We start from the raw sequence: 55661 nt of genomic DNA on the forward strand, positions 1-55661 counted from the left end.
TTACTGTTGTATCCGGTAATAGTGTCAATAGTCATATTAATTACCTGCTTTCAATATGGTTAGTGCCTAAATAATAGACATATAGCATGCCTAAAATCTTTAGAGCCTAGGCTCATCAATTGAGTGGTCGAAGAGGTAGAAAACGTTCCAGAATTATATTTCTAAAGTGTTTCTGAAGTGTTTCTAAAGATGTTGTCGTCGAGTTTAGGTGGATGCCTAGGTCAATATATTCAAATGCTTCAAACGGTAATACAGTGTTCGCTTGGCAACGCCCAGTTCTGCGGCGACACGCTCCACGCAGTCCGCATGACGTTTCAACGACTCCTCGATCAATGACTTTTCGATTTGCTGCAGGCGCTCTTTCAACGGCATGAACCGAGCATCTTTTACCGGCGAATCGAGGGGCCGCATGCCCAACACAAAGCGTTTGGCTGCCGAACGTAATTCGCGGACATTACCCAGCCAGCGGTGGCAGAGCAATTGTTGGAGTAACGTATCGGTTGGTGTAGGCGCGGGGCAGTCGAAGTATTGCGCTTCTTGTCGCACCATATCCATAAACAGCGGAATGATTTGCTCTTGCCGATTACGCAGTGGCACAAGGTTGATGCTCACGACATTCAGGCGAAAGTAAAGATCACGTCGAAAGGTGCCTTGTTCGACCATGTCATGCAGCGATTGCTGAGCGGACGCGATGACGCGCATGTCCACTGGGATGAACCGGGTCGACCCCAAGCGCTCGACACCGCGCGACTCCAAGACTCGAAGCAGTTTGGCCTGCAGGGGCAGCGGCATGCTGTCGATTTCATCCAGGTACAACGTACCCAGGTGTGCGGCTTCGATAAAGCCTGCCCTCGACTGCACTGCACCGGTATAGGCGCCACTATTGACCCCGAATAATTGGCCTTCGGCGAGAGTTTCCGGGATGGCTGCACAGTTAACGGCGACTAGGTTTCCACGGCGGCCAGACAAACGATGTACCCGCTGCGCCAAGGTATCTTTGCCGGTGCCGGTTTCTCCTAGTAATAGGATGTCTATATTAAGTGTTGCGGTCGTATTGAGGGTGCTTTCAATTTCCGAGCCTGCAATAAAGAGGGGATCTACTTCATTGTGCTTGTGAATAAAGACCGACATTGTAAAGAGGCTCCGCCAACGCTATTGCTTTATGGCTGGGCGAACGACCTGTTAGCCTCGCCAGCAGGTCGAAACTTATCAGGGTGGGAGGTAGGGTTGAAAGGGGTAAGCAGCTAAAGTGTTGTAGGATAAACGGAGGGCCTATGGTGGTTGAGTGGTTTTGATGCGCACTGTATATGTAAGATTAATCTTAAAGTTGTTTATCTATGACAATCAGGCAGGTACAAAAAAGCCGATGCATTGCATCGGCTTTTTATCTGCAGCGTGAAACTTAAACGTTGAAACGGAAGTGCATCACATCGCCATCTTTCACGATGTATTCCTTGCCTTCCAGGCGCCATTTACCCGCTTCCTTGGCACCGGCCTCACCCTTGAACTGGATAAAGTCGTTGTAGGCGATCACTTCGGCACGGATAAAGCCTTTCTCGAAGTCGGTGTGGATCACGCCGGCGGCCTGTGGCGCTGTGGCGCCGACCTTGACGGTCCATGCACGGACTTCTTCGACACCGGCGGTGAAGTAGGTCTGCAGGTTGAGCATTTCGTAACCGGCGCGGATCACGCGGTTCAGGCCAGGCTCTTCCAGGCCCAGGGCCTCAAGGAACATGTCCTTCTCTTCGCCGTCATCCAGTTCGGCGATTTCGGCTTCGATCTTGTTGCACACCGGCACCACGATCGCGCCTTCTTCGTCGGCGATGGCCTTGACCACGTCTAGCAGCGGGTTGTTTTCGAAACCGTCTTCGGCGACGTTGGCGATGTACATCACCGGCTTGGTGGTCAGCAGGTGGAAGCCTTTGATCACGGCTTTCTCGTCAGCGCCCATGTTCTTCATCAGGCTGCGTGCCGGCTTGCCTTCGGTGAAGTGCGCGATCAGCTGTTCCAGCAGCGCTTTTTGAACCACTGCGTCTTTGTCGCCGCCCTTGGCGTTACGCGCGACCTTCTGCAATTGCTTCTCGCAGCTGTCGAGGTCGGCGAAGATCAGTTCCAGGTCGATGATCTCGATGTCGCGTTTCGGGTCGACGCTGTTGGAGACGTGAATCACGTTCTCGTCTTCAAAGCAGCGGACCACGTGGGCGATGGCATCGGTTTCACGGATGTTGGCCAGGAACTTGTTACCCAGGCCTTCACCTTTCGACGCGCCAGCCACCAGGCCCGCGATGTCGACGAATTCCATGGTGGTCGGCAGGATGCGCTTTGGATTGACGATGGCCGCGAGGGCGTCCAGGCGTGGGTCCGGCATCGGCACGATACCGCTGTTGGGTTCGATGGTGCAGAAGGGGAAGTTCTCCGCCGCAATACCGGACTTGGTCAGGGCGTTGAACAGGGTGGATTTGCCGACGTTGGGCAGGCCGACGATGCCGCAATTGAATCCCATGGTGTTTCCCCTCGGATAAAGAGTCAGGCCTTCTGGCTGTGCAGGTTTTTCATCGCGCGGTTCCATTCACCGGCGAAGATATCCGGCAGCACGCCGAGGGCAAAGTCGATGCTGGCATCGAGTTTTTCCTGTTCGGCGCGTGGCGCACGACCCAGGACGAAATTTGAAACCATACTGGCAACGCCTGGGTGGCCAATGCCGAGCCGCAGACGGTAGAAATTATTCTGATTGCCCAACTGCGCGATGATGTCGCGCAGGCCATTGTGCCCGCCATGCCCACCGCCGAGCTTGAGCTTGGCAACACCGGGTGGCAGGTCCAGTTCGTCATGGGCCACCAGGATTTCTTCGGGTTTGATCCGGAAGAAGTTCGCAAGCGCCGCCACGGCTTGGCCGCTACGGTTCATGTAGGTGGTGGGAATCAGCAGACGAACATCCTGACCCTGGTGCGAGAAGCGCCCGGTCAGGCCAAAATACTTGCGATCGGCCACAAGGTTCACACCTTGCGCGTGGGCGATGCGCTCAACAAAAAGGGCCCCCGCGTTATGCCGGGTCTGTTCGTATTCGGCGCCTGGATTTCCCAGGCCAACGATCAGTTTAATGGCAGTCACGACAGGGGCCCTTCCTTTGGAGTTGTGGATAACATCGCCAAACCAAGGTGCGGCGAAAGTGGACAACAGTAGCTCATTTACTCAAGAGTAAACGTCGCGTTATCGCCCGCTTTCTCGCTACGTTTCGGTCCGCGATGTTTCCTCAAGCTCCGACGTTACAGAGTGATTTACTCTGCAGCGTCTGCTTCTGGAGCAACGCGTGGAGCGTGTACGTTTGCAACAGCTTTGTCATCACCGTGAGCCAGTGCAACAAACTCAACGCCTTTAGGGGCCTTGAGGTCGGACAGGTGGATGATGGCGCCAACTTCAGCGGTCGACAGGTCGACTTCGATGAACTCAGGCAGGTCTTTCGGCAGGCAGGTCACTTCGATTTCGTTCACAACGTGAGAAATCTCGCCGCCTTTCTTGACCGGAGCTTCTTCGCCGACGAAGTGCACAGGCACGACAGCGGTCAGTTTCTGGCCAGCTACAACGCGAACGAAGTCAGCGTGCATGATGAACTGCTTGGACGGGTGACGCTGCATCGCTTTAACGATGACGTTCTGCTTGGCGCCGTCGACGTTCAGCTCGATAACGTGGCTGTAGGCAGCTTCGTTTTCGAACAGCTTGGCGATTTCCTTGGCCAGGATGGTCACGGATTCAGCAGGCTTGTTACCACCGTATACAACGGCTGGGATGTTGGCGGCGTGACGCAGGCGGCGGCTCGCACCTTTCCCCAGGTCAGTACGCGCTTGAGCGTTCAGAGTAAAGTCAGTCATTTTGTATCTCCAAAATAGCCATCATCGAGTGGCGTTTGCGACCAGCGCCGTTCTCGATATGGGCAAAAAAGCCCCGCCCCGACAGAATGCCGGGGCGGGGCGCTTTTCGTCAGTGAAATGATCCGAAGGTTTGACCCTTAACGGAACATCGCGCTGATCGATTCTTCATTGCTGATGCGGCGAACCGCTTCGGCAACTACCGGTGCAATATCCAGTTGGCGGATACGCGAACAGGCTTGAGCTGCAGCGGACAACGGGATGGTGTTGGTCACCACCAGTTCGTCCAGCATGGAGTTCTCGATGTTCTCGATCGCTCGACCCGACAGCACAGGGTGTGTGCAGTAGGCGAAGACTTTTGCGGCACCGTGCTCTTTCAAGGCTTTCGCCGCGTGGCACAGGGTGCCGGCGGTGTCGACCATGTCATCAACCAGAATACAGGTACGCCCTTCGACATCACCGATGATATGCATCACTTCAGAGTGATTGGCTTTTTCACGGCGTTTGTCGATGATCCCGAGGTCCACGCCCAAGGATTTGGCAACAGCCCGTGCACGCACGACGCCACCAATGTCCGGGGACACGATCATCAGGTTTTCAAAGCGCTGGTCTTCGATGTCATCCACCAGGACTGGGGAGCCGTAGATGTTATCTACCGGAATATCGAAGAACCCCTGGATTTGGTCAGCGTGCAGGTCAACCGTGAGAACACGGTCGATACCTACCACGGTCAGCATGTCAGCGACGACTTTCGCGCTGATGGCCACACGTGCGGAGCGCGGACGGCGATCCTGACGGGCATAACCAAAGTAAGGGATTACAGCTGTGATTCGAGTCGCTGAGGAGCGGCGGAAGGCATCAGCCATCACGACGAGTTCCATCAGGTTATCGTTGGTCGGAGCGCAAGTCGGCTGAATAATGAAGACGTCTTTACCGCGGACGTTTTCATTGATCTCGGCTGTAATTTCACCGTCGGAGAATTTACCGACAGAGATGTCACCGAGAGGGATATGCAGCTGACGTACGACACGTCGAGCCAGATCGGGGTTGGCGTTCCCCGTAAAGACCATCATCTTGGACACGCGCAGTACCTAGAGGCTGAGGGTAACCTGGATGAGTATTAGAAAATGGCAGGGGCGGCTGGATTCGAACCAACGCATGGCAGGATCAAAACCTGCTGCCTTACCGCTTGGCGACGCCCCTGTATCTGTTGCAACGAGTGCCTAACACTCGGTTCCTTTTAGAGCAGACTATGCAGCTTGCGATGCAACATCGAAACGTTGCTTCCCTTTGCTACAAACCCTGTAAGGGTCTCTGTAAGAAGGGCCGAGACTTTATCAGCTTCAGCTTTGTTTGGGAAGCCCCCAAACACACAACTTCCAGTTCCGGTTAATTTTGCTTCGGTAAATTTACCTAACAAATTCAAAGCGTTACGTACCTCTGGATAACGCCTTGCTACAACCGGTAAGCATTCATTTCGACTGTTTCCCTTGGGAACGGGGCGCACTTTAATGGGAGAAGAGTTACGTGTCAACAACGGATCTGAAAAAATTTCTGCTGTACTTACAGATACTTGCGGCACAAGTACGACATACCACGGTTCTTCGGGCTCTACAGGGGTGAGTTTTTCCCCGACACCCTCAGCAAATGCGGCGTGTCCACGCACGAAAACCGGGACGTCCGCGCCCAGCGTAAGGCCCAGCGCCGCCAGGCGATCGTGGTCCCAGCCGAGTTGCCACAAGTGATTCAGACCCAGCAGTGTGGTGGCCGCATTCGAACTGCCGCCGCCGATACCACCGCCCATGGGCAAGATTTTATCGATCCAGATGTCGATGCCGAGCGAGCAGCCAGATTGTTCCTGAAGTTTTTTTGCGGCCTTCACGATCAGGTTGCTGTCGTGGGGCACGCCTTCGAATTCGGTATGCAACTGGATCACGCCATCGTCGCGTACGGCGAACGTCATCTCATCGCCGTAGTCGAGAAATTGAAACAGCGTCTGCAACTCGTGGTAGCCGTCTTCACGACGACCCAGGATGTGCAGCATCAAATTGAGTTTTGCAGGGGAGGGCAGGGTCAAGCGTTCTACGGTCACGTTATTGCCCCAGTTTGCGTGGTTGCCAGTCCTTGATCACCAGCGTGACGTCAAGGTCGGTGCCATGCAGCTTGATTCGTTCAGGCAGCCAGTAACCGCTTTGCTGCACGTAGCTCAAATATTCGACTTGCCAGCCATCCTGCTCCAGGGTGGCCAGGCGGCTGTCACTGTTAAGGCGCAAGCGGCTTTTGCTCTCAGGCGCGGGCAAGCCGCGTACCCACCACACCAGATGCGACACTGGCAGCTTCCAGCCGATCTGTTCTTCCAGCAATGTTTCCGGCGATGTCGCTTCATAGCGGCCCTGATTGGCCACTTCCAGGCTTACTTGCCCCGGTCGGCCGGTCAGGCGTGCCGCGCCACGGCCCAATGGGCCGGACAGGCGGATGTCGTAGTAATCCTGGCGTTGCAGCCAGAACAACGTACCGCTCCCGGAATCTTTCGGCGCACGAACACCGACTTTCCCTTCGATCTGCCAGCCATCGATGCTGGCGAGCTGATCCTTGTGCTGTTGCCATTGCGCCGGGTTGCCCTGGCCCTCAACGGATTCGCGGGTGCCGACGCCCGCGCAACCGGCGAGCAGGGCGATGAGACTGAAGACTGCAACGTGGCGCAAGAACATAAGCTTAAAGGGTCTCGGATCCGGTCAGGCGTTTGATGGTGCCGCGCAGGATGGGGCTTTCGGGTTGTTCCTTGAGGAATTTTTCCCAGATCTGGCGCGCTTCGCGTTGTTTGCCATTGGCCCACAGGACTTCACCCAGGTGGGCGGCAACTTCCTGGTCGGGGAAACGCTCCAGTGCCTGGCGCAGCAAGCGTTCGGCTTCATCCAGGTTGCCCAGGCGGTAATTCACCCAGCCCAGGCTGTCGAGCACGGCCGGGTCTTCCGGGTTGAGCTTGTGCGCTTGTTCGATCAGCGCCTTGGCTTCGTCGTAGCGCGTGGTCCGGTCGGACAAGGTGTAGCCCAGGGCGTTGAGGGCCATGGCGTTGTCCGGATCACGCTTGATGATCAGGCGCAGGTCTTTTTCCATCTGCGCCAGGTCGTTGCGCTTTTCCGCCTGCATGGCGCGGGTGTACAGCAGGTTCAAGTCGTCGGGGTATTGCAGCAACGCTTGTTGCAGCAGTTTCCAGGCGCGCTCGCCCTGGTTATTGGCCGACAGGGTTTCGGCCTGGATCAGGTACAGCTGGATCGCGTAGTCAGGCTCGGCATCACGCGCAGCCGCCAGGCGTTTTTCCGCCTCGTCGGTGCGACCGTTGCTCATCAATATGTCGGCCTGGCGCAGTTGCGCCGGCAGGTAATCGTTGCCAGGGCCGACCTGGGCATACTCAAGCAGGGCGGCCTGTGGGTCATTGTGTTCCTCGGCGATGCGGCCCAGGTTCAGGTGCGCCGAATCCACGTGGCTTTCGCGTTCGATCAGCTCTTGCAGGTAACCCTTGGCCTCATCCCAGGCCTTGGCTTCCAGGCACACCAGTGCGAGGGAGTAGCGCAGTTCGTCGTCGTCCGGGTATTGCTGGACCAAGTTGGCGAACTGCACTTTGGCGTCTTCCATGCGGTCCTGCTCCACCAGCATGCGCGCGTAGGTCAGGCGCAGGCGCTTGTCGTCCGGGTACTTCTTGATGCTTTTTTCCAGCAGCGGAATCGCTTCCTTGCCGCGATTGAGGTTTTGCAGCAGGCGCGCACGCAGCAGGATCGGCGCGATCTCACCCTCTTCCGGTGGGTTCTGCTCCAGCAGCTTCAGCGCCGCATCGGCCTCGTCGTCTTGCTGCAACAGCAAGGCCTTGCCGAAAATCAGCTGACTGTTCTTGGGATGTTTTTGCAGCAGGCGGTCGAAGCTCTTCATCAGACCATTGCGCGTGTCCTGGTCGGTGTCGGCAGCCGACAGCGCAAGAAAGTCGAAATGGGTGTCGCCCTTGCCCTGCAAGACCTTCTCCATATAGACCATGGAGTCGTCGTAGCGCCCCGCACGCGCCAGTTGCACCGCCGCGGCGCGCTGCGCCTCGAGGTCGTCCGGCGCGTTTTTCGCCCAGATCAGCGAGGTATCCAGCGCAGCCTGATCGGCGCCCAGGTACTCGGCGATACGAAACGCCCGCTCGGAAATCCCCGGATCCTGCGTATTGATGGCCTGCGTCACGTAGTTATCCAACGCAATGTCGAAACGATTGCGCTGGCCAGCCAGCTCCGCGCTCAGCAGGCTGAACACCGTTTCTTCACTGAATGAAGAATAAACCTTGGGCTTTTCAGGGGCGGGGGTGCTGTCTTCCACCGGCGGCGTACCGTCCGGCGACACGGGGGCCAAGGCCTGGCAGCCGCTGAGGAAGACAAAAGCAAGGAGCAACGCGGAGGATCTATTCATATAGGAAGAGGACGACTAACCTGCGGTCGGATCATCATGACACAAGCCTTCGGCCAAACATAACCGAGACTCAGTTGGCGTATTTATAGGTACAAGGTATAGGGACAATAGACGACGGTGGTTGTTCTGAATCTTTCGAAGTAGGACAATTGTCGGCTTCCCGACATCATCAGCGATATTGAATGGCCTTCCTCGCACTCGGTATTAACCACAAGACTGCCTCCGTAGACGTGCGCGAGCGCGTGGCGTTTACGCCAGAGCAGTTGGTTGAGGCCTTGCAACAGCTCTGCCGGCTCACCGACAGCCGCGAAGCTGCAATCCTTTCAACCTGCAATCGCAGCGAGCTTTATATAGAGCAGGAACATCTTTCCGCGGATGTGGTACTGCGCTGGCTGGCCGATTACCACCATTTAAGCCTCGATGAGCTGCGCGCGTGTGCTTATGTGCACGAAGAGGATGCGGCAGTTCGTCACATGATGCGTGTGGCGGCCGGTCTCGATTCGCTGGTGTTGGGCGAGCCGCAGATCCTTGGCCAGATGAAATCCGCCTACGCCGTGGCGCGTGAGGCTGGCACGGTGGGGCCGCTGTTGGGCCGCCTGTTCCAGGCCACGTTCAACTCGGCCAAGCAGGTGCGGACCGACACCGCCATCGGCGAAAACCCGGTGTCCGTGGCGTTTGCTGCCGTCAGCCTGGCCAAACAGATTTTCAGCGACTTGCAGCGCAGCCAGGCCCTGCTGATCGGCGCTGGCGAGACCATCACCCTGGTCGCCCGCCACCTGCACGACCTGGGCGTGAAACGCATTGTCGTCGCCAACCGCACCCTTGAGCGTGCGAGCATCCTCGCCGAGCAGTTCGGCGCCCATGCGGTGCTGCTGTCGGACATCCCGGCCGAGTTGGTGCGCAGCGATATTGTCATCAGCTCCACCGCCAGCCAGTTGCCGATCCTCGGCAAAGGCGCGGTCGAGAGCGCGCTGAAGCTGCGCAAGCACAAGCCGATCTTTATGGTGGACATCGCCGTTCCCCGGGACATCGAACCCGAAGTCGGCGAGTTGGACGACGTTTACCTCTATAGCGTCGACGATCTGCACGAAGTGGTCGCCGAGAACCTCAAGAGCCGCCAGGGTGCAGCCCAGGCGGCCGAAGAGATGGTCAGCGACGGCGCCGAAGATTTCATGGTGCGCTTGCGTGAACTGGCGGCAGTGGACGTGCTCAAGGCGTATCGTCAGCAGGGCGAACGCCTGCGCGACGAGGAACTGAGCAAGGCCCAGCGTTTGCTGGCCAACGGCAGCAACGCCGAAGAGGTGCTGATGCAACTGGCCCGTGGCCTGACCAACAAGCTGCTCCACGCCCCCAGCGTACAGCTTAAAAAGTTGACTGCCGAAGGCCGCCTCGATGCGCTGGCCATGGCCCAAGAACTCTTTGCCCTCGGTGAGGGCGCGTCAGATAGCTCTTCGGATAAAAAACCGCAATGAAAGCGTCACTGCTCAATAAACTGGACGTGCTCCAGGACCGTTTCGAAGAACTGACCGCCTTGCTCGGCGATGGCGAAGTCATCTCCGATCAGACCAAGTTCCGTACCTATTCCAAGGAATACGCGGAAGTTGAGCCGATTGTGACCACCTATGGCCAGTGGCTGAAAACCCAGGCCGACCTCGAAGGCGCCCAGGCGCTGCTCAAGGACAGCGACCCGGACATGCGCGAAATGGCCGTGGAAGAAGTCCGCGAAGCCAAGGAAAAACTGATCGCGCTGGAAGGCGATCTGCAACGCATGCTGCTGCCCAAAGACCCCAACGACGGGCGCAACGTGTTCCTCGAAATCCGTGCCGGCACCGGCGGCGACGAGGCGGCGATCTTCTCCGGCGACCTGTTCCGCATGTATTCGCGGTATGCCGAGCGACGCGGCTGGCGAGTCGAGATCCTCTCGGAGAATGAGGGGGAGCACGGCGGCTATAAAGAAGTCATCGCACGGGTTGAAGGCGATAACGTCTACGGCAAGCTCAAGTTCGAGTCTGGCGCACACCGCGTACAACGCGTGCCGGCCACCGAGTCCCAGGGCCGCATCCACACCTCGGCCTGCACCGTGGCTGTATTGCCCGAGCCGGACGAGCAGGAAGCCATCGAGATCAACCCGGCCGACCTGCGCGTCGACACCTACCGCTCGTCGGGCGCCGGCGGCCAGCACGTCAACAAGACCGACTCGGCGATCCGCATTACCCACTTGCCGTCTGGCATTGTGGTGGAGTGTCAGGAAGAACGTTCCCAGCACAAGAACCGGGCGCGGGCCATGTCCTGGCTGTCGGCCAAGCTCAACGACCAGCAGACCAGCGCCGCTGCCAATGCGATTGCCAGCGAGCGCAAGTTGCTGGTGGGCTCGGGCGATCGTTCCGAACGCATCCGCACCTACAACTTTGCCCAGGGCCGGGTCACCGACCACCGGGTCAACCTCACGCTCTACTCCCTCGACGAGATCCTCGCCGGTGGCGTCGATGCAGTGATCGAGCCGTTGCTCGCCGAATACCAGGCCGACCAACTTGCAGCGATAGGTGACTAAATGACCATTATCGCCAGCCTGCTGCGCGCTGCCGACCTGCCCGACTCGCCCACCGCGCGCCTGGACGCCGAGTTATTGCTCGCCGCGGCCCTGGGCAAGTCGCGCAGCTACCTGCACACCTGGCCGGAGAAAATCGTCAGCAGCGAAGATGCGCTGACCTTTGCCGGCTACCTGCAACGCCGCCGCGGCGGTGAGCCGGTGGCCTACATCCTCGGCCAGCAAGGCTTCTGGAAGTTGGACCTGGAGGTCGCGCCCCACACGCTGATCCCGCGTCCGGACACCGAGTTACTGGTGGAAACTGCCCTGCAATTGTTGCCGGCCACGCCGACCCAGGTTCTCGACCTCGGCACCGGCAGCGGCGCGATTGCCCTGGCCCTGGCCAGCGAGCGCCCGGCCTGGACCGTCACCGCCGTCGATCGCGTGCTCGAAGCGGTGGCCTTGGCCGAGCGCAATCGCCAGCGCCTGCACCTGAATAACGTCACCGTGCTGAACAGCCACTGGTTCAGCGCCCTGCAAGGCCACACCTACGATCTGATCATCAGCAATCCGCCGTACATTGCCGACAACGACCCGCACCTGGTCGCCGGTGACGTGCGCTTCGAACCGGCCAGTGCGCTGGTGGCGGGCCGCGATGGCCTGGACGACTTGCGCCACATCATCAAGCAGGCACCCCAGCACCTGAATGCCGCTGGCTGGCTGTTGCTCGAACACGGTTACGACCAGGCTGGCGCCGTGCGTGACCTATTGCTGGGCGAAGGTTTTGACAACGTGCACAGCCGCATCGACCTTGGCGGCCACGAGCGCATTACCCTGGGACGCCGGCCGTGCTGACCGACCAGGAACTGCTGCGCTACAGCCGACAGATTCTGTTGCAGCATGTCGACATCGACGGCCAGTTGCGCCTGAAACACAGCCGCGCCCTGATCATCGGCCTGGGCGGGCTGGGCGCGCCGGTTGCGTTGTACCTGGCTGCTGCGGGGGTCGGTGAATTGCACGTGGCGGACTTCGACAGCGTCGACCTGACCAACCTGCAACGCCAGATCATCCACGACACCGCCAGCGTCGGGCAGACCAAGGTCGATTCGGCCCTGCGGCGCCTGGGCGCGATCAATCCTGAAATCACGCTGGTCGCCCATCGCAGCGCGCTGGACGCCGACTCACTCGCCGCGGCGGTCGCGGCGGTGGATGTGGTCCTCGATTGCAGCGACAACTTCTCCACCCGCGAAGCGGTCAACGCCGCCTGCGTCGCCGCGACCAAGCCGTTGATCAGCGGCGCGGCGATTCGCCTGGAAGGGCAACTGTCGGTGTTCGACCCGCGTCGCGCCGACAGCCCGTGCTACCACTGTTTATACGGGCACGGCAGCGACACCGAACTGACCTGCAGCGAAGCCGGCGTGGTCGGGCCGCTGGTGGGCCTGGTCGGCAGCCTGCAAGCGCTGGAAGCCTTGAAGCTGCTGGCCGGTTTCGGCGAGCCGCTGGTGGGCCGCTTGTTGCTGATCGATGCATTGAGCAGCCGTTTCCGCGAGTTGCGCGTCAAGCGCGACCCCGGTTGCAGCGTGTGCGGGACTCACCATGGTTAAGGACGCGCCGATCGGTGTGTTCGATTCCGGCGTCGGCGGGCTGTCGGTGCTGGAGGAAATCCAGCAGCTGCTGCCCCACGAATCGCTGCTGTACGTGGCCGACTGCGGGCATATCCCTTACGGCGAGAAAAGCCCGGCCTTTATTCTTGAGCGCTCGCGGCAGGTTGCCGGGTTTCTGCGGGAGAAGGGGGCCAAGGCGTTTGTGATTGCCTGCAACACCGCGACCGTTGCGGCCGTTGCCGATTTACGCAAGGACTTCCCGGATTGGCCGTTGGTGGGCATGGAGCCTGCCGTCAAACCTGCGGCCGCCGCGACCCGCAGCGGTGTGGTCGGCGTGCTCGCCACCACGGGCACCCTGCAAAGCGCCAAGTTCGCGGCACTGCTCGATCGCTTCGCCACCGATGTCCGCGTGATTACTCAGCCGTGCCCGGGCCTGGTGGAACTGATCGAAACCGGCGACCTGAGCAGCCCGGCACTGCGCCAGTTGTTGCAGGGGTATATCGACCCGCTGCTCGGCGCCGGCTGCGACACCATCATCCTCGGCTGCACCCACTATCCCTTCCTCAAGCCGCTGCTGGCGCAGATGCTGCCCCCCAGCATCATCCTCATCGACACCGGCGCCGCCGTGGCCCGCCAGCTCAAGCGCTTGCTCGGCGAGCGCAACCTGCTGGCCGACGGCAAGCCCGAGCCAGCGCAGTTCTGGACCAGCGGCGATGTGTCTCACCTAAGAAATATCCTACCAACACTATGGAAATATCCGGGCGTTGTGCGAAGCTTCGGTGCGTGAAAAATTCGTGAAATTCCCGCGTTAAAAGCTGGAACTTCCGTCTATTTGCCAGCTTCTATAGCGAGATAGCTTGTACAAAACCAAATAACTTCGTCGGGAAAGGATGTTTCTTATGAAGCGCTTGTTCTGTTTGGCTGCGATTGCGGCCGTCGTTGTAGGGCACACCGTTTCAGCCCAGGCCGCTGGCCTGGAATTAGGGGTGGGGAGCACCAGTGATTCGACACTGACCTATCGGCTGGGGCTGACGTCGCAGTGGGACAAAAGCTGGTGGCAGACCGATACTGGGCGCTTGACCGGCTACTGGAGCGGTGCCTACACCTACTGGGATGGTGACAAGCACGCCAGCGTCAGCAGCCTGTCGTTCTCGCCAGTGTTTGTGTATGAGTTTGCCGGTGAGAAGGTCAAGCCGTACATCGAGGCGGGGGTGGGCGTGGCGCTGTTCTCGCGCACACGGGTCGAGGACAACAATATTGGCCAGGCTTTTCAGTTCGAAGATCGGCTGGGATTCGGCCTGCGCTTTGCCGGTGGGCATGAGGTGGGGATTCGCGCCACGCACTATTCCAATGCCGGGCTGAGCAGCAACAACGATGGGGTCGAGAGCTACTCGTTGCACTACACCCTGCCGTTGTAAGTCTTAAGAACACTGCAAACCAAATGTGGGAGCTGATCCAAAGTGGCAACCCAATCCCCTGTGGGAGCGGGCTTGCCCGCGATGGCGGCCTGTCAGTCAACATAGATTCGGCTGACCCACCGCTATCGCAGGCATGCCAGCTCTCACATTTTGATCGGCGTTGATCAAAGGTTCAGCGATAGGCCGTCGCGATCCCCTGCCGCTCTTCCAGGCACTCCGGCGCGCCCATCTCGAACTCCCGGCAGATCAAGGGCCGGCGCTCGTAGATCGTGCACATCATCGTGTCCCGGTCCAGCGCTGCGCACCAGCCGTCGTCGAGGCGCAGCATCACTTCGCCGCCCCAATCGTCCGTATCGATGTAGCGCTCCGGCACGCCGGTATCGGTGATCAGCATCACTTCCAACTGGCAGCAGCAGGCCGCGCACGTCGAGCAGGTGACGGCGGGTTCGGTGATTTGGGTGTGGGGGATGTTGGTCATAGGCGCGCAGTGTAAGGCAAGCCGATCAAGAACGTGTGAATGCTCTGACAGACGTCAGTGTCCCAGCTGTCGGGCGACCCAATGCAAGACGGGGAACAATAGTCCCCACAGCAGCGCCAGGCCAATCACGGTCGGTGCCGTGCCGTAGCCGAAACTCACCCCGGCCAATTGGCTACCTGCGTAATAGGACAGCGGCCCACCCACGGCTCCCAGCAGGCTGGCCCGCCACCAAGGGCGTGCGCTCCAGGCCAGGCAATGGCGCAAGGTCGTCGCCAGCAGCGCCCACAACACCATCAGCCACAGCGGAATCAGCGGCCCCGGCAGGCTGAAATGAAACACGCCAAAGGAGCGCAACGAGGTGTCGATCAGCGTGCCGAGCAAGGTCACGGCGAGAATCACCTGGCCCTCGCGCGACCACGAACTTATCCACAGCAGGTGCACGGCCAGCGCCGCCACCGCCACCAGTAGCCACCGACTGTCGCCGCCCAGCACGCAGGCAAACCAGCCGCACTGGAACAGCACGGCATTCACCAGCGGTTTAAGCATCGAAGCGCCCGAGCAACGGCGGGTTGATCGCAGCGGGCTTGGCCAGCAGCAATTGTGCGGTGCCGATCGTGCGCTCCATGAAGCCCCCTTCGCAGTAGCACAAGTAAAATTCCCACAGCCGCAGGAAGTACTCATCGTAGCCCAGCTCCGCGAGGCGGCCATGGGCGCGGCGAAAGTTCTCATGCCACAGGCGCAGGGTTCGCGCGTAGTGCAGGCCGAAATCCTCCATGTGCATCAGGTTCAAGTCGGTATCGCGGCTGACGATCTCCAGCATCTTCTGCACACAGGGCAGGGCGCCGCCGGGGAAGATGTAGCGCTGGATAAAGTCGACGCTGCGCTTGGCCTGTTCGTAGCGTTGGTCGCGGATGGTGATGGCTTGCAGCAACATCAGGCCGTCGCTCTTGAGCAGTTGCGCGCACTGTTTGAAGTAGATCGGCAGGAAGCGATGGCCCACCGCTTCGATCATTTCAATGGAGACCAGCTTGTCGTACGCGCCGGTCAGGTCGCGGTAGTCCTGCAGCAGCAGTGTCACCCGATCACCCAGGCCCAGTGCGGCGATGCGTTTTTCGGTGTAGGCAAACTGCTCTTTGGACAAGGTGGTGGTGGTGACCTTGCAGCCATAATGCTGCGCGGCATACAGCGCCATGCTGCCCCAGCCGGTGCCGATTTCCAGCAGGTGGTCGGTGGCCTTGAGCGCGAGTTTCTGGCAGATGCGCTCCAGCTTGTTCAATTGCGCCTGTTCCAGGCTGTCGTCGGGGCTCAGGAATTGCGCCGCCGAGTACATCATGGTCGGGTCGAGGAATTCTTCGAACAGGTCATTGCCCAGGTCGTAGTGGGCGGCAATGTTTTTCTGCGAGCCCTTGCGTGTGTTGCGGTTGAGCCAGTGCAAGCCCTGGGTCAGTGGGCGCGCCAGGCGCGCGAGGCCGCCTTCCATCGCGTCGAGCACATCGAGGTTGCTGACCATCACGCGCACCACGGCAGTCAGGTCCGGGCTGCTCCAGTAACCATGGATAAATGCCTCACCCGCGCCGATGGAACCACTGGCCGCCACCAGGCCCCACACCGCCGGATCGAGGATATGGATCTCCCCCAGCAGGTGCGCTTCCCGTGCGCCGAACACCTGGCGTTCGCCGTCCTCGATCACCACCAACTGGCCGTGGCGCAGTTGGCTCAATTGACGCAGCACGGCCTTGCGCAGCAGTGCGCTGGTCATGCCGTTGACGTTCAGACGGTGGGACTTGACCGATAAACTAGGGGTTTTCATGGCGGCGATCCTTGGTATACCCGACTGCAGTGCGAGAGGTGCCTTCGGCAGCCCTGTGGGAAAAAATCGGTGTGCGTTTGAGTAACAAGCGCAGGGCCTGCCAGTAAATTGCGAGGCAGGTCTTGGCGGTCATCCAGGGGAAGCGCCATAGGTAGCGATGCAGGCTGGCGCGGTTGAGTGCATGTTTTTCCAGGCTCAAGGTGGCGTCGAAGACTTTTTGCGTGCCCTGCCAATCGGCCATGTGCACGCCAAGCCTGGCGGCGGGCGGGCTGAAGCTCATGCGGTATTCCAGGTCGCGGGGCAGGAACGGCGACACATGAAACGCCTTGGCCACGGCGAAATGCTGATGTTCATCCGCGTCCAGCGCCTGGGCCGGCAGCACGTAGTGATAGCGCTCGCGCCAGGGCGTGTTGGTCACTTCACACAGGATCGCGGCCAATTGTCCGTCAGCCTCGAAGCAGTAGAAGAAACTCACCGGGTTAAAAGCCAGGCCCCAACTGCGGACCTGGGTCAGTAGGCAGATAACGCCCTGGGGTGTACGCCCCAGAGCCTTGCCGACTTCATGGCGCACGGCATCGCTCAAGCTCATGCCGGTGCGCGTGAACTCACGCAGGTAGTCCTGCTGGCGAAAACCGAACGCGGCAAAACGGCTGCGCCCGGCCAAGGGCGAGAGCCCGAGCACCGTGTGTTCTTCGCTCAAATCCAGGTACAGCAAGCCGATGCGGTAGCGAAAGGCGTGGGCCTTGGGGGCAAACCGGCGATGGGCGATCCAGCCGCTGTACAGGGCGCTGTTCACAGGCTTTCCCCAAAGGCCTTGGCCACGCGCAGCGCGCTGACCACGCCGTCTTCGTGAAAGCCGTTGGCCCAGTAGGCGCCGCAATAATAGGTGTTGCGCATGCCGAACAACTCTTGCCAGCGCGCTTGGGCGGCCACCGCCGCGAGGCTGTATTGCGGGTGCGCGTAGGTGTAGCGGGCGAGGATCTTCAGCGGGTTGATCATGGCCGTCTGGTTCAGGCTGACGCAAAAGGTGGTGGCGCTGTCGATGCCTTGCAAGATGTTCATGTCATAGGTGACGGCGGCCTGGGTCTGCGCATCGCCGCTGAGCCGGTAGTTCCAGCTGGCCCAGGCGAGTTTGCGATCCGGCAGCAGGCGGGTGTCGGTGTGCAGCACCACGTCGTTGTCGGCGTAGGGCAGGGCGCCGAGGATGTCGTGTTCGGCCTGGCTTGGGTCGGCCAGCAGCGCCAAGGCCTGGTCGCTGTGGCAGGCGAATACCACGCGGTCGAACGTCTCGCGGCCGGCGGCGCTGTGGATAACCACGCCGTCGGCGGTGCGCTCAACGTTATGCACAGGGCAGTCGAGGCGGATCTGTTCGCGAAAGCTGCGGGTCAGCGGTTCGATATAGCTGCTCGAACCACCCTCGATCACGCACCACTGCGGGCGATTGCTCACCGACAGCAAGCCGTGGTTCTTGAAGAAGCGCACAAAGAACTGCAACGGAAACCCGAGCATGTCCGCCAGGGACATCGACCAGATCGCCGCGCCCATCGGCACGATGTAGTGTCGGATAAACCGCTCGCCATAACCGCCGGCCTTGAGGTACTCACCCAGGGTCATCTCGGCGTTGATGCGCTGTTCTTGCAGGTCCTGCGGGGCCTCGCGGTTGAAACGCAGGATGTCGCGCAACATGCCCCAGAACCCCGGCGACAAGATATTGCGACGCTGGGCAAACAGGCTGTTGAGGTTGTTGCCGTTGTACTCGAAGCGCTGGCTCTCGTCGTGTACCGAAAAGCTCATCTCGGTGGGTTTGAACGTGACGCCGATCTGCCCCAGCAGTTGGATGAAGTTGGGGTAGGTCCAGTCGTTGAACACGATGAAACCGGTGTCCACCGCATGGCTTTGACCGGCGACGCTGACGTTGACCGTATGGGTATGCCCGCCGATGCGGTCGCCCGCTTCGAACAGCGTGATGTCGTGGCGGCGGCTGAGCAGGTAGGCGCTGGTCAGCCCGGCGATGCCGCTGCCGATGATGGCGATTTTCACAGGCGATCCTTCTGCGGTAGCGGGCTGCGCAACATGCGCCTGCCGATGAACAACTGCACGCGGGCCGGCAGCTTCGACAGCGGCCAGAGGGTGGCGATAAACAGTGCCGGGAAGGCGATTTCCAGCGGACGTTTCGCAAGTTTTACGAAGATATGTCGCGCGGCCTTGCCGGCCGGCCAGCTCAGGGGCATGGGGAAATCGTTGCGTTCGGTCAGCGGCGTGTCGACGAAGCCCGGGCTGATCACCGTGACGTCGATGTGTTCCGGCGACAGGCCGATGCGCAAGGATTCCAACAGGTAGCGCAAGCCGGCCTTGGACGCGCCATAGGCTTCGGCGCGCGGCATCGGCAAGTACGTCACGGCGCTCGCGACGCCCACAAGGTGCGGGCGGATTCCGGCGCGCAACAGCGGCAACGCGGCCTCGATGCAATAACTGCTGGCCAGCAGGTTGGTGCGTACCACCTGTTCGACAACCGCGGCGTCAAAGTGCTGGGCATCGATATATTCACAGGTGCCGGCGTTGAGGATCGCCGTGTCCAGCGCGCCCCAGGCGGCGCTGATCTGTGCGCCGATCTCACGCACGGCCTGGCTGTCGGTCAAGTCGCCGGGCACCAGCAGCACTTGCCCCGGATAGCGTTCGGCCAGGGTTTGCAGCGGGGCTGTGGTGCGCGAACTGAGCGCGACTTGGGCGCCGCTTTCCAACAGCTCGATCGCCAGTGCTGCGCCGATGCCACTGCTGGCGCCGGTCAGCCAGTAACGGCGGGGGGGTGTCTGGCTCATGCGATTCTCCTTTTCAGCCAGCGGACCACGCGGCCCAGCACGGGCAGGTGCTCGTAAAGCAGGGCGCCGGCGTCGAAATAGTCGCGATGGCGATACACCTTGCCGTCGCGCCACTGCAGGTGCGAGCAGCCTTCCACGCGGATCACCTTGCCGTTGGCCAGGCGCGGGTGGCAGAAGCTCATTTTCCAGCGCAGGTAGCCTTCGCCTTCAGCCACCTCGTCGAAGCTGTGAAAGTCGAAGCGCAACTGGCGGACGTTGCCGTACAGCTCGGCGAAGTAACGGCGCAGCGCGGGCAGGCCGTGGACTTCATGCAGCGGGTCGGCAAAGGCGATGTCCTGGCTGTAGAGGCTGTCGAGCAGGTGCAGGTTGTGCTTGTCCAGCGTGGCAAAGGCCTGGGCGAACCGGCGCAGGAAGTCACTCATGCTCGCCCCCGATCGCCGCGCGTGACGGCAGGCTGCGGAAGGCCGCCAGGGCGCGTTCGCGGGATTTTTTCAGGTCGACGATGGCCCTTGGGTAATCCGCCACGCCGAATAGGCCGCCGACCGCCTCGGGGTTATGCACTTCCTTTTTATTCAGCGCGGCCAACTCGGGCAGCCAGCGCTTGATGAACACGCCGTCGCCGTCGAATTTTTCCGACTGGCTCAGCGGGCTGAAGATGCGGAAATACGGCGCCGAGTCGGTGCCGGTCGACGAACTCCACTGCCAGCCGCCGTTGTTGGCGGCGAGGTCGCCGTCGATCAGGTGGCGCATAAAGAAGCGCTCGCCTTCACGCCAGTCGATCAGCAGGTTCTTGGTCAGGAACATCGCCACCACCATGCGCAGGCGGTTGTGCATCCAGCCGGTTTCGAGCAGTTGGCGCATGGCCGCGTCGATGATCGGCAGGCCGGTGCGCGCTTCTTGCCACGCCGCCAGGTCCTTGGGCGCATCGCGCCAGGCCACGGCTTCGGTCTCGGGACGGAACGCACGGTGACGGGACACCCGTGGGTAGCCGACCAGGATGTGTTTGTAGAACTCGCGCCAGAGCAGTTCGTTGATCCAGGTGATGGCGCCGATGTCGCCACTTTCGAATTCGCCCCGGTTGGTTTGCAGCGCGGCGTGCAAGCATTGGCGCGGTGACACCACGCCCGCCGCGAGGTACGCCGAAAGCTGGCTGGTACCGGGCTTGGCGGGGAAGTCGCGCTCGTCCTTGTAGTAGCTGATCTGTTGCTCGGCGAAGGCGTCCAGGCGCCGACGGGCTTCGTCTTCACCGGCGGGCCAGAGCGCGCGCAGGCTGTCGCTGGGGGGCTCGAAGCCGTCGACGGCCTGGGGGATCGGATCGCGTTTGATGGCGAGTGGCGCCTGGGCTTTGGCTGTCGGCACCAGGCGCGGCAGGGCGCTGTGCAGGCGCGTGTAGCAGACCTTGCGGAACTGGCTGAACACCTGGAAATACGTGCCGGTCTTGGTCAGCACACTGCCGGGTTGGAAGAACAGTTGGTCGAGGTAGCTGTGGAACGTCACGCCGTCGGCGTCCAGCGCCGTGGCCACGGCAGCGTCGCGGCGGCTCTCGTGGATGCCGTATTCCTCGTTGACGTGCACAGACGTCACCGACAGTTCGCGGCACAGTTCACTCAAGACGCCTGGCGCCTGATCCCAGGTGGCGGCGTGGCGGATCAACAGGGGAATGTTCAGCTCCCCAAGGGCGTTGCTCAGTTCGCGCAGGTTGCGCAGCCAGAAATCCACCTTGCACGGCGCGTCATCGTGGGCCTGCCACTGCTCGGCGGTTATCAGGTACACGGCGGCGACCGGGCCACGCTGGCTCGCGGCGGCCAGGGCGGTGTTGTCGTGCAGGCGCAGGTCGGTGCGCAACCAGATCAAATGCATTTAAACGATTCCACGCTGGATCAGTAGCTGGTGGGCCGACAACGGGTCTTCGGCTACGCACAATTGGGGGATGTCAGTGCTTAATACGGCCAACTCGGCTTGGTGGATGCATACCGTTGGTCCGGCAATCAGCGTTGGGCAATCGACACCGCCCAGCAGTTTGCCGAGGGCCGGCACATGCAGGGCTTTACTCGAATACAGCAGCACTGCGCGCGGTTTCAGATGTTCCACCGCCAGCGCGAGTTCGCCGGCCGGCAGCGGCCAGTCGAAGACTTCCACCGGGCAGTCGGCGCTGCTGGCCAGCCAGGCGCTGAGCCATAAGTGCGGTTCCAGCGGCAGGTCCGAGTGGTTGACCAGCAGCAGCGGCGCGCCCTGGAGCTGACGGTTGTTGTGGTAGATGCGTGCGCCAAACTTGCTGCGCAGCCACGACAGGAAAAACACCCGCTCCATCTGCGCGCCAAACTGGCCTTGCCAGCGCAACTCCAGATCCTTGAGCAGTGGCAGCAAGAGTTGCTCGCACAGGGTACGCGGCGGGTACAGCGCCATGGCCTGGTTGAAGGCATCGTCGACCCGACGCTCGGCCAATTCGCTGATCGCTTGCACCAGCGTCTGGCGCAAGGTGTGCCATTCATTTTCAACGACGTCGGTGGCGGGTTGGGCGGAGTCGATCAAGGTTTTCACCTGGCCGACCGGCACGCCACGGTTGAGCCAGGTGAGGATGGTATGGATGCGTTGCACGTGTTCGGCGCTGAACAGTCGATGGCCCTTGGGTGTGCGCTGGGGCACGATCAGCCCGTAGCGGCGTTCCCAGGCGCGCAGGGTCACGGCGTTGACGCCGGTCTGGCGCGCCACTTCGCGGATCGGCAGCCAGCCGTCTTCGACGGCTTGGGCGAGGTCTTCGGGTGGGGCAGCTTTCATGGGTTAGATCGCATTACGCAGGCTGAGGTTTTCCGGGTGCGGCTGCAGGTAGGCCTGCTGCGCGATGTAGCGGTCCGGATGTTGGCGAAAGTGATGCTTGAGCAGGGTCAGCGGCACTACCAGCGGCACGATGCCGTGGCGGTATTGGCCGATGACGGTTTGCATTTCCTGTTTGTCGTCGGCGCTGATCGCCTGCTTCAGATGCCCGCTGATGTGTTGCAGCACGTTGCTGTGGGTGCCACGGGTGGCGCACTGGCTCAGGCCGGTCATCAGGTCGCTGAAATAGCAGGCGGACAATTCTTCCAGTTGCGTGCTTTTACCCATGCTGCCGAGCAAGTGGCCGAGGCGTTTGTAGTGCGCCGGGCTATGGGCCATCAGCAGGTATTTGTAGCGCGAGTGAAAGGCTAGCAGGCGGTGGCGGGTCAGGCCGTCGGCCAGCAGCTGTTGCCAGCTGGCGTAGACGAACACGCGGGTCAGGAAGTTTTCCCGCAGCACCGGGTCATTCAGCCGACCGTCTTCTTCCACTGGCAGGTTGGGATGGCGTGAGCAGAACGCCTGGGCGTAGATGCCGCGCCCACCGCCGTCCACCGGGGTGCCGTTGGCGCGGTAGACCTTGACCCGCTCCAGGCCGCACGACGGGGATTTCTGCATGAAGATGTAACCGCACAGGTCGGTGTGTTCCAGCGCCATCTGTTGGCCGTAGTCGTTCAGCGGCTGGGTGACGTTGAGTTCGCGGTGCACCGTGCCGACGGCTTGCGGATGGGCCGGGTCGCCCACCAGGCGGATCGGTTCACGGGGGATGCCCAGGCCGATGGCGACTTCGGGGCACAGTGGCACGAAGTCGAAGTAGTCGGCGAGGGTGTGGCTGCACAGCAGGGATTGTTTATGCCCGCCGTTGAAGCGCACGTTTTCGCCGAGCAGACAGGCGCTGATGGCGATCTTGGGTCTGGTGGTGCTGGACATACGCGAACCCCGGCAAGATTCCTGTACAAGATAATATTCTTGTACAACTAAATCTCATCATAGGTTCGAAGCTGTACAAGTCAAACTTTTTGTACAGGTTATTTCCAGCCGATCTTCCAGTCCTCGGCGTTTTGCAGGGTTTGCCACGCCAGGCGCTCGGCTCGGCGGGTCAGCACGGCTTGCAGTTCGATTTCCAGCACGGTGCCTTCCTCGTCGCGAAACAGCTCGGTGACGAGGAAGTGTTTTTCTTTGTGGCGAGGCTGGGCTGCTGTCCACTTCGACAGCAGCAACTTGGCGGGGTTGATGCGGTTCATTGCAGGTGCTCGATCAAGCGTCGCGCCGCTTCCTGGCCGCTGAGCCAGGCGCCTTCCACGCGGCCGGACAAGCACCAGTCACCGCACACATACAGGCCCAGGTCGGCGTCGGCCAGCACGCCGAACTCGTGGCTGCTCGACGGTCGTGCGTAGAGCCAGCGGTGCGCCAGGCTGAACGACGGCGCAGGCATGGCGCTGTGCAGCAGTTCGGCGAAGGCGCCGTGCAGGTGTTCGATCACCGCTTCCTTGGCCAGGTCCAGGTGCGCCCGGCTCCATGCGCTGGTGGCGTGCAGCACCCAGGTGTCCTGGCTGGCGTCACGCCCTGGTTTGCTGCGGTTGCGCGCCAGCCAGTCAAGGGGGCTGTCTTGGACGAAGCAGCCTTCCATCGGTGTATCCAGGGGTTTGTCGAAAGCCAGGGCGATGGCCCAGGTCGGGTCCATCTTCACCCCGGCGGCGGCGCTGGCCAGTTTCGGCGCGGCGGCGAGCAGGGCGGTGGCCTGGGGCGCGGGCGTGGCGATGACCACGTGGCTGAACGGGCCGTGGCTGCCGCCGTCGGCATCCAGCAGGTTCCAGTGCTGTGTGCCCTGGAACACTTCGGTGATGCGGCAACCGAATTGCACCGGCAAGTCATCGAGCAAGGCGCGGGTGATCGCGCTCATGCGCGGCGTGCCGACCCAGCGCACCTGTTCATCGGGGGAGGGTGTGAGTTGGCCGGACTTGAAGTTGTACAGCTGGGGTTTCCACTGCTCGGCCCAACCGTTGCTTTGCCAGCGTTGCACTTCGTTGACGAAGCGCCGATCGCGGGCGGTGAAGTATTGCGCGCCCATGTCCAGTGAGCCGGCATCGCTGCGCTTGCTGGACATGCGGCCACCGCTGCCGCGGCTTTTATCGAAGAGTTGTACAACGTGCCCCGCGTCTCGTAACGCTTGGGCGGCGGAGAGACCGGCAATGCCGGTGCCGATGATCGCGATGGGAACAGTCATGGGAGGCCTCGTTTTACCTTTGGGTACAGACTACGCCGACACCAATAGCTGTACAATATTGTTTTTTGGTATAAGTTTTGGCGTGCCTGTTCTTACGGCGTGGCCTATGGTTAACGTTGAGGCTACGCCCGATTGCAAATGATCCCTGCCTATAAAATAGACCAGTGATCGGCGGCGAACGTTACATGAGGAGTGTCCCATGCATATTTTGCTGACCGGCGGTACGGGTTTGATCGGCCGCCAACTCTGCCAACACTGGCTTGCCCAGGGCCATCGCCTGACCGTGTGGAGCCGTCACCCGGAACAGGTTGCCAAGGTCTGCGGCGCTCAGGTGTCGGGAGTCGGCCGCCTACAACAGGTTATCGGCCCGGTGGACGCGGTCATTAACCTCGCCGGTGCGCCCGTCGCGGATCGCCCTTGGACCCACAAGCGCAAGACGTTGTTGTGGAACAGCCGGGTCGGCCTGACCGAAACCCTGCTGGCGTGGCTCGATGAGCTGGCGCAAAAACCGGCGGTGCTGATCTCCGGTTCCGCCGTGGGCTGGTACGGCGACGGCGGCGAGCGTGAGTTGAGCGAAGCCAGCGGCCCGGTGCAGGACGATTTCCCCAGCCAACTGTGCATCGCCTGGGAAGAAACTGCGCAGCGCGCCGAAGCCCTGGGCATACGCGTGGTGCTGGTGCGCACGGGCCTGGTACTGGCGGCCGAGGGCGGCTTTTTGTCGCGCCTGTTGCTGCCGTTCAAGCTGGCGCTGGGCGGGCCGATCGGCAATGGTCGGCAGTGGATGCCGTGGGTGCATATCAAGGATCAAATCGGCCTGATTGATTTTCTTCTGCACAACGCCGACGCCAGCGGTCCTTATAATGCGTGCGCGCCACACCCGGTGCGTAACCGCGAGTTCGCCAAGACCCTGGGCCAGGTGCTGCATCGCCCGGCGTTCATGCCGATGCCGGCTTTTGCGTTGAAGGTCGGGTTGGGCGAGTTGTCCGGGTTGCTGTTGGGCGGGCAGAAGGCCGTTCCGGAGCGGTTGCTGGCGGCCGGTTTCACTTTTCAGTTCACTGAGTTGCGCGCGGCCCTGGATGACTTGTCCAGCCGCCTCTAAAGATAGGATGTTGCATGACGGATCACGCGTTGTTACTGGTCAACCTGGGCTCACCGGCGTCCACCTCGGTGGCCGATGTGCGCAGCTACCTCAATCAGTTTTTGATGGACCCCTACGTGATCGACCTGCCGTGGCCGGTGCGGCGCTTGTTGGTGTCGCTGATCCTGATCAAGCGCCCCGAGCAGTCGGCCCACGCCTACGCTTCGATCTGGTGGGGCGAAGGCTCGCCGCTGGTGGTGCTCAGCCGCCGCCTGCAACAACAAATGACTGCGCAATGGAGCCAAGGCCCGGTGGAATTGGCGATGCGCTACGGCGAGCCGTCGATTGAAAGCGTGCTGACCCGCCTCGCCGGCCAGGGCATCCGCAAGGTCACGCTGGCGCCGTTGTATCCGCAGTTTGCCGACAGCACCGTGACCACGGTGATCGAGGAAGCCAGGCGTGTGGTGCGCGACCACAAACTCGACGTGAAATTCTCGATTCTGCAACCGTTTTACGACCAGCCCGAATATCTCGACGCCCTGGTCGCCAGCGCGCGGCCGTACGTGGAGCAGGATTACGACCACCTGCTGCTGAGTTTCCATGGCTTGCCTGAGCGCCACCTGACCAAGCTCGACCCTACCGGCCAGCATTGCTTCAAGGATGCCGACTGTTGCAAGAACGCGTCTGCCGAGGTGCTCAAGACCTGCTATCGCGCGCAGTGCTTCAGCGTTGCCCGTGACTTTGCCGCACGCATGGGGTTGCCCGAAGGCAAGTGGTCGGTGGCGTTCCAATCGCGCCTGGGCCGCGCCAAGTGGATCGAACCCTATACCGAAGCCCGTCTGGAAAGCCTGGCCCGGCAAGGCGTGAAGAAGCTGCTGGTGATGTGCCCGGCGTTCGTGGCCGACTGCATTGAGACGCTGGAGGAGATTGGTGATCGCGGGCTGGAGCAGTTCCGCGAGGCGGGGGGCGAGGAGTTGGTGCTGGTGCCGTGCCTGAATGATGATCCGCAGTGGGCGAAGGCGTTGAATACCTTGTGTGAAAAAGCACCCGTTGAGCTGTAACTGAACCTGGCGCAGTCTAAATGTGGGAGCGGGCTTGCTCGCGAATGCGGTGGATCAGTCAAATAATAAGTGACTGACATACCGCATTCGCGAGCAAGCCCGCTCCCACAGTTTTTACCGCGTTACAGATTGAGGGTCAGGCTGACCGTGAGATTGCGCGGTTCACCCGGGTTGACCCAATAGTTGCTGTAAGACCGCTCGTAGTACTTCTCATCAAACAGGTTATTGAGGTTCAGTCCTACGGTGACATTCTCTGTGGCCTTGTAATGCGCCAACACATCCACCGTGTGATACGCCGGCAGCTCAAAGCCCGTGCCCGCCTCACCGGAACGATCCCCCACATAAGTAAACGCCGCCCCCAGGTCTGATCCACGCAAGGCGCCGTCCTGGAATTCATACACGCCCAACAGGCTGGCGCTGCGCTTGGCCACGCCAAGGATGCGGCTGCCGGCGGGAATGGCTGTGTCGCCTTTGGTGACTTGGGCATCGATGTAGGCAAAGGCCCCGATCACCCGTACGGCGTCCGTCACTTGCCCGGTCAGCTGCAGGTCAAAGCCCTGGCTGCGCGCCTTGCCCATGGCGCGGTTGAGGTTGGTGGCCGGGTCGAGGGTGAGCACGTTTTCCTTCTCGATATGGAAGGCGGCGAGGGTGGCGCTGAGGCGGTCGTCGAACAGCTCGCTCTTGATCCCCACTTCGTAGCCCACGCCTTCTTCCGGCTTGAAGCCTTTGCTGTTGGCGTCCAAGCCGCTGTTGGGTTTGAACGAGGTGGAGGCGTTGGCGAACACGCCGACTTCTGGCGTGAGCTGGTAGAGCAGGCCGGCGCGCTGGGTGAGGGCGTCGTGGGTCTGCTTGCCCGGCGGCGCGTTGCGGGTGAAATCGTCGATGCGTTGCTCGAAATGCTCGAAACGTGCGCCGACCATGCCGCGCAGGCGCTCGGTGAAGACGATCTGGTCTTGCAGGTTCAGCGCGTGGCTTTTGGTCTGTTCGAAGAAGTCGGTGCCGCTGCGTGTGCCGTTGGGTTTTGTCTGGCCGTAGACCGGGTTGTAGAGGTCGATGGCGTAGGGGCTGCCGGCGATGGCGGTGACCCGTTCGTTCTTGCGGTAGTCCTCGTATTCGGTGCCGACCAGCAGTTCGTGTTGCCAACTGCCGATGTCGAACAGGCCGCGCAGTTCCAGTTGGGTGATGCTGTCGTGCCAGCCCATGGAGCGTTCGCGGTAGCGGCGGTTGAGGGTGTGGCCATCGGCATTCAGTGCGCGGTTTTCCGAGGCGTCGCCCCACAGGCTGCCCTGTTTGTAATGGCTGGCCAGGCGCAGGCTCCAGGCGTCGTTGAGGTGATGTTCGAGGGCGGCCTGGATGCGATTGTTGTGGTTGTCGATGTCGCCGTCGTTGGGTTCGCCGAGGAAGGTTGAGCGAGATACGCCGGGGGCGGCGACGATGCCGCGGTCGAAGGTGGAGCTGTGGCGCACGAATTCGCTTTCGACGAGCAGCGTGGTATCCGGGTCCAACTGCCAACTGAACGAAGGGGCGACGAATACGCGCTTGCTCTGCACGTGATCGCGGAAGCTGTGGTTGTCCTCCACTGCCAGGTTGACCCGTGACAGCACGTGGCCTTCGCTGTCCAGCGGCGTGTTGATGTCCAGGGCGGTGCGGTAGCGGTCCCAGCTGCCGGCGCTGGTTTGCAGGGTGGTGAAGGCTTCAGGCTGGGGCTTTTTGGTGACGATATTCACGGTGCCGCCGGGATCGCCGCGCCCGTACAGGCTGGCGGCGGGGCCCTTGAGCACTTCGATGCGTTCGATATTGGCCGTGTCCGGGGTGCTCGGGTAGCCACGGTTGGCGCTGAAGCCGTCCTGGTAGAACTCGGACGTGGTGAAGCCGCGCACGCTGTATTCGTAGAGCGTCAGGCCGCCGAAGTTGTTCTGCTTGGACACGCCGCCGGCAAATTCCAGGGCGCGCTCGACGTTGGTGCTGCCCAGGTCTTTGAGCACCGTGGCCGGAATCACGCTGATGGATTGTGGGATGTCGCGAAGGGCGGTGTCGGTTTTGGTCGCGCTGGCCGAACGGGTAGCGCGGTAGCCGTTGACCGGGCCTGTGGCGGACTCGTAAGCGTCGGGGGTGACGCTGATGGCATCGAGTTCCAGGGTGTTGTCTTCGGCGAAGGCGGGATCAAGCAATAGACCCAAGGCCAGGCCAGCCAGGGGGGCAATTCTTCGAGACGGCATGATAGAGCGTTCCAATGTCGATATTGAAACAATATAACATGCCTAATGAGAATGAATCGCTATGAAATATGAGCTTTCAGGTGCCCGCGAACAGGCACCTCGCCGAGGGCGTTTATTCCTCTTCTTTCACCGGCGCCGGTGGTGGGCGCAGGCCGATTTCCGCTGAGAGCTTGATTTCCTTGCCGTTGCGCATCACCAGGATCGTCACCTTGTCGGTCGGTTTGATCCGCGCCACTTGGTTCATCGACTTGCGGCCATCGCCGGCCGGTTCGCCGTCGATGCTGAGGATCACGTCGCCCAGTTGCAGGCCGGCTTTCTGTGCCGGGCCGTCACGGAAGATCCCGGCGACCACGATGCCCGGCCGCCCGGTCAGGCCAAACGATTCGGCCAGGTCCTTGGTCAGCGGCTGTACTTCAATGCCCAGCCAGCCGCGGATCACCTGGCCGTGCTCGATGATCGACTTCATCACTTCTGTCGCCAGCTTCACCGGGATCGCAAAGCCGATGCCCTGGGAGCCGCCGGACTTGGAGAAAATCGCCGTGTTGATACCGGTCAGATTGCCATTGGCATCCACCAGCGCACCGCCGGAGTTGCCCGGGTTGATCGCCGCGTCGGTCTGGATGAAGTCCTCGTAGCTGTTCAGGCCCAACTGATTGCGCCCAGTGGCACTGATGATGCCCATGGTCACCGTTTGGCCCACGCCGAACGGGTTGCCGATGGCCAGCGCCACGTCACCTACACGCAGGCCGTCGGAGCGGCCGAGGGTGATGGAGGGCAGGTTCTTGAGGTCGATCTTCAACACGGCGAGGTCGGTTTCCGGGTCGCTGCCGACCACGCGGGCCAGGGTTTCGCGGCCGTCACGCAGGGCCACCACGATCTGGTCGGCGCCGGTGGTCACATGGTTGTTGGTGAGGATGTAGCCCTCCGGGCTCATGATCACGCCGGAACCCAGGCTGGATTCCATGCGGCGTTGCTTGGGCCCGTTGTCGCCGAAATAGCGGCGAAACTGCGGGTCTTCAAACAACGGGTGCGACGGTTTGTTGATGACCTTGGTGGTGTACAGGTTGACCACCGCCGGCGCGGCGATGACGACCGCGTCCGCATAGGTCACCGGGCCTTGCACCACCGCGCTGGTTTGCGGTGCCTGTTGCATGTTCACATCCAGGCTGGGCAGGCCCACCCATTGGGGATAACGCTGAATGATCAGCATCGCGATCAGCACGCCAGCCAACAATGGCCATCCAAAAAAACGCAGTGCCTTGAGCATCAAGTAAGTCCTGACAGGTTGCAGGGGGCGGGAGAGCGCCCATAATGGCGCGCATTATACGAGGCTGTGAGTGCCTTCGAACGGGATATTTAGGAGTCTTTTATGGCCGTTGCCCTGAGCACATTAGTCGACGAAGCTGACCGCTACCTGAACAGCTCCAAAATTGCCGATTATTGCCCCAATGGCCTGCAAGTCGAGGGGCGCCCGCAGGTGATGCGCATCGTCAGCGGTGTGACCGCCAGCCAGGCCCTGCTGGACGCGGCCGTCGAGGCCGGGGCCGACCTGGTGCTGGTGCACCACGGTTATTTCTGGAAAGGCGAGAACCCCTGTATTACCGGCATGAAGCAGCGGCGCCTGAAAACCCTGCTCAAGCACGATATCAGTCTGCTGGCCTATCACCTGCCGCTGGACCTGCATCCCGATGTCGGCAACAACGTGCAACTTGCCCGGCAATTGGACATCACCGTCGAAGGCCCGCTGGACCCAAGCGACGCCAAGGTCGTCGGCCTGGTCGGCTCCCTCGCCGAACCGCTGTCGCCCCGCGACTTTGCCCGCCGTGTGCAGGAAGTCATGGGCCGTGAGCCGCTGCTGATCGAAGGCAGCGAAATGATCCGTCGCGTCGGTTGGTGCACGGGGGGTGGCCAGGGTTACATCGACCATGGGATCGCGGCCGGCGTGGACCTGTTCCTCAGTGGCGAAGCCTCCGAGCAGACCTTCCACAGTGCGCGGGAAAACGACATCAGCTTCATCGCCGCCGGCCATCACGCCACCGAGCGTTACGGTGTGCAAGCGTTGGGGGATTACCTGGCGCGGCGGTTTGCGCTGGAGCACCTGTTTATCGATTGCCCGAACCCGATCTGACAAATACCGCCGAACAAATGTGAGAGCTGGCTTGCCTGCGATAGCATCATCGAGGTGCAACTGATACACCGAGGTGTCTGCATCGCAGGCAAGCCAGCTCCCACCTGTCCCGTGTTCGTAGTGGGTGATGAGCCAAACCTGGGGGCATATTCATATACCGTTTCGATCTAGTCCGCTCCCTGATTAGAAGAAGGTGCTGTGCTAGCATGCCCCGCTCGAACACGGCCCGCTGGCCGTCCACAAGATCGTTTTTCCGTGAGTAACCATGGTCGACAAACTGACGCATCTGAAACAGCTGGAGGCGGAAAGCATCCACATCATCCGCGAGGTCGCCGCCGAGTTCGATAACCCGGTGATGCTCTACTCGATCGGTAAAGACTCCGCCGTGATGCTGCATCTGGCACGCAAGGCATTCTTCCCGGGCAAGCTGCCGTTCCCGGTGATGCACGTCGACACCCAGTGGAAATTCCAGGAGATGTACAAGTTCCGCGACAAGATGGTCGAGGAGCTGGGCCTGGAGTTGATCACCCACGTCAACCCGGACGGCGTGGCGCAGGGCATCAACCCGTTCACCCACGGTAGCGCCAAGCACACCGACATCATGAAGACCGAGGGCCTCAAGCAAGCCCTGGACAAGCATGGTTTCGACGCCGCGTTCGGCGGTGCCCGTCGCGATGAAGAGAAATCCCGTGCCAAAGAGCGCGTGTACTCGTTCCGCGACAGCAAGCACCGCTGGGACCCGAAGAACCAGCGGCCCGAGCTGTGGAACGTCTACAACGGCAACGTCAACAAGGGTGAGTCGATCCGTGTGTTCCCGCTGTCCAACTGGACCGAGCTGGACATCTGGCAGTACATCTACCTGGAAGGCATCCCGATCGTGCCGCTGTACTTCGCCGCCGAGCGTGAAGTGATCGAGAAGAACGGCACGTTGATCATGATCGACGATGACCGCATCCTCGAGCACTTGTCCGACGAAGACAAAGCCCGAATCGTCAAAAAGAAAGTACGTTTCCGTACCCTTGGCTGCTACCCGTTGACGGGCGCGGTGGAGTCCGAAGCCGAGACGCTGACGGACATCATTCAGGAAATGCTCCTGACGCGAACTTCCGAGCGCCAGGGCCGTGTCATCGACCACGATGGCGCAGGCTCGATGGAAGACAAAAAACGTCAGGGTTATTTCTAAGGGGTTGTCACCAATGTCGCATCAATCTGATTTGATCAGCGAGGACATCCTCGCCTACCTGGGCCAGCACGAGCGCAAGGAAATGTTGCGCTTCCTGACCTGCGGCAACGTCGATGACGGCAAGAGCACCCTGATCGGGCGCCTGCTGCACGACTCCAAGATGATCTACGAAGATCACCTGGAAGCCATCACCCGCGATTCGAAGAAAGTCGGCACCACCGGCGACGACATCGACCTGGCGCTGCTGGTCGACGGCCTGCAGGCCGAGCGTGAGCAGGGCATCACCATCGATGTGGCCTACCGCTACTTCTCCACCGCCAAGCGCAAATTCATCATTGCCGACACCCCTGGCCATGAGCAGTACACCCGCAACATGGCCACCGGCGCGTCCACCTGTGACCTGGCGATCATCCTGATCGACGCCCGCTACGGCGTGCAGACCCAGACCCGTCGCCACAGCTATATCGCTTCGCTGCTGGGCATCAAGCACATCGTGATTGCCGTCAACAAGATGGACATCAATGGCTTTGACCAAAGCGTGTTCGAGTCGATCAAGGCCGATTACCTGAAGTTCGCCGAAGGTATCGCGTTCAAGCCGAGCACCATGGCGTTCGTGCCGATGTCGGCGCTCAAGGGCGACAACCTGGTGAACAAGAGCGAGCGTTCGCCTTGGTACACCGGGCAGTCGCTGATGGAGATCCTCGAGACCGTCGAGATCGCCAACGACCGCAACTACACCGACCTGCGTTTCCCGGTGCAGTACGTCAACCGTCCGAACCTGAATTTCCGCGGTTTCGCCGGCACCCTGGCCAGCGGCATCGTGCACAAGGGCGACGAAGTCGTGGTGCTGCCGTCGGGCAAGAGCAGCCGCGTCAAATCCATCGTCACCTTTGAAGGTGAACTGGAACACGCAGGCCCAGGCCAGGCCGTGACCCTGACCATGGAAGACGAGATCGACATCTCCCGTGGCGACCTGCTGGTGCATGCCGACAACGTGCCGCAAGTGACCGACGCCTTCGACGCCATGCTGGTGTGGATGGCCGAAGAACCGATGCTGCCGGGCAAGAAATACGACATCAAGCGCGCCACCAGCTACGTGCCGGGTTCCATCACCAGCATCGTGCACCGTGTGGACGTGAACACCCTGGCCGAAGGCCCGGCGAGTTCGCTGCAACTGAACGAGATCGGCCGGGTCAAGGTCAGCCTCGATGCCGCCATCGCCCTGGACGGTTACGACAGCAACCGCACCACCGGTGCGTTCATCGTCATCGACCGCCTGACCAACGGCACTGTGGCCGCGGGCATGATCATCGCGCCGCCAGTGAGTCACGGCAGTTCGGCGCAGCACGGCAAGCTGGCCCATGTAGCGACTGAAGAGCGCGCCCAGCGCTTTGGCCAGCAACCGGCGACCGTGCTGTTCAGCGGCCTGTCGGGCGCGGGCAAGAGCACCCTGGCCTATGCGGTTGAGCGCAAGCTGTTCGACATGGGCCGTGCAGTGTTTGTACTGGATGGTCAGAACCTGCGCCACGACCTGAACAAGGGGTTGCCGCAGGACCGTGCCGGTCGCACCGAGAACTGGCGTCGTGCCGCTCACGTGGCGCGTCAGTTCAACGAAGCCGGCCTGCTGACCCTGGCTGCGTTCGTTGCGCCGGATGCCGAAGGGCGTGAGGCGGCCAAGGCGCTGATCGGCGCCGACCGTTTGTTGACCGTCTATGTGCAAGCGTCGCCGCTGGCGTGCGCCGAGCGTGATCCGCAAGGCCTGTACGCTGCCGGTGGGGATAACATCCCGGGCGAATCTTTCCCGTACGACGTGCCGTTGAATGCCGATCTGGTGATCGACACCCAGGCGTTGTCTGTGGATGAGAGCGTCAAGCAAGTGCTGGAGCTGTTGCGTCAGCGCGGCGCGATCTAAAGATCGTCGCTACAAAAAAGCCCGCCACCGAGTCATCGGTGGCGGGCTTTTTGTGGAGGGCTTGAAAACAACTCGGTCAAATGTGGGAGCGAGCAAGCCCGCTCCCACATTTTGATCAGTGTTTGCCTGGGAATTGTGTGTGCAGTTTTTCTAGCAGTTGGTCTTTTTCTTCCCATAGCTGGTTGATCCAGCCCTGGAAGGCCGTCCGGTACTCCCCGTCCTGCTCATAATTCTTGCCAATGAACGCGGCCGGGATCTGCACCTCTTCAAACTGCACCACAACGTCCTGCACATTCCCGCACAGCAAATCCCAATAACCAGGGCGCCCGGCCGGGTAGTGAATGGTCACATTGACCAATGACTTCAACTGCTCCCCCATCGCATCCAGCACAAACGCAATGCCACCGGCCTTGGGCTTGAGCAGATAGCGGAACGGCGATTTCTGTTGCGCATGCTTGCCCGGGGTAAACCGCGTGCCTTCAGCAAAGTTGAAAATACCCACCGGGTTGTCGCGAAACTTCGCACAGGTCTTGCGGGTGGTTTCCAGGTCCTTGCCTTTCTTTTCCGGGTGCTTCTCCAGGTATGCCTTGCTGTAGCGTTTCATGAACGGAAAGCCCAAGGCCCACCATGCCAGGCCGATCACCGGGACCCAGATCAGCTCCTGCTTGAGGAAGAACTTCAGTGGGCGAATTCGCCGATTGAGCACGTACTGCAACACCATGATGTCGACCCAGCTCTGGTGGTTGCTGGTCACCAAATACGAGTGCTGGTAGTCCAGGCCTTCCAGGCCGCTCAGGTGCCAGCGTGTGCGACGAACCAGATTCATCCAGCCTTTGTTGTTGGTGACCCAGGCTTCGTGGGTGTGGTTCATCAGCCATTCGCTGAAACGCTTGGCGAACGGCAGCGCCTTGAACAGGGCCACGATAAACAGGAACGAACACAACAGGATGGTGTTCAGCGCCAACAACAGCGACGCGATCACCCCGCGCACGGCGGCAGGTAGGAAAGCCAGCATTTAAATATCCATAGGTCGGTTGGCGGCTTGGATCGCAGTCAGTGCGATGGTGTACACGATGTCGTCCACCTGGGCGCCACGTGGCAGGTCGTTGACCGGCTTGCGCAGGCCCTGGAGCATCGGCCCCAGGCTCACGCAGTCGGCGCTGCGTTGCACGGCCTTGTGGGTGGTGTTGCCGGTGTTGAGATCAGGGAACACGAACACCGTGGCCTTGCCGGCGACCTGGCTGTTGGGGGCCAATTGCCGCGCAACGTTTTCGTTGGCGGCGGCGTCGTACTGTAGCGGGCCGTCGATCAGCAGCGAGCTTTGCTGCTCGTGGGCGAGCAGGGTGGCTTCGCGGACTTTTTCGACTTCTTCACCGCTGGCCGAATCACCGCTGGAATAGCTGATCATCGCCACGCGCGGCGTAATCCCGAACGCGGCGGCCGAGTCGGCGCTTTGCAGGGCGATTTCCGCCAGTTCCGCCGCACTCGGGTGCGGGTTCATCACGCAGTCGCCGTACACCAGCACCTGCTCGGGGAACAGCATGAAGAACACCGACGACACCAGGGTGCAGCCCGGCGCGGTCTTGATCAGTTGCAGGGCGGGGCGGATGGTGTTGGCGGTGGAGTGGATGACGCCGGAGACCAGGCCATCCACTTCATCCAGCGCGAGCATCATGGTGGCGATCACCACGGTGTCTTCCAGTTGCTGCTCGGCCATCGGCGCATTGAGGCTCTTGCTCTTGCGCAGGGCCACCATGGGTTCGACGTAGCGTTGGCGGATCAGGTCCGGGTCGAGGATCTCCAGGCCCTCGGGCAATTCGATGCCCTGGGCGCGGGCGACGGCTTCCACGTCCGCCGGTTTGGCCAGCAGCACGCAGCGCGCAATCCCGCGGGCCTGGCAGATCGCGGCGGCCTGCACGGTCAGCGGTTCACTGCCTTCGGGCAGCACGATGCGCTTGTTGGCCGCCTGGGCGCGCTGGATCAGTTGGTAGCGGAACACCGCCGGCGACAGGCGCATCTCCCGTGGCGTGCCGCAGCGTTGGTGCAGCCAGCGCGCATCAAGGTGGCTGGCGACGAAATCGGTGATGATCTCCGCGCGTTCGCGGTCATCGATGGGGATTTCTTTGTTGAGGCTATTGAGCTGGTTGGCGGTGTCGTAGGAACCGGTGCTCACCGACAACACGGGCAGCCCGGCCTGGAATGCGCCACGGCACAGATCCATGATGCGCGGGTCGGGCAGGGTGTCGCTGGTCAGCAGCAGGCCGGCCAGGGGCACGCCGTTGATCGCGGCCAGGCTGACGGCGAGGATGATGTCGTCGCGGTCGCCGGGAGTCACCACCAGCACGCCGGGCTTGAGCAGTTCTACGGTGTTACGCATGGTGCGCGCGCAGATGATGATCTTGGTCATGCGCCGGCTTTCGTAGTCGCCGGCGTTGAGGATCTGTGCGCCCATCAGGTCGGCCACGTCGCGAGTGCGCGGGGCGTTGAGTTCCGGTTGGTAGGGAATGCAGCCGAGCAGGCGGAAGTCGCCGCTGCGCAGTAACGGTGAGTGTTCTTTCAGGCGGGCGGAGAAGGCTTCCATGCTTTCGTCGGTGCGCACCTTGTTGAGGATCACGCCGAGTACTTTCGGGTCTTTCGGGCCGCCGAACAGTTGGGCCTGCAATTCCACGCGGCCGGAAAGTTCGGTGAGCACTTCGTTTTCCGGGGCCGAGACCAGGATCACTTCGGCATCCAGGCTCTTGGCCAGGTGCAGGTTGACCCGCGCCGCATAGCTGGCGCTGCGGGTCGGCACCATGCCTTCGACGATCAGTACGTCCTTGCCGACTGCGGCCTGCTGGTAGAGGGTGATGATTTCTTCGAGCAACTCGTCGAGTTGGCCGTCGCCGAGCATGCGCTCGACATGGGCCAGGCCCAAGGGTTGTGGCGGTTTGAGGCCGTGGGTGCGTGCCACCAGTTCGGTGGAGCGCTCGGGGCCGGTGTCGCCGGGGTGCGGCTGGGCAATCGGCTTGAAGAACCCGACTTTCAGCCCGGCCCGCTCAAGGGTACGCACCAGCCCAAGGCTGATGGAGGTCAGACCCACACCAAAATCGGTGGGCGCGATAAAAAAAGTCTGCATGCGGATTCTCTGGAGGTGCATGGCTTGGGTGGCGCTCTATGGCTGAGCGTCTACCGCGAATCAGGTGCCAAGGTTATCGTTATTCGCGTGCTTGCGCACACCAGCCGCAGGCAAAGGGCTGGCCTATTTTTTCCAGGCGTTGCGCGGGGTCCAGGACCCAGGCGCGGGTTTGCCAGGGCGGCTGGTGGCGCAGGTGCTGGGTGTGGCCGCAGGAGAGCTCGGCGACCCAGTGTTGGTCGTCGTCCAGATGAAAACCGATGACCGTCGAGTCGCGTGTGCGACCCCGTCTGTCCGGGTTGTGTTCGCTTTCGGGCAAATCCTTGTTTAGACTTGTCCGTTCTTCATTCTTATGCAAAAGGTCTCGCCCCATGACGATCGCCGCTAACAAGGCTGTCTCCATCGACTATACCCTGACCAACGACGCTGGTGAGGTCATCGACAGCTCCGCCGGCGGCGCGCCGCTGGTCTACCTGCAAGGCGCAGGTAACATCATCCCAGGCCTGGAAAAGGCTCTGGAAGGCAAGAGCGTCGGTGACGAACTGACCGTTGCCGTAGAACCTGAAGATGCTTATGGCGAGTACTCGGCCGAACTGGTCAGCACCCTGAGCCGCAGCATGTTCGAAGGCGTTGACGAGCTGGAAGTGGGCATGCAGTTCCACGCTTCCGCGCCGGACGGCCAAATGCAGATCGTGACCATCCGTGATCTGGACGGCGACGACGTTACCGTTGACGGCAACCACCCGCTGGCTGGCCAGCGCCTGAACTTCCAAGTGAAGATCGTTGCCATCCGCGACGCTTCCCAGGAAGAAGTGGCTCACGGCCACGTCCACGGTGAAGGCGGTCACCAGCACTGATCGATGTATTGATCAGCTGCTAGCAAAACGCCCCGACCTGTTCGGGGCGTTTTTTTTGTGCCCGTATTTTGTGGCGGCCGGGCTTTTGTAGTGAGCGGGCTTGCCCCGCGCAGGGTGGCGAAGCCGCCCCAAATCCAATCACCTCGGTCTCTCTGAAACACCGCGGCGGACCGTTTGGGGCGGCTTCGCCACCCAGCGCGGGCAAGCCCGCTCACTACAAGTATTTTCAGGTGCAAACAAAAATGCCCCGGACCTTTCGGTACGGGGCATTTCTTAACTGTTGCGTAACCTGGGTTACGCGGCAGTTGTTACCACTTAGGCTGCTGCAGCGACGTTCAGAGCCTTGATGTGGCCATTCAGACGGCTCTTATGACGAGCGGCCTTGTTCTTGTGGATGATGCCTTTATCGGCCATACGGTCGATAACTGGCACAGCCAGAACGTAAGCTGCTTGAGCTTTTTCAGCGTCTTTGGTGTCGATGGCTTTAACTACATTCTTGATGTAGGTACGAACCATGGAACGCAGGCTGGCGTTGTGGCTGCGACGCTTCTCAGCCTGTTTTGCACGTTTTTTGGCGGAAGGTGTGTTGGCCACCGTCGAGCTCCTCGAAAGACTTTTTAGGAAATAGCAAACAAAATAGGCCGCGAATCATGCCGATGAGTTGATTGGTTGTCAAGGGCGGTTGATGCGAACTGCTGAGTGGTCGATCTGAAGAGGCGGGTGATTTATTTCCGGCGCTTGACCTGTAAACTCGCGAGCTTTGGCTCTGTGCTGTTTTGCAGGCGCGCAGTATCGCATAAGTAGGCGCGTTGTTCGCCTGCTGTTTATCTAATAGGCGCAAACTCTTTCAATGAACCTCCTCAAATCGTTGGCTGCCGTCAGCTCCATCACCATGATTTCCCGGGTTCTGGGCTTTGTGCGTGACACTCTGCTGGCCCGCATTTTTGGCGCAAGCATGGCCACGGATGCCTTCTTTATTGCCTTCAAGCTGCCCAACCTGCTGCGGCGGATCTTCGCCGAAGGCGCATTTTCCCAGGCGTTCGTGCCGATCCTGGCCGAATACAAGACCCAGCAAGGCGAGGAGGCGACCCGCACCTTCATTGCCTACGTCTCGGGTCTGCTGACCCTGGTGCTGATGCTGGTGACCATCCTTGGCATGCTCGCCGCGCCCTGGGTGATCTGGGCCACGGCCCCCGGTTTTGCCAACACCCCGGAAAAATTCACGCTGACCACCGACCTGTTGCGGGTGACCTTTCCTTATATATTGCTGATTTCCCTGTCATCGCTGGCCGGGGCAATCCTCAACACCTGGAACCGCTTCTCGGTGCCGGCATTCGTGCCGACCCTGCTGAACGTCAGCATGATCATCTTCGCGCTGTTCCTGACGCCGTACTTCGATCCGCCGGTCATGGCCCTGGGCTGGGCCGTGCTGGCCGGTGGCCTGGCGCAATTGCTCTACCAACTGCCGCACCTGAAAAAGATCGGCATGCTCGTACTGCCGCGTCTGAACCTCAAGGACACCGGTGTCTGGCGAGTGATGCGCAATATGTTGCCGGCGATCCTCGGCGTATCGGTCAGCCAGATTTCCCTGATCATCAACACCGCATTTGCTTCGCTGCTGGTCTCGGGTTCGGTGTCGTGGATGTACTACGCCGACCGTCTGATGGAATTGCCGTCCGGCGTGCTCGGCGTGGCCTTGGGCACTATCTTGCTGCCGACGCTGGCGCGCACTTATGCCAGCAAGGATCGTCAGGAATATTCACGTATCCTCGATTGGGGGCTGCGCCTGTGCTTTGTGCTGGTGCTGCCATGCTCCCTGGCGCTGGGCATCCTGGCCGAGCCGCTGACGGTGTCGCTGTTCCAGTACGGGCAGTTCGATGCCCATGACGCCCTGATGACCCAGCATGCGTTGATCGCCTACTCCGTCGGCCTGCTTGGCATCATCGTGATCAAGGTGCTGGCGCCGGGCTTCTATGCCCAGCAGAACATTCGCACGCCGGTGAAGATCGCGATCTTCACGCTGATCGTCACGCAACTGCTCAACCTGGTGTTTATCGGCCCGTTGGCCCACGCCGGCCTGGCCCTGGCCATCAGTGCGGGGGCATGCATCAACGCCGGCTTGCTGTTCTATCAACTGCGCAAGCAGCAGATGTTCCAGCCGCAGCCGGGCTGGGGCATGTTTGCCCTAAAACTGCTGGTGGCGGTCGCGGCGATGTCGGCGGTATTGCTGGGCCTGATGCACTTCATGCCCGCCTGGGACCAGGGCCACATGCTGGAGCGCTTCATGCGCCTGGGTGTGTTGGTGGTCGCGGGGGTGGTGGTGTACTTCGGGATGTTGCTGTTGCAAGGCTTCCGCCTACGGGATTTCAATCGCAAGTCGATCAGTTAGAGCGTTTGCGGCGATAAAACCATTGTTTTATCGATTCGATCCATTTGGCCTGTTCTGTTGCCTGTCGTCCGGGGCCGGGTGTGGTTATAATCGACCACTTTATGAGCAAGAAGCGCGTTATGCAGCTGGTTCGAGGTCTCCACAACCTGCGCCCCCGGCATCGGGGCTGCGTCGCCACTATTGGCAACTTTGACGGTGTTCACCGTGGCCACCAGGCTATCCTGGCCAGGCTGCGCGAGCGTGCGGTCGAGTTGGGCGTGCCCAGCTGCGTGGTGATTTTTGAGCCACAGCCGCGGGAATACTTTACTCCCGAGACCGCTCCGGCGCGTCTGGCGCGCCTGCGCGACAAACTGCAACTGCTGGCCGAAGAAGGCGTGGACCGCGTCCTCTGCCTGGCCTTCAACCAGCGTTTGCAGAGCCTCAGCGCCGCCGAGTTCGTCGACCGTATCCTGGTCGATGGCCTGGGCGTACAGCACCTGGAGGTCGGCGACGACTTCCGTTTTGGTTGCGACCGCGTCGGGGATTTCGATTTCCTGCAACACGCTGGTGTCAACCAAGGGTTTACCGTCGAAGCCGCGCAAACCGTCGAACTCGATGGCCTGCGCGTGAGCAGCACCCAGGTGCGTAACGCCCTGGCCGCTGCCGACTTCGCCTTGGCCGAGCGTCTGCTCGGTCGCCCGTTCCGCATTGCCGGGCGGGTACTGCACGGCCAGAAGCTGGCGCGCCAACTGGGCACGCCAACTGCCAACGTGCAACTCAAGCGCCGTCGTGTGCCGCTCACCGGGGTTTACCTGGTCAGTGTCGACATCGACGGCCAACCGTGGCCGGGAGTCGCCAACATAGGCGTCAGGCCCACGGTTGCAGGTGATGGCAAGGCCCACCTGGAAGTTCATCTCTTGGATTTTGCCGGTGATCTGTATGACCGGCGTTTGACGGTGGTTTTCCACCAGAAGCTGCGTGAAGAGCAGCGTTTCGCCTCCCTTGAGGCGTTGAAAACGGCGATCAATGCGGATGTCGCCGCCGCCCGTGCACTAGCCGCACCTAGCGCCCATCGCTAACCGAAGAGCCTTAAATGACCGACTATAAAGCCACGCTAAACCTTCCGGACACCGCCTTCCCAATGAAGGCCGGCCTGCCACAGCGCGAACCGCAGATCCTGCAGCGCTGGGACAGTATTGGCCTGTACGGAAAGTTGCGCGAGATTGGCAAGGATCGTCCGAAATTCGTCCTGCACGACGGCCCTCCTTATGCCAACGGCACGATTCACATCGGTCATGCGCTGAACAAGATTCTCAAGGACATGATCCTGCGCTCTAAAACCCTGTCGGGCTTCGACGCGCCGTACGTGCCGGGTTGGGACTGCCACGGCCTGCCGATCGAACACAAGGTCGAAGTGACCCACGGCAAGAACCTGGGCGCGGATAAAACCCGCGAACTGTGCCGTGCCTACGCCACCGAGCAGATCGAAGGGCAGAAGTCCGAATTCATCCGCCTGGGCGTGCTGGGCGAGTGGGACAACCCCTACAAGACCATGAACTTCAAGAACGAGGCCGGTGAAATCCGCGCCTTGGCCGAAATCGTCAAGGGCGGTTTCGTGTTCAAGGGCCTCAAGCCCGTGAACTGGTGCTTCGACTGCGGTTCGGCCCTGGCCGAAGCGGAAGTCGAGTACGAAGACAAGAAGTCCTCGACCATCGACGTGGCCTTCCCGATTGCCGACGACGCCAAGCTGGCCGAGGCCTTTGGCCTGGCATCGCTGGCCAAACCCGCCGCCATCGTGATCTGGACCACCACCCCGTGGACTATCCCTGCCAACCAGGCGTTGAACGTGCACCCGGAATTCACCTACGCCCTGGTGGACGTCGGTGATCGCCTGCTGGTACTGGCCGAGGAAATGGTTGAGGCCTGCCTGGCCCGTTACGAGCTGCAGGGCTCGGTCATCGCGACCACCACCGGCACAGCGCTGGAACTGATCAATTTCCGTCACCCGTTCTACGACCGTCTGTCGCCGGTTTACCTGGCCGACTACGTTGAGCTGGGTTCGGGCACGGGCGTGGTTCACTGCTCGCCAGCCTACGGCGTAGACGACTTTGTGATCTGCAAGAAGTACGGCCTGGTCAACGATGACATCATCAACCCAGTGCAAAGCAACGGCGTCTACGCGACTTCGCTGGAGTTTTTCGGCGGCCAGTTCATCTTCAAGGCCGACCAGCCGATCATCGAGAAGCTGCGTGAAGTCGGTGCGCTGATGCAAACCGCGACCATCCAGCACAGCTACATGCACTGCTGGCGCCACAAGACCCCGCTGATCTACCGCGCCACCGCGCAGTGGTTCATCGGCATGGACAAAGAGCCGGCCAGCGGTGACACCCTGCGCAACCGCGCAATCAAAGCCATCGAAGACACCAAGTTTGTCCCGGCCTGGGGCCAGGCGCGCCTGCACTCGATGATCGCCAACCGCCCGGACTGGTGCATCTCCCGCCAGCGTAACTGGGGCGTGCCGATCCCGTTCTTCCTGAACAAGGAAAGTGGCGAACTGCACCCACGCACCGTCGAACTGATGGAAATCGTTGCCCAGCGTGTTGAACAGGAAGGCATCGAAGCCTGGTTCAAGATGGACGCGGCCGAACTGTTGGGCGACGAAGCGCCGCAGTACGACAAGATCAGTGACACCCTCGACGTGTGGTTCGACTCGGGTACCACTCACTGGCACGTCCTGCGCGGCTCGCACCCTATGGGTCACGAGACCGGCCCGCGCGCCGACCTGTACCTGGAAGGCTCGGACCAGCACCGCGGCTGGTTCCACTCGTCCCTGCTGACCGGTTGCGCCATCGACGACCACGCCCCGTACCGCGAACTGCTGACCCACGGCTTCACCGTCGACGAGACGGGTCGCAAGATGTCCAAGTCGCTGAAAAACGTGATCGAGCCGAAAAAGATCAATGACACCCTGGGCGCCGACATCATGCGTCTTTGGGTAGCGTCGACTGACTATTCGGGCGAAATCGCCGTGTCGGACCAGATCCTGGCCCGTAGCGCCGATGCCTACCGTCGCATCCGTAATACCGCACGCTTCCTGCTGTCGAACCTGACCGGCTTCAACCCGGCCACCGACATCCTGCCGGCCGAGGACATGCTCGCCCTGGACCGTTGGGCCGTGGACCGTACCCTGTTGCTGCAGCGCGAGTTGCAGGAAAGCTACGGTGAATACCGCTTCTGGAACGTGTACTCGAAGATCCACAACTTCTGCGTGCAGGAGCTGGGTGGTTTCTACCTCGACATCATCAAGGACCGCCAGTACACCACCGGCGCCAACAGCAAGGCGCGCCGCTCGGCGCAGACCGCGCTGTACCACATCAGCGAAGCACTGGTGCGCTGGATCGCGCCGATCCTGGCCTTCACCGCCGACGAGCTGTGGGAATACCTGCCGGGCGAGCGTAACGAGTCCGTGATGCTCAACACCTGGTATGAAGGCCTGACCGAACTGCCGGCCGACTTCGAACTGGGCCGCGAGTACTGGGAAGGCGTGATGGCCGTCAAGGTTGCGGTGAACAAGGAGCTGGAAGTGCAGCGTGCGGCCAAGGCCGTCGGTGGCAACCTGCAAGCCGAAGTCACCCTGTTCGCCGAGGAAGGCTTGAGCGCCGACCTGGCCAAGCTGAGCAACGAACTGCGTTTCGTGCTGATCACCTCCACTGCGAGCCTGGCACCCTTCGCCCAGGCTCCAGCGGATGCGGTCGCTACCGAAGTTCCAGGCCTGAAGCTCAAAGTGGTCAAGTCGGCCTTCGCCAAGTGCGCCCGTTGCTGGCACTGCCGTGAAGACGTCGGCGTGAACCCTGAGCACCCGGAGATCTGTGGTCGTTGCGTCGACAACATCTCGGGCGCTGGCGAGGTTCGCCACTATGCCTAACGCCAGTCGTTTCGGACGTCTGGGTTGGCTCGTACTGAGCGTGCTGGTCCTGGTCATCGACCAGGTCAGCAAGGCTCATTTCGAAGGCTCCTTGCAGATGTTCCAGCAGATCGTGGTAATCCCGGATTACTTCAGCTGGACCCTGGCCTACAACACCGGTGCTGCTTTCAGCTTCCTGGCTGATGGTGGCGGCTGGCAGCGCTGGCTGTTCGCCCTGATCGCTGTGGTGGTCAGTGCGGTGCTGGTGGTGTGGCTCAAGCGCCTGGGCCGCGATGACACCTGGCTGGCTGTCGCCCTGGCCCTGGTGCTGGGTGGCGCGCTGGGCAATCTTTACGACCGCATTGCCCTGGGCCATGTGATCGACTTCATTCTGGTGCATTGGCAGAACCGCTGGTATTTCCCTGCGTTCAACTTTGCCGACAGCGCCATCACCGTCGGTGCAATCATGCTGGCGTTGGACATGTTCAAAAGTAAGAAAACCGGAGAGACCGTCAATGACTGATCAGGTATTGGCTGAGCAACGCATCGGCCAGAACACGGAAGTCACCTTGCATTTCGCACTGCGCCTGGAGAATGGCGACACGGTCGACAGCACGTTCGACAAAGCCCCGGCCACCTTCAAGGTCGGCGATGGCAACCTGCTGCCGGGTTTCGAAGCGGCCCTGTTCGGCTTCAAGGCTGGCGACAAGCGCAACCTGCAGATCCTGCCGGAAAACGCCTTTGGCCAGCCCAACCCGCAAAACGTACAGATCATCCCGCGTTCGCAGTTCGAAGGCATGGACCTTTCGGAAGGCTTGCTGGTGATCTTCAATGACGCGGCGAACACCGAATTGCCTGGCGTGGTGAAAACCTTTGATGACACGCAAGTGACCATCGACTTCAACCACCCGTTGGCCGGTAAAACCTTGACCTTTGACGTTGAAATCATCGACGTTAAAGCGCTCTGATCAACGACACGGTTAAAAATGTGGGAGCGGGCTTGCTCGCGAATGCTGAGTGTCAGTCAACAGATTTATTTACTGACCCGCCGCATTCGCGAGCAAGCCCGCTCCCACCTTTGATCTCTACTGTCAGGTGGGTTGGCGTCTAGCTTGAACCCAAGTGGCTGCAAGACACGAGGCACAGCATGCAAATCAAACTCGCCAACCCCCGTGGCTTCTGCGCCGGCGTGGACCGCGCGATCGAAATCGTCAACCGCGCCCTGGAAGTCTTCGGGCCGCCGATTTACGTGCGCCATGAAGTTGTCCACAACAAGTTCGTGGTCGAAGACCTGCGCGCACGCGGTGCCATCTTTGTCGAAGAGCTGGATCAGGTGCCGGACGACGTGATCGTCATCTTCAGCGCCCACGGTGTTTCCCAGGCAGTGCGTACCGAAGCGGCAGGCCGTGGCCTGAAAGTCTTCGATGCCACCTGCCCGCTGGTGACCAAGGTGCATATCGAAGTGGCGCGCTATAGCCGTGACGGCCGTGAGTGCATCCTGATCGGCCACGCCGGGCACCCGGAAGTCGAAGGCACCATGGGCCAGTACGATGCCAGCAATGGCGGCACCATCTACCTGGTGGAGGACGAAAAAGACGTCGCCAACCTGCAGGTGCGCAACCCCGAGCGCCTGGCATTCGTGACCCAGACGACCTTGTCCATGGACGACACCAGCCGGGTGATCGACGCCCTGCGCAGCCGCTTCCCGGCCATCGGTGGCCCGCGTAAAGATGACATCTGCTACGCCACGCAAAACCGCCAGGACGCGGTCAAGCAACTGGCCGACGAGTGCGATGTGGTCCTGGTGGTCGGCAGCCCCAACAGCTCCAACTCCAACCGCCTGCGAGAGTTGGCCGAACGCATGGCCACGCCGGCGTACCTGATCGACGGCGCAGAAGACATGCAGCGCAGCTGGTTCGATGGTGTCGAGCGTATCGGCATCACCGCCGGTGCCTCGGCCCCGGAAGTATTGGTGCGTGGTGTGATCCAGCAACTGCACGCATGGGGTGCCACTGGCGCCGATGAGTTGGCTGGTCGTGAAGAAAACATCACTTTCTCCATGCCCAAGGAGCTGCGGGTTCGCTCGCTGCTCTGAGCGCCAGGCTGCCGGAGTAGCTCCGGCACAGCGCCTGCTCGGCCCTGTCGCTGCGCAGGCTGATGCGCCCGCTGGGCGCCAGCACCACTTGGTAAAGGCTCTCCGCCTGGTCCGTGGTACATACGTGTACCGTCCCTGCCCGAAACCCTCCGCCTGAAAAGACCGGTTCGCCCAGCCCGCTGAAGCGGACTTGGTTCTTCACTGGCCCATTGCCGACCATCGGCACCTGTCCGCTGTCCTGGTGCTCCAGCAGCACCGGGTTGTCCTCGTCCAGGTGGCCGCGCCCGCTCAGATCCAATATCACCCGCCAGCCCCGGCTCCAATCATCGCCCCGCGCGTGAATCACCACCGCCCGGTTGTGTGCAATGGCCTCGGTGCGGGCAAAGCGCAGCCCTCCTACTAGCGACTGTGCTGCGCTGTGTCGTTGTTGCGATTGCAGAAGATGCTTGAAGCCGGGGACTGCCAGGTGCGCCAGGATGCCGCTCACGATCAGCGCGAGCAGCAATTCAATCAAGGTGAAACCTCGCTGTTTCATCGGTCATCCCTCCATGGATTTGGGTGCAGTGATAGGTATAGCGCCCAGTCCGTGGCGCTGGATGATGGCCTTTTTGTCCAAAGTATTTCCCTTTGTTCCGGCTGCGGCACGCGGTAAAAACCGCCGCTAATCTGGGTTCGCACAGCAGGATTTGCCTGCTTTTTTTGGCCCTCGACACGGATGACGATGGTGATGCCCGCCTGCCCCAACAATGTTTTTTCCCATGCTTCACGTCGATGCCAAACCGGCACGACACTGATCGAAGTGCTGGTTGCGCTGTCGATCCTCACGATCGGTCTGCTGGGTGCGGCGCTTATCCAGCTCAATGCGCTCAAGTACACCGACAGCTCGAGGATGGCCAGCCAGGCGAGTTTTATCGCGTACGACATGCTTGACCGGATCCGCGCCAATTCCACCGCTGACTACACCTGGGGACGCGCCGAGCGCGCCCCGCTCAGCAGTCCTTCCTCCAGCGTGCGTGACCTGGACCTGCATGATTTCGAAGCCAATATCCGCGGCTTTGCCGGAGAGAGCGCCAAAGGCTCGGTGGTGGTCAGCGATGATCAAGTCACCGTCAGCATCACTTGGGACGAAAGTCGGGGCACCCATACCCCTGGCGCCCGTGAAACATTCACGCTGACCAGCCGTATGGCGGGGGCGCAATGAAGCGTCCTGTGCGAGGTTTTAGCCTGGTGGAACTGCTGCTGGCACTGGCCGTTGGTCTGGTGCTGGTGCTCGGGGTCAGCCAGGTCGCGGTCAGCGCTCGCATGACACACGCCAGCCAGCAGGCAGCCATGCTGTTGCAGGACGATGCGCGGTTTGTCCTGGGCAAGATGGTTCAGGACATTCGCCAGGCCGGTATGTTTGGCTGCCTGGCCACGGCGTTTATCGACAACGCCCCGCCGGCCTTTGATCGGCCAGTGGGCTGGAGTGCCGGTAGCGGGTCAAGGGCGCTGATGTTGGTGACGGCTGACGTCGCTGGTGGCACGCCGGACTGGACGGTGCTTTCCGACTGCACCGCAAGCGCCCAGGCTTACGCTGCGCACGGACCGGCGCCTGCTCCCGGGCAGATTCGTTTTGCGATACGCCAACTCACCTACACATTCGAGGCGGGCCAGTTGAAGGTCAGTACGCCCGCGGCACCGGCCAAGGCCGTGCTGGTGGATAACGTGCGCAATTTCGAGATCAGTTTTGGTTTGGCCGCCAAGCCGGAGTCGCTCGGTGTGGTGCGTTACGACACCAGCCCCGGCAACGAGTCGTTGATCCGCAGTGTGCGCATCCGGATGACGCTGCAAGACCCTTCCGGGCGGGTAAAGGATCAAACCTACAGCGTCGTCGCCGCGCTACGAAACCGTCTGGGGTAGGGCGCGAGCATGGAAATGACTCAACGTATTGGTGTGCGGCAGGCGGGGATGGTCCTGCTGATCAGCCTGGTGTTTCTGCTGCTGTTGTCGCTGATCGGCCTGTCTTCGATGCAAGGCGCGGTGTCCCAGCAAAAGATGGCAGCCAGCCTCTGGCATCGCAATCAGTCGCTGCAAAGTGCCGAGAGTGGCCTGAGGTTGGGGGAGTCCAACGTGCAACGGGCGTTTGCCGCCTTGCCGGTGTGCCAGTCGGTTGCCACCTGTGCGCCCCCAGGTGAAGCGCTTCTATTGATTGGCGCCGGGGCGAACCCGGTTTCTGGCGTTGACTGGATCGCGCTCAAGGGTGGTTTCTACGGCATTCAGTCCCTTGGGGAAGCGGTGGGGCTGGCGCATTTGCCGCCACAGGCTGTGGCCAATGTGTATCGGGTGACGGCTGTCGGGCTCAGCGGCCAATCACGCACGGTGCTGGAGAGCGTGTATGCGCGGCTGATGGAGGAGGGCGGCCCACGGTTTCGGCGGGTAGCGTGGCGGCAGGTTCAATAAGGAGTGGTGTGATGGGCAGGGATAGCCAGGGTTTTACCCTGATCGAATTACTGATCGCCGTGGCGATCATCGGGTTGCTGGCCGGGATCGTTTACCCCAGCTACACCGGCCATATAAAAAAGGTTTATCGCGCAGAAATCGTCGCTCTGCTGAACGAGCAGGCCCAGCATCTGGAACGGTTTTATACGAGCAACGGTACTTTTATTGACGCCAGCGGCGTCAGTGCGGGCAATGATCGCTATAGAATCACCGCTGCATTGAACCCTCAGGATTTCCGCCTGGTGGCTACGCCAGCCGTCGATTCGGTGATGGCCGGCGACCCTTGCGGCGACTTCAGCCTGACCAGCACCGGCGCCCGGGCCAACCCTGGCGCAGCGCCGGACATGTCGCGCAAGTTGTGCTGGGGTCAGTGATGAGAGTGCTGGAAGATTGGGCGCCGGGTGCGCTTGTCCCTATTTATCGGCTGGATCAAATGATGGCTAAGCAACAGCAGGTGGTGGTTGTCGGTGGTGGCGTAATCGGCTTGTTGACGGCGTTCAACCTGGCCTCTCAGGGGCAGGCGGTGGTGCTGCTGGAGCGTGCGGGCGTGGGGCAGGAGTCGTCCTGGGCTGGCGGCGGTATTGTTTCGCCGTTGTACCCGTGGCGCTACAGCCCGGCGGTCACCGCGCTGGCCCATTGGTCGCAGGATTTTTATCCACAGTTGGCGCAGCGCCTGTTTGCTGCGACTGGTGTTGACCCGGAGGTGCATACCACCGGCTTGTACTGGCTCGACCTGGATGATGAGGCCGAGGCACTTGCCTGGGCTGCACGCGAAGGTCGTCCTTTGAGCAAGGTGGATGTCTGCGCCGCCCATGACGCGGTGCCGGTGCTGGGCAGCGGATATTCCCAGGCGGTGTTCATGGCCAACGTGGCCAACGTGCGCAATCCACGGCTGGTCAAGTCGCTCAAGGCGGCGCTGTTGGCGCTGCCGGGCGTGACGCTCCATGAGCAGTGCGAAGTGAGCGGGTTTATTCGGGAGGGTGAGTGCGTGATCGGCGTGAATACACCGGGTGGTCCGATTCTGGGTGATCAGGTGGTGCTGGCAGCGGGGGCGTGGAGCGGTAAGTTGCTCGGCACCCTGGGGCTGTCGCTGCCGGTAGAGCCGGTCAAGGGGCAGATGATTCTGTACAAATGCGCGTCGGACTTTTTGTCGTGCATGGTCCTGGCCAAGGGGCGTTATGCGATCCCTCGGCGTGATGGACATATCTTGATTGGCAGCACATTGGAGCATGAAGGCTTCGACAAGACGCCGACCGAAGCGGCACTGGAAAGCCTTAAGGCTTCAGCGGTGGAGTTGATCCCCGCGTTGGCCGACGCCGAGGTGGTGGGGCATTGGGCCGGCTTGCGTCCGGGGTCGCCGGAAGGCATTCCATATATTGGCCAGGTGCCGGGTTTCAACGGTTTGTGGCTCAACTGCGGGCATTATCGCAACGGCCTGGTGCTCGCTCCGGCGTCCTGCCAGTTGTTTGTGGATCTGCTGCTGGGACGTGCGCCGATCATCGACCCGGCGCCGTATGCTCCCGACGGTCGGATCAACGCTGGATAGACTTCGGCCCTTGCTCCAGATGCGCCTGGGTGCAGTACCACTCCTGGCGTGAATTCAATGCGCGATCCTGCGGCAGGTGCACGCCGCAGTGGGCGCAGCGCACCATCAATGCCGCGTCGGGCTCGGCGGAGCGCTGCTGTTTGGCAGCCGGGCTTTTGAATTTACGCCAGAACCATACTGCGGCGGCAATGACGGCAATCCAGAACAGTAGACGAACCATGATGGGCAGTTTCTCGACAAGGAATGCGCCAGTTTAGCCAAGGACATGGCAGGCGCACAGCGCAATAATGCTTGCCCACAAAAAAGGGAGCCCCCAAGGGCTCCCTTTTTGCGTTGCGTCAACAGATCAGTCGAACACACCGAAGGTCATGTAGCTGAACCACGAGCGGTCCTGATTGTTGCCCAGGGCTTGCGGGGCTTCTTCTTCGATCACGTCGCCGTTCTCGTCGTGGGGCTTGAGCTCCGAAGGAATCGCTTCCTTGGCATCCTGGAACTGCTTCATCACGTCCTGGTTGGCGCGGGTTTCGCCCGGCGGCAGTGGTGGACGGGACTCGATCAGGCCCAGGGTGTACTTGCTCAGCCACGAGCGGTTGTCCGCTTCGGCGACCTGGGGTACGAACTGGCCGTCCTTCAGGCTTGGGTGATCCGGGTAGTTGAGCTTCAGGGTTTCCAGGCTGGTGGTGGCCAGGGCGTCCAGGTGCAGGCGCTGGTAAGCCTCGGTCATCACGGCCAGGCCGTCACCGACGGACGGGGTTTCCTGGAAGTTCTCCACGACATAGCGGCCACGGTTGGCGGCAGCGACATAGGCCTGACGGGTCAGGTAGTAGTGGGCTACGTGGATCTCGTAGGACGCCAGCAGGTTGCGCAGGTAGATCATGCGCTGCTTGGCGTCCGGCGCGTAGCGGCTGTTCGGGTAGCGGCTGGTCAGCTGGGCGAACTCGTTGTAGGAGTCGCGGGCAGCGCCTGGGTCACGCTTGGTCATGTCCAGCGGCAGGAAGCGCGCCAGCAGGCCGACGTCCTGGTCAAACGAGGTCAGGCCCTTGAGGTAGTAGGCGTAGTCAACGTTCGGGTGCTGTGGGTGCAGGCGGATAAAACGCTCGGCGGCGGACTTGGCGGCTTCCGGCTCGGCGTTCTTGTAGTTGGCGTAGATCAACTCAAGCTGGGCCTGGTCGGCGTAGCGCCCGAACGGATAGCGCGACTCCAGTGCCTTCAGCTTCGCTGTGGCGCTGGTGTAGCTATTATTGTCCAAGTCTTTCTGAGCCAGTTGGTACAACTCGACTTCGCTCAGGTTTTCGTCGACGACTTCCTTTGTTGACGAGCAAGCAGCAGTCATGGCGAGGATGGCGATCAGCAGCAGGTGTTTCACTTGCATGGCGGCTTGCGTCCCTATGACGGCCGCTGTCTTGGGCGGGGCCGTCCTGTTATGATGAGCGCCCCGTTGAAAGCCTCGGGGCAAAAGACGCCGTATTTAACCACAAGCGCGCAGCCGAAACCAAAGGCTGTGCCACGCCTAGTCTGAGCATGTCCGATAAAATTGAACTTCGCGCAGAGGTGCCGTCCGAATTGGGCGGCCAACGCCTCGATCAAGTCGCCGCACAATTATTCGCTGAGCACTCGCGCTCGCGCCTTTCCGCCTGGATCAAAGACGGCCGCCTGACTGTGGATGGAGCGGTTATCCGCCCGCGAGACATAGTCCATGGCGGTGCGATTCTTGAGCTGACTGCCGAGCAGGAAGCCCAGGGAGAATGGGTCGCCCAGGACATCGAGCTGGACATCGTCTATGAAGACGACGACATCCTGGTCATCAACAAACCCGCAGGCCTGGTGGTTCACCCGGCAGCCGGGCACGCTGATGGCACTTTGCTCAATGCCCTGTTGCACCACGTGCCGGACATCATCAATGTCCCGCGCTGCGGCATCGTGCACCGTCTGGACAAAGACACCACCGGCTTGATGGTGGTGGCCAAGACCATTCAGGCGCAGACGCAGCTGGTCACACAACTGCAGAGCCGCAGCGTCAGCCGGATCTACGAGTGCATCGTGATTGGCGTAGTGGTGGCCGGTGGCAAGATCAACGCGCCGATCGGTCGTCACGGCCAGCAGCGCCAGCGTATGGCGGTGATGGAAGGCGGCAAGCAAGCCGTCAGCCACTACCGTGTGCTGGAGCGTTTCCGTTCCCACACCCACGTGCGGGTCAAGCTGGAAACCGGTCGTACCCACCAGATTCGTGTGCACATGGCCCACATCAACTTCCCGTTGGTCGGAGATCCGGCCTACGGCGGTCGCTTCCGCATTCCGCCGGCGGCGAGTCAGACCATGGTTGAGTCGCTGAAGTCGTTCCCGCGCCAGGCGCTGCATGCACGCTTCCTGGAACTGGATCATCCGACGAGCGGTAAGCGGATGAGCTGGGAATCGCCTCTACCAGACGATCTGGTCTGGTTGTTGTCGTTGCTCAAGCAGGATCGCGAGGCGTTTATCGGATGAGTGACTGGCTGATTCCTGACTGGCCCGCGCCGGCTCGGGTGAAGGCCTGCGTCACCACCCGTGCGGGCGGCGTCAGTCTGGCGCCGTTCGACAGCCTCAACCTGGGCGATCACGTCGAGGACAGCCTGGAGGCCGTCCTCGAGAATCGCCGCCGTCTGAGCGATGCGTTCGATGTCCGGCCGGCCTGGCTGCGTCAGGTTCATGGTGTGACCGTGGTCGAAGCTGACCCAGACCGCACCGCTGAAGCCGATGGCAGTTGGACCAGCACCCCAGGTATCGCCTGCACGTCCATGACTGCCGATTGCCTGCCCGCGTTGTTCTGCAACCGTGCCGGTACTCGCGTCGCCGCAGCCCATGCCGGTTGGCGTGGCCTGGCGGCTGGCGTGCTGGAAGCCGCTTTTGAAAGCCTGGATGCCGAACCCGGCGAGGTTCTGGTCTGGCTCGGCCCGGCCATTGGCCCGCAAGCGTTTGAAGTCGGCCCGGAAGTGCGGGAAGCCTTCGTGCAGCAATTGCCGATCACCGCCGAAGCTTTCGTGCCCAGTCGCAACCCCGGCAAGTTCATGGCTGACATCTATAAGCTCGCGCGCCTGCGCCTTGCCGCACGCGGTGTAACTGCTGTTTATGGTGGCGGTTTCTGCACCGTGACCGATCCGCGCTTCTTTTCTTACCGCCGCAGTCCTCGCACCGGTCGGTTTGCCTCCCTTATCTGGCTTGCACGCTAGACTCTTCTGACCTAGGTCAACTGTCCGACGCTTGAAACTCCCAGAATCCACCCCATCTATAAGGGTATCTGGCAGGTTTCTTCATTCAGGATGTTTTATAGCTCCGGCCTGCTCAAAAGGAAGGTGACTAATGCGTATTGATCGTTTAACCAGCAAATTACAGTTGGCATTATCTGACTCTCAATCCCTGGCGGTGGGCCTCGACCATCCGGCCATTGAGCCTGCGCACTTGATGCAGGCGCTCCTGGAGCAGCAAGGTGGTTCTATCAAGCCCTTGCTGATGCAGGTGGGCTTCGACGTCAACAGCCTGCGCAAGGAGTTGAGCAAAGAGCTCGACCAATTGCCGAAAATCCAAAATCCGACCGGCGACGTGAATATGTCCCAGGACTTGGCGCGCCTGCTTAACCAAGCGGACCGCCTGGCCCAGCAAAAGGGCGACCAGTTCATCTCCAGCGAACTGGTGCTGCTCGCCGCCATGGACGAAAACAGCAAACTCGGCAAGTTGTTGCTGGGCCAGGGCGTGAGCAAGAAAGCCCTGGAAAACGCCATCAACAACCTGCGTGGCGGCGACGCGGTGAACGACCCCAATCATGAGGAGTCGCGCCAGGCCCTGGACAAATACACCGTCGACCTGACCAAGCGCGCCGAAGACGGCAAGCTTGACCCGGTGATCGGGCGTGATGATGAAATCCGTCGCACCATCCAGGTCCTGCAACGTCGCACCAAGAACAACCCGGTGCTGATCGGTGAGCCTGGCGTAGGTAAAACCGCGATTGCCGAAGGTCTGGCCCAGCGCATCATCAATGGTGAAGTGCCGGACGGCCTTAAAGGCAAGCGCCTGCTGTCCCTGGACATGGGGGCGTTGATCGCTGGCGCCAAGTTCCGTGGTGAGTTCGAAGAGCGCCTCAAATCCCTGCTGAATGAACTGTCGAAGCAGGAAGGGCAGATCATTCTGTTTATCGACGAACTGCACACCATGGTCGGCGCCGGTAAAGGCGAGGGCTCGATGGATGCGGGCAACATGCTCAAGCCAGCGTTGGCGCGGGGTGAGTTGCATTGCGTCGGTGCCACTACGCTCAACGAGTATCGCCAGTACATTGAAAAGGACGCGGCCCTTGAACGTCGTTTCCAGAAAGTGCTGGTGGAAGAGCCGAGCGAAGAAGACACCATCGCGATCCTGCGTGGCCTGAAAGAGCGTTATGAGGTCCACCACAAAGTGGCCATCACTGACGGCGCGATCATTGCGGCGGCGAAATTGAGCCATCGCTATATCACCGACCGGCAGTTGCCCGACAAGGCCATCGACTTGATCGACGAAGCGGCCAGCCGCATTCGCATGGAGATCGACTCCAAGCCGGAAGTGCTCGACCGTCTGGATCGGCGTCTGATTCAACTTAAAGTTGAATCCCAGGCCCTGAAGAAAGAAGAGGACGACGCGGCGAAAAAACGCCTGGAAAAACTCCAGGAAGAAATCGTCCGTCTGGAACGCGAGTATTCGGATCTGGAAGAAATCTGGACTTCGGAAAAAGCCGAAGTGCAGGGCTCTGCGCAGATCCAGCAGAAAATCGAGCAGTCCCGCCAGGAGCTGGAAGCAGCGCGCCGTAAAGGCGACCTGAACCGCATGGCCGAGTTGCAGTACGGGGTGATCCCGGACCTGGAACGCAGCCTGCAAATGGTCGACCAGCATGGCCACAGCGAGAACCAGTTGCTGCGCAGCAAGGTGACCGAGGAAGAAATTGCCGAAGTCGTCTCGAAGTGGACCGGCATTCCAGTGTCGAAAATGCTCGAAGGCGAGCGCGACAAGCTGCTGAAGATGGAAAGCCTGTTGCACCAGCGTGTGATTGGCCAGGAAGAAGCCGTGGTGGCTGTGTCCAACGCGGTACGGCGTTCGCGGGCCGGGTTGTCCGACCCGAACCGTCCGAGCGGCTCGTTCATGTTCCTCGGCCCAACCGGCGTGGGTAAGACCGAGTTGTGCAAGGCCTTGGCCGAGTTCCTCTTTGATACTGAAGAGGCCATGGTGCGGATCGATATGTCCGAATTCATGGAGAAACACTCGGTGGCTCGTTTGATCGGTGCGCCACCAGGCTATGTGGGCTACGAGGAAGGTGGCTACCTGACCGAAGCCGTGCGGCGTAAGCCTTACTCGGTGATCCTGCTGGATGAGGTCGAGAAGGCCCACCCGGACGTGTTCAACGTGTTGCTGCAGGTGTTGGAAGATGGCCGGCTGACGGACAGCCACGGACGTACCGTGGACTTCCGCAACACGGTGATCGTGATGACCTCCAACCTGGGCTCTGCGCAGATCCAGGAGTTGGTCGGAGATCGTGAAGGCCAGCGTGCTGCCGTGATGGATGCGCTGACCAGTCACTTCCGCCCGGAATTTATCAACCGGGTCGATGAAGTGGTGATCTTCGAGCCTCTGGCGCGGGATCAGATCGCTGGTATCACCGAGATCCAGCTGGGTCGTCTGCGCAGCCGCCTCGCCGAGCGCGAGCTGGACCTGGTGCTGAGCAG

The 55661-nt window shown here is 61.1% G+C and carries 56 protein-coding genes and 1 tRNA gene (2 of these 57 running past the window's edge); 26 read left to right on the plus strand and 31 right to left on the minus strand.

The genetic code is table 11. The features are described from left to right. The 10 genes from OPU96_RS17490 to OPU96_RS17535 all read right to left on the minus strand — a co-directional run. A protein-coding gene (locus OPU96_RS17490; protein WP_226456551.1) for a hypothetical protein crosses the window boundary here: on the minus strand, window positions 1-35 show its 5' portion. It extends 199 nt beyond the left edge of the window; 35 of the gene's 234 nt are visible here — the first part of the coding sequence; the start codon lies at window positions 33-35; the stop codon falls past the left edge of the window. 181 nt (window positions 36-216) lie between these two features. Beyond that, window positions 217-1131 carry a sigma 54-interacting transcriptional regulator gene (locus OPU96_RS17495; protein ID WP_192297789.1) on the minus strand — a complete coding sequence of 305 codons (915 nt, stop codon included), beginning with the start codon at window positions 1129-1131 and terminating at the stop codon, window positions 217-219. A 271-nt stretch (window positions 1132-1402) separates the two neighbouring features. Continuing rightward, the gene (gene ychF / locus OPU96_RS17500; RefSeq protein WP_192297788.1) at window positions 1403-2503 is read right to left on the minus strand and encodes a redox-regulated ATPase YchF; all 1101 of its coding nucleotides are present in this window, start codon (window positions 2501-2503) and stop codon (window positions 1403-1405) included. 23 nt (window positions 2504-2526) lie between these two features. Next, window positions 2527-3111 (minus strand): aminoacyl-tRNA hydrolase, encoded by a 585-nt coding sequence (gene pth, locus OPU96_RS17505; RefSeq protein WP_017735148.1) that lies wholly within the window; start codon window positions 3109-3111, stop codon window positions 2527-2529. 167 nt (window positions 3112-3278) lie between these two features. Beyond that, entirely contained in the window at window positions 3279-3869 is a 591-nt protein-coding gene (locus OPU96_RS17510) for a 50S ribosomal protein L25/general stress protein Ctc (protein WP_226456550.1), read from the minus strand. 137 nt (window positions 3870-4006) lie between these two features. After that, window positions 4007-4948, minus strand: a complete 942-nt coding sequence (locus OPU96_RS17515; protein ID WP_003208392.1) for a ribose-phosphate pyrophosphokinase — start codon at window positions 4946-4948, stop codon at window positions 4007-4009. 46 nt (window positions 4949-4994) lie between these two features. Further along, window positions 4995-5069 (minus strand) — tRNA-Gln (locus OPU96_RS17520). 37 nt (window positions 5070-5106) lie between these two features. Then, the gene (ispE, locus tag OPU96_RS17525; RefSeq protein ID WP_498559430.1) at window positions 5107-5910 is read right to left on the minus strand and encodes a 4-(cytidine 5'-diphospho)-2-C-methyl-D-erythritol kinase; all 804 of its coding nucleotides are present in this window, start codon (window positions 5908-5910) and stop codon (window positions 5107-5109) included. A 49-nt stretch (window positions 5911-5959) separates the two neighbouring features. Continuing rightward, window positions 5960-6577 carry a lipoprotein insertase outer membrane protein LolB gene (gene lolB, locus OPU96_RS17530; protein WP_226456549.1) on the minus strand — a complete coding sequence of 206 codons (618 nt, stop codon included), beginning with the start codon at window positions 6575-6577 and terminating at the stop codon, window positions 5960-5962. A gap of 4 nt (window positions 6578-6581) precedes the next feature. Then, window positions 6582-8306 (minus strand): tetratricopeptide repeat protein, encoded by a 1725-nt coding sequence (locus OPU96_RS17535; RefSeq protein WP_192297784.1) that lies wholly within the window; start codon window positions 8304-8306, stop codon window positions 6582-6584. 182 nt (window positions 8307-8488) lie between these two features. Here OPU96_RS17535 and hemA point away from each other — a divergent pair, with 182 nt between their 5' ends. The 6 genes from hemA (at window position 8489) to OPU96_RS17565 (ending at window position 13855) form a co-directional block, all read left to right on the plus strand. After that, window positions 8489-9778 (plus strand): glutamyl-tRNA reductase, encoded by a 1290-nt coding sequence (gene hemA, locus OPU96_RS17540; RefSeq protein WP_192297783.1) that lies wholly within the window; start codon window positions 8489-8491, stop codon window positions 9776-9778. Continuing rightward, entirely contained in the window at window positions 9775-10857 is a 1083-nt protein-coding gene (gene prfA / locus OPU96_RS17545; RefSeq protein ID WP_226456547.1) for a peptide chain release factor 1, read from the plus strand. The genes hemA and prfA overlap by 4 nt, the downstream gene beginning before the upstream one ends. Further along, on the plus strand, window positions 10858-11688 hold the full coding sequence (gene prmC, locus OPU96_RS17550; RefSeq protein ID WP_226456546.1) for a peptide chain release factor N(5)-glutamine methyltransferase: 831 nt from the start codon (window positions 10858-10860) through the stop codon (window positions 11686-11688). Continuing rightward, complete coding sequence (locus OPU96_RS17555; RefSeq protein ID WP_192297780.1) at window positions 11682-12437, plus strand: molybdopterin-synthase adenylyltransferase MoeB; 756 nt, start codon at window positions 11682-11684, stop codon at window positions 12435-12437. Before prmC ends, OPU96_RS17555 begins: the two co-directional genes overlap by 7 nt. Further along, a complete protein-coding gene (murI, locus tag OPU96_RS17560) occupies window positions 12430-13224 on the plus strand; it encodes a glutamate racemase (protein WP_226456545.1) in 795 nt (264 codons plus the stop codon). The genes OPU96_RS17555 and murI overlap by 8 nt, the downstream gene beginning before the upstream one ends. Before the next feature lie 112 nt (window positions 13225-13336). After that, window positions 13337-13855: an acyloxyacyl hydrolase gene (locus OPU96_RS17565; RefSeq protein WP_226456544.1), complete on the plus strand. Its 519-nt coding sequence runs from the start codon at window positions 13337-13339 to the stop codon at window positions 13853-13855. 172 nt (window positions 13856-14027) lie between these two features. Here the strand turns inward: OPU96_RS17565 and OPU96_RS17570 are convergent, their stop codons facing one another. The 12 genes from OPU96_RS17570 to OPU96_RS17625 all read right to left on the minus strand — a co-directional run bounded on the left by OPU96_RS17570 (window position 14028) and on the right by OPU96_RS17625 (window position 24000). Then, complete coding sequence (locus tag OPU96_RS17570) at window positions 14028-14333, minus strand: YkgJ family cysteine cluster protein (RefSeq protein ID WP_056859129.1); 306 nt, start codon at window positions 14331-14333, stop codon at window positions 14028-14030. A gap of 54 nt (window positions 14334-14387) precedes the next feature. Then, window positions 14388-14879 (minus strand): DUF2878 domain-containing protein, encoded by a 492-nt coding sequence (locus OPU96_RS17575; protein WP_226456543.1) that lies wholly within the window; start codon window positions 14877-14879, stop codon window positions 14388-14390. After that, window positions 14872-16143 carry a class I SAM-dependent methyltransferase gene (locus OPU96_RS17580; protein WP_498559416.1) on the minus strand — a complete coding sequence of 424 codons (1272 nt, stop codon included), beginning with the start codon at window positions 16141-16143 and terminating at the stop codon, window positions 14872-14874. Before OPU96_RS17580 ends, OPU96_RS17575 begins: the two co-directional genes overlap by 8 nt. After that, complete coding sequence (locus OPU96_RS17585) at window positions 16130-16939, minus strand: DUF1365 domain-containing protein (RefSeq protein ID WP_498559417.1); 810 nt, start codon at window positions 16937-16939, stop codon at window positions 16130-16132. Before OPU96_RS17585 ends, OPU96_RS17580 begins: the two co-directional genes overlap by 14 nt. Beyond that, on the minus strand, window positions 16936-18183 hold the full coding sequence (locus tag OPU96_RS17590; protein ID WP_305392041.1) for an NAD(P)/FAD-dependent oxidoreductase: 1248 nt from the start codon (window positions 18181-18183) through the stop codon (window positions 16936-16938). The genes OPU96_RS17585 and OPU96_RS17590 overlap by 4 nt, the downstream gene beginning before the upstream one ends. After that, window positions 18180-18962, minus strand: coding sequence for an SDR family NAD(P)-dependent oxidoreductase (locus OPU96_RS17595; RefSeq protein WP_498559418.1), 783 nt, complete (start codon window positions 18960-18962; stop codon window positions 18180-18182). Before OPU96_RS17595 ends, OPU96_RS17590 begins: the two co-directional genes overlap by 4 nt. Then, entirely contained in the window at window positions 18959-19384 is a 426-nt protein-coding gene (locus OPU96_RS17600) for a nuclear transport factor 2 family protein (protein WP_192297772.1), read from the minus strand. The genes OPU96_RS17595 and OPU96_RS17600 overlap by 4 nt, the downstream gene beginning before the upstream one ends. Beyond that, entirely contained in the window at window positions 19377-20822 is a 1446-nt protein-coding gene (gene phrB / locus OPU96_RS17605) for a deoxyribodipyrimidine photo-lyase (RefSeq protein ID WP_226456538.1), read from the minus strand. The genes OPU96_RS17600 and phrB overlap by 8 nt, the downstream gene beginning before the upstream one ends. Next, window positions 20823-21740, minus strand: coding sequence for a MerR family transcriptional regulator (locus OPU96_RS17610; protein ID WP_226456537.1), 918 nt, complete (start codon window positions 21738-21740; stop codon window positions 20823-20825). A gap of 3 nt (window positions 21741-21743) precedes the next feature. Beyond that, window positions 21744-22703 (minus strand): YbgA family protein, encoded by a 960-nt coding sequence (locus tag OPU96_RS17615; RefSeq protein WP_498559419.1) that lies wholly within the window; start codon window positions 22701-22703, stop codon window positions 21744-21746. Window positions 22704-22801: 98 nt separating this feature from the next. After that, a complete protein-coding gene (locus OPU96_RS17620) occupies window positions 22802-23017 on the minus strand; it encodes a TIGR02450 family Trp-rich protein (protein ID WP_192297768.1) in 216 nt (71 codons plus the stop codon). Beyond that, the gene (locus OPU96_RS17625) at window positions 23014-24000 is read right to left on the minus strand and encodes an NAD(P)/FAD-dependent oxidoreductase (protein ID WP_226456536.1); all 987 of its coding nucleotides are present in this window, start codon (window positions 23998-24000) and stop codon (window positions 23014-23016) included. Before OPU96_RS17625 ends, OPU96_RS17620 begins: the two co-directional genes overlap by 4 nt. A gap of 199 nt (window positions 24001-24199) precedes the next feature. Between OPU96_RS17625 and OPU96_RS17630 the strand changes: the two genes are divergently transcribed. Next, the gene (locus tag OPU96_RS17630; RefSeq protein ID WP_498559420.1) at window positions 24200-25099 is read left to right on the plus strand and encodes a TIGR01777 family oxidoreductase; all 900 of its coding nucleotides are present in this window, start codon (window positions 24200-24202) and stop codon (window positions 25097-25099) included. Window positions 25100-25113: 14 nt separating this feature from the next. Beyond that, window positions 25114-26139 (plus strand): ferrochelatase, encoded by a 1026-nt coding sequence (gene hemH, locus OPU96_RS17635; protein ID WP_498559421.1) that lies wholly within the window; start codon window positions 25114-25116, stop codon window positions 26137-26139. A 122-nt stretch (window positions 26140-26261) separates the two neighbouring features. Here the strand turns inward: hemH and OPU96_RS17640 are convergent, their stop codons facing one another. After that, window positions 26262-28358, minus strand: coding sequence for a TonB-dependent siderophore receptor (locus OPU96_RS17640; RefSeq protein ID WP_498559422.1), 2097 nt, complete (start codon window positions 28356-28358; stop codon window positions 26262-26264). 112 nt (window positions 28359-28470) lie between these two features. Continuing rightward, the gene (gene algW / locus OPU96_RS17645) at window positions 28471-29625 is read right to left on the minus strand and encodes a Do family serine endopeptidase AlgW (protein WP_192297763.1); all 1155 of its coding nucleotides are present in this window, start codon (window positions 29623-29625) and stop codon (window positions 28471-28473) included. Window positions 29626-29727: 102 nt separating this feature from the next. On the opposite strand from algW, the gene OPU96_RS17650 reads away from it, so the two are divergent. From OPU96_RS17650 to cysN, 3 genes are all read left to right on the plus strand, one after another. Continuing rightward, window positions 29728-30486, plus strand: coding sequence for a Nif3-like dinuclear metal center hexameric protein (locus tag OPU96_RS17650; RefSeq protein ID WP_192297762.1), 759 nt, complete (start codon window positions 29728-29730; stop codon window positions 30484-30486). A gap of 265 nt (window positions 30487-30751) precedes the next feature. Further along, a complete protein-coding gene (cysD, locus tag OPU96_RS17655; RefSeq protein WP_017735179.1) occupies window positions 30752-31669 on the plus strand; it encodes a sulfate adenylyltransferase subunit CysD in 918 nt (305 codons plus the stop codon). Between the two features lie 13 nt (window positions 31670-31682). Further along, window positions 31683-33581 carry a sulfate adenylyltransferase subunit CysN gene (gene cysN / locus OPU96_RS17660; protein ID WP_498559423.1) on the plus strand — a complete coding sequence of 633 codons (1899 nt, stop codon included), beginning with the start codon at window positions 31683-31685 and terminating at the stop codon, window positions 33579-33581. A gap of 115 nt (window positions 33582-33696) precedes the next feature. On the opposite strand, the gene yihG is transcribed toward cysN, so the two are convergent. From yihG to OPU96_RS17675, 3 genes are all read right to left on the minus strand, one after another. Beyond that, window positions 33697-34596: a 1-acylglycerol-3-phosphate O-acyltransferase, YihG family gene (yihG, locus tag OPU96_RS17665; protein WP_498559424.1), complete on the minus strand. Its 900-nt coding sequence runs from the start codon at window positions 34594-34596 to the stop codon at window positions 33697-33699. Further along, a complete protein-coding gene (gene pta / locus OPU96_RS17670) occupies window positions 34597-36696 on the minus strand; it encodes a phosphate acetyltransferase (protein ID WP_192297759.1) in 2100 nt (699 codons plus the stop codon). Window positions 36697-36775: 79 nt separating this feature from the next. Then, a complete protein-coding gene (locus OPU96_RS17675; protein ID WP_192297842.1) occupies window positions 36776-37066 on the minus strand; it encodes a DUF3565 domain-containing protein in 291 nt (96 codons plus the stop codon). On the opposite strand from OPU96_RS17675, the gene OPU96_RS17680 reads away from it, so the two are divergent. Beyond that, a complete protein-coding gene (locus tag OPU96_RS17680) occupies window positions 37065-37550 on the plus strand; it encodes an FKBP-type peptidyl-prolyl cis-trans isomerase (protein ID WP_017737905.1) in 486 nt (161 codons plus the stop codon). The two genes, OPU96_RS17675 and OPU96_RS17680, sit on opposite strands and share 2 nt — an antisense overlap. Window positions 37551-37865: 315 nt before the next feature. Here the strand turns inward: OPU96_RS17680 and rpsT are convergent, their stop codons facing one another. Continuing rightward, window positions 37866-38144: a 30S ribosomal protein S20 gene (gene rpsT / locus OPU96_RS17685; RefSeq protein WP_003171647.1), complete on the minus strand. Its 279-nt coding sequence runs from the start codon at window positions 38142-38144 to the stop codon at window positions 37866-37868. A gap of 256 nt (window positions 38145-38400) precedes the next feature. Here rpsT and murJ point away from each other — a divergent pair, with 256 nt between their 5' ends. The 6 genes from murJ (at window position 38401) to ispH (ending at window position 45917) form a co-directional block, all read left to right on the plus strand. Then, complete coding sequence (gene murJ, locus OPU96_RS17690; protein ID WP_192297758.1) at window positions 38401-39939, plus strand: murein biosynthesis integral membrane protein MurJ; 1539 nt, start codon at window positions 38401-38403, stop codon at window positions 39937-39939. Window positions 39940-40058: 119 nt separating this feature from the next. After that, the gene (ribF, locus tag OPU96_RS17695) at window positions 40059-40997 is read left to right on the plus strand and encodes a bifunctional riboflavin kinase/FAD synthetase (RefSeq protein WP_192297757.1); all 939 of its coding nucleotides are present in this window, start codon (window positions 40059-40061) and stop codon (window positions 40995-40997) included. A 14-nt stretch (window positions 40998-41011) separates the two neighbouring features. After that, on the plus strand, window positions 41012-43843 hold the full coding sequence (ileS, locus tag OPU96_RS17700) for an isoleucine--tRNA ligase (protein ID WP_226456530.1): 2832 nt from the start codon (window positions 41012-41014) through the stop codon (window positions 43841-43843). Beyond that, a complete protein-coding gene (gene lspA / locus OPU96_RS17705; protein ID WP_192297755.1) occupies window positions 43836-44345 on the plus strand; it encodes a signal peptidase II in 510 nt (169 codons plus the stop codon). Before ileS ends, lspA begins: the two co-directional genes overlap by 8 nt. A gap of 7 nt (window positions 44346-44352) precedes the next feature. After that, window positions 44353-44790, plus strand: coding sequence for an FKBP-type peptidyl-prolyl cis-trans isomerase (locus OPU96_RS17710; protein ID WP_177325344.1), 438 nt, complete (start codon window positions 44353-44355; stop codon window positions 44788-44790). Window positions 44791-44969: 179 nt separating this feature from the next. Next, a complete protein-coding gene (gene ispH / locus OPU96_RS17715; protein ID WP_192297754.1) occupies window positions 44970-45917 on the plus strand; it encodes a 4-hydroxy-3-methylbut-2-enyl diphosphate reductase in 948 nt (315 codons plus the stop codon). Here the strand turns inward: ispH and OPU96_RS17720 are convergent. Continuing rightward, on the minus strand, window positions 45871-46452 hold the full coding sequence (locus OPU96_RS17720; RefSeq protein WP_226456528.1) for a GspH/FimT family pseudopilin: 582 nt from the start codon (window positions 46450-46452) through the stop codon (window positions 45871-45873). The two genes, ispH and OPU96_RS17720, sit on opposite strands and share 47 nt — an antisense overlap. A gap of 192 nt (window positions 46453-46644) precedes the next feature. Here OPU96_RS17720 and pilV point away from each other — a divergent pair, with 192 nt between their 5' ends. The 5 genes from pilV to thiO all read left to right on the plus strand — a co-directional run bounded on the left by pilV (window position 46645) and on the right by thiO (window position 49941). Beyond that, on the plus strand, window positions 46645-47118 hold the full coding sequence (gene pilV, locus OPU96_RS17725; RefSeq protein WP_498559431.1) for a type IV pilus modification protein PilV: 474 nt from the start codon (window positions 46645-46647) through the stop codon (window positions 47116-47118). After that, on the plus strand, window positions 47115-47816 hold the full coding sequence (locus OPU96_RS17730) for a prepilin-type N-terminal cleavage/methylation domain-containing protein (protein WP_498559425.1): 702 nt from the start codon (window positions 47115-47117) through the stop codon (window positions 47814-47816). Before pilV ends, OPU96_RS17730 begins: the two co-directional genes overlap by 4 nt. 9 nt (window positions 47817-47825) lie before the next feature. Further along, window positions 47826-48356 carry a PilX N-terminal domain-containing pilus assembly protein gene (locus tag OPU96_RS17735; RefSeq protein ID WP_192297751.1) on the plus strand — a complete coding sequence of 177 codons (531 nt, stop codon included), beginning with the start codon at window positions 47826-47828 and terminating at the stop codon, window positions 48354-48356. Window positions 48357-48367: 11 nt separating this feature from the next. Next, window positions 48368-48769, plus strand: coding sequence for a type IV pilin protein (locus OPU96_RS17740; protein ID WP_498559426.1), 402 nt, complete (start codon window positions 48368-48370; stop codon window positions 48767-48769). Window positions 48770-48831: 62 nt separating this feature from the next. After that, window positions 48832-49941 (plus strand): glycine oxidase ThiO, encoded by a 1110-nt coding sequence (thiO, locus tag OPU96_RS17745; protein ID WP_498559427.1) that lies wholly within the window; start codon window positions 48832-48834, stop codon window positions 49939-49941. Here the strand turns inward: thiO and OPU96_RS17750 are convergent. After that, window positions 49928-50161 (minus strand): PP0621 family protein, encoded by a 234-nt coding sequence (locus OPU96_RS17750; RefSeq protein WP_192297748.1) that lies wholly within the window; start codon window positions 50159-50161, stop codon window positions 49928-49930. The genes thiO and OPU96_RS17750 overlap by 14 nt on opposite strands. Window positions 50162-50287: 126 nt before the next feature. Continuing rightward, window positions 50288-51313 carry an outer membrane protein assembly factor BamD gene (locus OPU96_RS17755; protein ID WP_192297747.1) on the minus strand — a complete coding sequence of 342 codons (1026 nt, stop codon included), beginning with the start codon at window positions 51311-51313 and terminating at the stop codon, window positions 50288-50290. A 149-nt stretch (window positions 51314-51462) separates the two neighbouring features. On the opposite strand from OPU96_RS17755, the gene rluD reads away from it, so the two are divergent. The 3 genes from rluD to clpB form a co-directional block, all read left to right on the plus strand. Next, window positions 51463-52425, plus strand: a complete 963-nt coding sequence (gene rluD / locus OPU96_RS17760; RefSeq protein WP_005784662.1) for a 23S rRNA pseudouridine(1911/1915/1917) synthase RluD — start codon at window positions 51463-51465, stop codon at window positions 52423-52425. Beyond that, entirely contained in the window at window positions 52422-53147 is a 726-nt protein-coding gene (pgeF, locus tag OPU96_RS17765; protein WP_305392051.1) for a peptidoglycan editing factor PgeF, read from the plus strand. The genes rluD and pgeF overlap by 4 nt, the downstream gene beginning before the upstream one ends. 130 nt (window positions 53148-53277) lie before the next feature. Further along, a protein-coding gene (gene clpB / locus OPU96_RS17770) for an ATP-dependent chaperone ClpB (protein WP_192297745.1) crosses the window boundary here: on the plus strand, window positions 53278-55661 show its 5' portion. 181 nt of this gene lie beyond the right edge of the window; the window shows 2384 of its 2565 coding nt (coding positions 1-2384); it begins with the start codon at window positions 53278-53280; its stop codon lies beyond the right edge, outside the window.

The organism is Pseudomonas sp. RP-B7, assembly GCF_059803535.1.

Excerpts from the sequence above, each read along its gene's own strand:
- OPU96_RS17510 (WP_226456550.1), bottom strand. The coding sequence starts at position 3,869 with ATGACTGACTTTACTCTGAACGCTCAAGCGCGTACTGACCTGGGGAAA.
- OPU96_RS17730 (WP_498559425.1), top strand. The coding sequence starts at position 47,115 with ATGAAGCGTCCTGTGCGAGGTTTTAGCCTGGTGGAACTGCTGCTGGCA.
- ispH (WP_192297754.1), top strand. The coding sequence starts at position 44,970 with ATGCAAATCAAACTCGCCAACCCCCGTGGCTTCTGCGCCGGCGTGGAC.
- lolB (WP_226456549.1), bottom strand. The coding sequence starts at position 6,577 with ATGTTCTTGCGCCACGTTGCAGTCTTCAGTCTCATCGCCCTGCTCGCC.
- OPU96_RS17630 (WP_498559420.1), top strand. The coding sequence starts at position 24,200 with ATGCATATTTTGCTGACCGGCGGTACGGGTTTGATCGGCCGCCAACTC.
- murI (WP_226456545.1), top strand. The coding sequence starts at position 12,430 with ATGGTTAAGGACGCGCCGATCGGTGTGTTCGATTCCGGCGTCGGCGGG.
- prfA (WP_226456547.1), top strand. The coding sequence starts at position 9,775 with ATGAAAGCGTCACTGCTCAATAAACTGGACGTGCTCCAGGACCGTTTC.
- OPU96_RS17495 (WP_192297789.1), bottom strand. The coding sequence starts at position 1,131 with ATGTCGGTCTTTATTCACAAGCACAATGAAGTAGATCCCCTCTTTATT.
- yihG (WP_498559424.1), bottom strand. The coding sequence starts at position 34,596 with ATGCTGGCTTTCCTACCTGCCGCCGTGCGCGGGGTGATCGCGTCGCTG.
- OPU96_RS17565 (WP_226456544.1), top strand. The coding sequence starts at position 13,337 with ATGAAGCGCTTGTTCTGTTTGGCTGCGATTGCGGCCGTCGTTGTAGGG.
- pilV (WP_498559431.1), top strand. The coding sequence starts at position 46,645 with ATGCCCGCCTGCCCCAACAATGTTTTTTCCCATGCTTCACGTCGATGC.
- algW (WP_192297763.1), bottom strand. The coding sequence starts at position 29,625 with ATGCTCAAGGCACTGCGTTTTTTTGGATGGCCATTGTTGGCTGGCGTG.
- OPU96_RS17610 (WP_226456537.1), bottom strand. The coding sequence starts at position 21,740 with ATGAAAGCTGCCCCACCCGAAGACCTCGCCCAAGCCGTCGAAGACGGC.
- OPU96_RS17750 (WP_192297748.1), bottom strand. The coding sequence starts at position 50,161 with ATGGTTCGTCTACTGTTCTGGATTGCCGTCATTGCCGCCGCAGTATGG.
- OPU96_RS17575 (WP_226456543.1), bottom strand. The coding sequence starts at position 14,879 with ATGCTTAAACCGCTGGTGAATGCCGTGCTGTTCCAGTGCGGCTGGTTT.
- hemA (WP_192297783.1), top strand. The coding sequence starts at position 8,489 with ATGGCCTTCCTCGCACTCGGTATTAACCACAAGACTGCCTCCGTAGAC.
- OPU96_RS17640 (WP_498559422.1), bottom strand. The coding sequence starts at position 28,358 with ATGCCGTCTCGAAGAATTGCCCCCCTGGCTGGCCTGGCCTTGGGTCTA.
- OPU96_RS17755 (WP_192297747.1), bottom strand. The coding sequence starts at position 51,313 with ATGCAAGTGAAACACCTGCTGCTGATCGCCATCCTCGCCATGACTGCT.
- ileS (WP_226456530.1), top strand. The coding sequence starts at position 41,012 with ATGACCGACTATAAAGCCACGCTAAACCTTCCGGACACCGCCTTCCCA.
- OPU96_RS17580 (WP_498559416.1), bottom strand. The coding sequence starts at position 16,143 with ATGAAAACCCCTAGTTTATCGGTCAAGTCCCACCGTCTGAACGTCAAC.
- ribF (WP_192297757.1), top strand. The coding sequence starts at position 40,059 with ATGCAGCTGGTTCGAGGTCTCCACAACCTGCGCCCCCGGCATCGGGGC.
- hemH (WP_498559421.1), top strand. The coding sequence starts at position 25,114 with ATGACGGATCACGCGTTGTTACTGGTCAACCTGGGCTCACCGGCGTCC.
- OPU96_RS17675 (WP_192297842.1), bottom strand. The coding sequence starts at position 37,066 with ATGGGGCGAGACCTTTTGCATAAGAATGAAGAACGGACAAGTCTAAAC.
- OPU96_RS17535 (WP_192297784.1), bottom strand. The coding sequence starts at position 8,306 with ATGAATAGATCCTCCGCGTTGCTCCTTGCTTTTGTCTTCCTCAGCGGC.
- OPU96_RS17625 (WP_226456536.1), bottom strand. The coding sequence starts at position 24,000 with ATGACTGTTCCCATCGCGATCATCGGCACCGGCATTGCCGGTCTCTCC.
- cysN (WP_498559423.1), top strand. The coding sequence starts at position 31,683 with ATGTCGCATCAATCTGATTTGATCAGCGAGGACATCCTCGCCTACCTG.
- thiO (WP_498559427.1), top strand. The coding sequence starts at position 48,832 with ATGGCTAAGCAACAGCAGGTGGTGGTTGTCGGTGGTGGCGTAATCGGC.
- OPU96_RS17620 (WP_192297768.1), bottom strand. The coding sequence starts at position 23,017 with ATGAACCGCATCAACCCCGCCAAGTTGCTGCTGTCGAAGTGGACAGCA.
- cysD (WP_017735179.1), top strand. The coding sequence starts at position 30,752 with ATGGTCGACAAACTGACGCATCTGAAACAGCTGGAGGCGGAAAGCATC.
- prmC (WP_226456546.1), top strand. The coding sequence starts at position 10,858 with ATGACCATTATCGCCAGCCTGCTGCGCGCTGCCGACCTGCCCGACTCG.
- OPU96_RS17600 (WP_192297772.1), bottom strand. The coding sequence starts at position 19,384 with ATGAGTGACTTCCTGCGCCGGTTCGCCCAGGCCTTTGCCACGCTGGAC.
- pta (WP_192297759.1), bottom strand. The coding sequence starts at position 36,696 with ATGCAGACTTTTTTTATCGCGCCCACCGATTTTGGTGTGGGTCTGACC.
- ychF (WP_192297788.1), bottom strand. The coding sequence starts at position 2,503 with ATGGGATTCAATTGCGGCATCGTCGGCCTGCCCAACGTCGGCAAATCC.
- OPU96_RS17570 (WP_056859129.1), bottom strand. The coding sequence starts at position 14,333 with ATGACCAACATCCCCCACACCCAAATCACCGAACCCGCCGTCACCTGC.
- pgeF (WP_305392051.1), top strand. The coding sequence starts at position 52,422 with ATGAGTGACTGGCTGATTCCTGACTGGCCCGCGCCGGCTCGGGTGAAG.
- murJ (WP_192297758.1), top strand. The coding sequence starts at position 38,401 with ATGAACCTCCTCAAATCGTTGGCTGCCGTCAGCTCCATCACCATGATT.
- OPU96_RS17735 (WP_192297751.1), top strand. The coding sequence starts at position 47,826 with ATGGAAATGACTCAACGTATTGGTGTGCGGCAGGCGGGGATGGTCCTG.
- OPU96_RS17740 (WP_498559426.1), top strand. The coding sequence starts at position 48,368 with ATGGGCAGGGATAGCCAGGGTTTTACCCTGATCGAATTACTGATCGCC.
- OPU96_RS17680 (WP_017737905.1), top strand. The coding sequence starts at position 37,065 with ATGACGATCGCCGCTAACAAGGCTGTCTCCATCGACTATACCCTGACC.
- lspA (WP_192297755.1), top strand. The coding sequence starts at position 43,836 with ATGCCTAACGCCAGTCGTTTCGGACGTCTGGGTTGGCTCGTACTGAGC.
- OPU96_RS17720 (WP_226456528.1), bottom strand. The coding sequence starts at position 46,452 with ATGAAACAGCGAGGTTTCACCTTGATTGAATTGCTGCTCGCGCTGATC.
- OPU96_RS17595 (WP_498559418.1), bottom strand. The coding sequence starts at position 18,962 with ATGAGCCAGACACCCCCCCGCCGTTACTGGCTGACCGGCGCCAGCAGT.
- OPU96_RS17650 (WP_192297762.1), top strand. The coding sequence starts at position 29,728 with ATGGCCGTTGCCCTGAGCACATTAGTCGACGAAGCTGACCGCTACCTG.
- phrB (WP_226456538.1), bottom strand. The coding sequence starts at position 20,822 with ATGCATTTGATCTGGTTGCGCACCGACCTGCGCCTGCACGACAACACC.
- ispE (WP_498559430.1), bottom strand. The coding sequence starts at position 5,910 with ATGCTGCACATCCTGGGTCGTCGTGAAGACGGCTACCACGAGTTGCAG.
- OPU96_RS17615 (WP_498559419.1), bottom strand. The coding sequence starts at position 22,703 with ATGTCCAGCACCACCAGACCCAAGATCGCCATCAGCGCCTGTCTGCTC.
- rluD (WP_005784662.1), top strand. The coding sequence starts at position 51,463 with ATGTCCGATAAAATTGAACTTCGCGCAGAGGTGCCGTCCGAATTGGGC.